This window comes from Shewanella profunda, assembly GCF_023283765.1.
GTDB classification, from domain to species: Bacteria; Pseudomonadota; Gammaproteobacteria; order Enterobacterales; family Shewanellaceae; genus Shewanella; species Shewanella profunda.
The window spans coordinates 1-57,251 of sequence record NZ_JAKILG010000030.1 but is presented as its reverse complement, the minus strand read 5'-3'; the positions used below and the strand labels follow the sequence as shown (position 1 = coordinate 57,251).

The window sequence follows — 57,251 nt, the reverse complement described above, 5'->3', positions numbered from 1 at the left end:
AAGATGTGACTGATTATATCATTGGTTATTACTGTGAAGTCAGGCCACATCATTACAATGCAGGATTGAGCCCAAATGAATCAGAGCGACGATTTTGGTTAGATTCTAAAGTTGTGGCCAAATTTAGTTGACCACTACACTATAGCTCACTAGCTAAAGCAATAATTGCGCCCATAAATTGTCATCAATTGGTTATTGAAAGCTATGTAACATCAACGCCAACAGGTGAGCTCTATTTGTTTTATCCGGTGATCACCGTCTTTGATAAGCAAAAAAAGCCGATTACATTAGTAAGACCCCGCTACGAATTTGAGTTTAATGACAACGTCCTTAGTAATCATTTTATCTTGCCCGCTGATACCGCATACATCCTTATCCATACCACCCCAGAATTCACTGGCATGACCTTTACGGAATCAAATATACAATATAAGTCTCCGTTAATAGATCCTGCGGCAATTGCTATTGGCACTACGGTTGTAACAGGCATAGTTTTTCCCACTACAGGTGAACCTACCAGATTTACCCCTATCTATACAGATTTCACCCTTTCTACCATAGGAAATATAAAAATAGTACCTCTCAAAAATGGATAGTTTCCATACACAGTAATGAAACTCGGTGACAATATTGCCAACAAGTACTACCTCCCCAGTAAGCTGAACTCAATAAACAACGATTGCTGTGGGTAGATCGGTGTAAATCTATAGATGGATTGATGCGTACCTACATTTGATATCGGCTTGGTGACCTACTATCCGGAAGCAGCTATTGAGTTTTGAGAGTCTTTTTCAACACGGCGCAGCTCGGTACGATCTGGAACTGTTAGTGCTAGCACCATAGCACTCGGTTTTTATGTAGTCTGGGTTTATTTGGCAACAATTCACATAGCAAACAAAAAGCCAAGTTCCCTTTCTATCTCAAAATTCAGTGGCCTACGATTAGGAATCGCTATTTAGAATGATCAAGTTATTTATCTGAAAGAAAAAACGCGATACAACAATAAATTGAGGGGGCCACTATTCAAATGTTCAGATAAACGAGAAGAAATCGTCGAATTAGTCATACATTTATATCGAGTTCATCTAAGCTGATAGAGTGTGATCCTGATTGCGGCGGTTAAGTAACTTTTCGACTAGTCTTAAAACGTGCCACGACTTACTGGCTTAGACTCAAAAGAGGACAAACTCAGGCATGAACGTCAATTTTATTAATCCTTTCCTGCAATCTCTGCTCAATGTCATTTCAACTATGGCGAGTATGGATTTGACGCCAGGTAAGCCCCAAGTTAAAACCGATAACTTAGCAAAAGGAGATGTTTCTGGGCTGATAGGGATGGTTGGACCACAGACGAAGGGATCGTTGTCTATTACTTTTGAGCAAAAGCTCGTATTGCAGATCATGCAAAATATGTTAGGAGAAAACCCAGGCACAATTAATGAGGAAGTGACCGATCTCGTCGGAGAGATCACCAATATGGTCACGGGTGGCGCTAAAAATCTCTTAGGGCAAAAAGGTTATGATTTCGAAATGGCAACCCCTATGGTCGTATCAGGAAAAGGCCACACCATTTCCCATAAAGCCAATGGCACCAAAATTATTATGCCTTTTACTAGCCCACATGGTGCTGCATTTATTGAAATCTGTTTTGAAAACTAATTGCTTTAAATCGCTTATTAGATGAAAAGAAAACGGCACTTACGTGCCGTTGAATAAACTCGGAAAAAACCTCAATCTAGGCTAAACATACCGCCACCCTTGGCGTTAGTTTTGTGACTAATTCATACGCGATAGTACCGATCCGCTCTGCCACTTCTTCAACAGGTAAGGCTTGGCCCCAAAGTAAAACATCATCCCCGACGTTATCCTTAGCATCTTGACCTAAATCAACGGTCAGCATATCCATAGATACACGGCCAACAATCGGCACTCGACGGCCATTAACCCATACAGGCGTGCCCTCAGGAGCATTGCGAGGATAACCATCGCCATAACCAATAGCGACTACACCTAAGCGAGTATCTTGTTTAGCCGTCCAATAACAGCCATAGCCTACGGGTTGATTGGCCTTATGATCGCGTACCGCTATCAAGCGGGAGACTAAATTCATTGCAGGCACTAACCCATGATTTGCGCCACAATCTCCAGCGACGGGTGACACACCATAGAGCGCAATACCTGGCCTGATCCAATCCCCTTGGCTTTTTGGCCAGTAAAGCGCTCCAGCAGAATTCGCTAAGGTTCTAAAACCAGGTAAGCCAGCCGTTAATTCATTAAAAGCCGCCATTTGCACTGCAGTGTAATGGTTATCCGGCTCATCGGCACAGGCAAAATGAGTCATTAGATGAATAGGTTTAGCGACATTATGACAAGCCATCAACCTTACGTAAACTGCTGCAAATTGCTCAGGCGTTACCCCTAACCTATGCATGCCTGAATCCACTTTAAGCCATACTGTGACAGGTTTGGTGAGCTTGACCTGCTCTAACATCTCTATTTGCGAGTCATGGTGAACCACAGTGTCAATATCATGGGCAACGAGCAAAGGTAAATCTGTACTGCGAAAGAACCCCTCGAGCAACAACAGTCGAGCCTTTACACCACCCGCTCGTAGTTCTAACGCTTCTTCTAAGCGCGCTAAACCAAAACCATCGGCGTTCACTAGGCAATTCGCCACATTGAGTAATCCATGACCGTAGCCATTGGCTTTAACAACGGCCATAACTTGACTCGCACTCGCCTGCTGGCGCAGCACAGCGAGATTGTTTTGCAGTGCACTACTGCTAATTTCTGCACGGGGAAAAGGTTTCAAAAATTTACCTTGCTTACTCATGAAATAAAAAGTCAGGGAAATAAAAAGAATACATAAGCTTTGCTTATCTTCTATCACCACAAACTTGTTCTTGTAAAACTCTCTATTTTAAGAGCTTAATCTTCTTCAAACTGTGGACCCGCATAATTATCAAAACGAGAATACTGACCTTGGAAGGTTAAGCGCACGCGTCCAATAGGGCCGTTACGCTGCTTACCGATAATGATTTCGGCCGTGCCTTTGTCTGGAGAATCGTTGTTATACACTTCATCGCGGTAAATAAACATGATGAGATCCGCATCCTGCTCGATAGATCCAGATTCACGTAAGTCAGAGTTTACGGGGCGTTTATCGGCCCTTTGTTCGAGTGAGCGGTTAAGCTGGGAAAGTGCAATAACAGGGATCTCAAGCTCTTTAGCTAAGGCTTTAAGGGAGCGAGAAATTTCGGCAATTTCAAGCGTCCGGTTTTCTGTTAAAGCAGGCACTTGCATCAGCTGTAAGTAGTCGACCATGATCATCGACAGGCCACCATATTCACGGGCAATACGGCGCGCACGACTACGAACTTCAGTCGGGGTTAAACCGGAACCGTCGTCGATATACATCTTACCTTGTTCAAGCATAATGCCCATGGTTGATGACACCCGCGCCCAATCTTCATCATCGAGCTGACCTGTACGGATTTTAGTTTGATCGACGCGGCCCAAGGAGGCCAACATACGCATCATAATCTGTTCGGATGGCATCTCGAGACTGAAAATAAGCACGGGCTTATCTTCATTCATCGCCGCCTGTTCGCAGAGGTTCATCGCAAAGGTGGTTTTCCCCATAGATGGACGCGCTGCAACAATAATTAAGTCTCCCGACTGAAAACCTGCGGTCATTTTATCGAGATCACTAAAACCACTCGATACCCCAGTTACACCGTTGTGCGGGTTGTTATAGAGCTTCTCAATCTTATCGACGGTTTTTTCAAGAATGGTTTTGATGCCTTCAGGGCCTTCGTTGGCATTGGTGCGCTGCTCGGCAATCTTAAAGACTTTGCTTTCGGCTAAATCGAGCAAAGCACTGGAGTCTCGGCCTTCTGGGTTATAACCCGCATCGGCAATTTCATGGGCGACTCGGATCATCTCTCTGACTACTGCACGTTCGCGAACAATCTCAGCATAGGAAATAATATTACCCGCACTCGGGGTATTCTTAGCAATTTCACCTAAATAGGCAAAACCACCCGCTTCTTCGAGCTGATTTTCCAACTCAAGTTGCTCAGAAACCGTGATCAAATCGATGGGCTGACTCGTTTCCACTAAACGATGCATTGCCGCAAAAATCATCCGGTGCGAACGCGAGTAAAAGTCTTCTTTTACGACCGTTTCAGCCACTTTATCCCAAGCATCGGCGTCCAACATTAGGCCACCTAATACCGATTGTTCAGCCTCAATAGAATGCGGTGGCAGCTTGAGTCCATCTAGCTGCAAATCTCTTGGCTTACTTTTAGGCTTAAAAGCACCTTGTTGTGACATTAACACTCCCGATTTCCAACAACTTGACAAAATATGATATAAAACCCGCGTTAAGCAAACAGGTGGTTTACTATTCCAACGGATACACTAACAATCAATAAGGAAAAGACATGCGTATTGCACTGGTTGCGACCTTAGTACTGACATCCGGCATAGCGAATGCCGACGAAGGGCAATGGCAACCTTATCAAATGCCTTCAATTGCAGACAAACTCAGTGAACGCGGAATCGACATTCCTGCCGAAAAACTGGCCGATCTTACAAGCTATCCAATGAATGCCGTTGTAGGGCTGGGCTATTGTACAGCCAGTTTTGTCTCCCCCCAAGGGCTAGTTGTGACAAACCATCATTGTGCCTACAAGGCGATACAATATAACACTAAGCAAGAACATAACTATCTAGAACAAGGCTTTTTAGCCACATCAATGGACAAAGAACCTTCGGCCGGCCCTAACGAGCGTTTATATATCACCGAAGCCGTAACCGATGTAACCAAGGATGTCACCAAAGATTTAAGCCAAGATCCCCTAACCCGCTATGAAGAAATCCAAAACCACAGTAAAGCGCTCATAAAAAACTGTGAAGTGGATGATAACTATCGTTGTAATGTTCGCAGCTTCCATAACGGTTTGGAATATTACTTAATCAAGCAATTGATGATCCGTGATGTTCGCTTAGTCTATGCGCCGCCCGAAAGTGTTGGCGGTTATGGTGGTGATATCGATAATTACGAATATCCACGTCATTCGGGGGATTTTGCCTTCCTACGGGCTTATGTTGGTAAAGATGGTAAGCCCGCGGCTTACGCTGAGGATAACATTCCCTACAAACCGAAAAGCTACCTTAAAGTGAATGCCGATGGCGTTAAGGCCGGAGATGGTGTGTTTGTTGCGGGTTATCCTGGAACCACTAGCCGCTATAATCTCACTAGCGAGCTTAAATTTGCCAGTGATTGGCTCTATCCAACCCAAGCAAAACGCTATCAATTACAGATTGATACCATAGAAGCTATGGGGCAAGAAGATGCGGATATTGCCATTAAGTATGCGGGTAATATGGCCTCAATGGCCAACAGAATGAAGAAACTTAATGGTTTGTTAGCGGGCTTTAAAGCCACGGATATCATTGGCATTAAACAAAGCCGCGAGAATGATTTTTTAGCTTGGCTAAAACAAAATCCTAAGTTAAATCAAAATCTCATTAGCGAACTTGAGCTGTTATTGACCGAGCAACAACAGCAAACTCAGGCGAATTACTATTTCACAAATGCACAATCGAGCACACTGTTAACCGCAGCAAACAGCCTTTATCGTCTCGCGAAGGAAAAACAAAAGAGCGATGCTGAGCGTGAAATTGGCTATCAGGAGCGTGATTTGGCGATGTTTAACTCACGCTTAAAACGTATCGATTCCAGTTTTCACGTTAAAGTAGATAAAACCCTATGGTTACAAGATCTCACTGCCTATCTTGCTCAACCTAATCGTGTAGCGGCCCTTGATGATGTACTAAATCTGAGCAATAAAGATGCGGACCTAGCAGCCAAACTTGATGGTTTGTATTCACTCACTACGCTCACGGACCAAGCTAAGCGTCTCGCGTGGATGGAGGCCGATGCGACAGCTTTTGAAACCAGTGCCGATCCCTTTATTCGTTTAGCCGTTGCCCTCTACGACACCAATATGACGCAGGAAAAAGCGGAAAAAATACTCGATGGTAAGTTATCTACCGCGCGTCCTGACTATATGACTGCGGTTATCGAGTATTACAAAGCCAATAACTGGCCTGTCTATCCTGATGCCAACGGTACGCTACGTATTAGCTACGGCATGGTCGATGGTTATCAGTCGCGTGATGCGCTCTACAAACAGCCCTTCACTCGCCTTGATGGCATTGTTGCCAAGCACACGGGAGTCGAACCCTACAATGCGCCGAAAAAATTACTCGATGCCATTAGCGAACAGCGCTTTGGCGATCATCTCGTGAAGTCCGTTTACCAAGACCCCCGCGGATGGATATGCAGACTTTTTTCCTGCTTAGACAAACCTGAGAAGTTTAACTCTGTGCCGGTTAACTTCTTATCCAGTGTCGATACTACGGGCGGTAATTCAGGCTCGCCCGTATTCAATGGTAAAGGTGAGTTAGTCGGCCTTAACTTCGACTCAACCTATGAGGCCATCACTAAAGATTGGTTCTTCAATCCAACTATCACCCGCGCCGTACACGTGGATATCCGCTATATTCTGTGGATGATGGACGAAGTCGATCATGCAAATAACCTGATAAAAGAATTGGATCTAGTCAGAAATTAATACTCTGAGCTAAACACTTAGTCAGCCACTCTAGATAAAAGCCGCTAACTGCCAGTGCAGTTAGCGGCTTTTATTTTAGAAGCAATCTACCCCTTGTGATTGACTGAACACACATATATCACATGCAGTATCAAAGCTTATTTGCAGAGCTCAAAGACTAAATTTCAACCATAAAAAAACACCGCCGAAGCGGTGTTTCTCTTAATACAAGCTAAGATTAAAGCACAGTGTAATTAAGCTTCTGCAACGATAGAAACTTTAACAACCGCTTTAACTTCAGTGTGTAACTGAACTTCAACTTCGAAGTCGCCAGTAGTACGCAGAGCGCCTAATGGTAAACGAACTTCTGATTTAGCCAGCTCAACACCAGCAGCAGTCACTGCATCAGCGATGTCACGGTTGCCAACTGAACCAAACAGTTTGCCTTCATCACCGGCTTTAGAAGCGATTACAACCGCTTCCAATGCAGTGATTTTCTCAGCACGCAGGTTAGCAGCAGCTAATTCAGCAGCTAATTTAGCTTCTAATTCAGCGCGACGAGCTTCAAATACTTTAACGTTGCTTTCATTAGCAACAACAGCTTTACCTTGTGGCAAAAGGAAGTTACGTGCGTAACCAGCCTTAACTGAAACTTGGTCACCCAAGTTGCCTAGGTTAGCGATTTTATCAAGCAGAATAACGTTCATTATCAAATCCTCTATATTCGATTAGGAATACTGCAATTACTGATGTAAATCAGTGTATGGCAGTAGAGAAAGATAACGAGCACGCTTGATAGCGCGAGCTAGTTGGCGCTGATATTTAGCACTAGTACCAGTGATACGGCTAGGAACGATCTTGCCGCTTTCAGTGATGTAGTTCTTTAAAGTAACGATATCTTTATAATCAATTTCTGCAACACCTTCAGCGGTGAAACGGCAGAACTTGCGACGACGGAAATAACGTGCCATGTTGACAGTCTCCTAAGTTTTCAATTCGACATTTTCGGCATGGATGACTAAGCGATTCTGCCCATTACGCCCCTGTTGAAGCGTCATAAAGCCTTGCACTTGGACTTCCACACCAGCTTTCAGATTTTCTGCGACGCTATCAAAGCGCGGGCCACTCAATATCACTTGAATTTGTACGTAGACATTGCGAAGCATATCTGCTTCATAACGCTGCGATTTGTGTTCCAACATCATCACACTATGTGCAATACCTGCTGGGCTTTTAAAGCGTCTGGAACGGGTTATGGTTCCTGACAACACCAAGTTATTGGTGGTCACAGATAAACTTACTCACCGATTTCTTCAGCGTGAGCTTCATCATATGAGCGTTCGCCAGCTGGGCCACGACGTGAATCGCGCTCATCTCTCGCTTTAGCCATTGGAGATGCTTCAGTAACGGCAACTTTAGTACGCATTACCATGTTACGCAGAACTGCGTCGTTGAAACGGAAAGCTGTTTCTAGCTCTTCGATCGTCTCTGCAGGTGCTTCAACGTTCATCAGAACGTAGTGAGCTTTATGCAGATCTTGGATTGGGTAAGCCAGTTGACGACGACCCCAATCTTCTAAACGGTGGACTGTGCCGTTAGCTTCGGTGATAACACCTGTGTAACGCTCAATCATACCTGGTACTTGTTCACTTTGATCTGGGTGAACCATAAATACGATTTCGTAATGACGCATTTATTGCTCCTTACGGTTATGTAGCCTCGGTATTGGCTCAGTCAAACCAAATAGAGGCAAGGAACGAAAAATAGTGACTGATTTGAGCGCGAGATAGTACAGAAAGAAAGCCAGAAACTCAAGCAATAACTTTGCCTCGCCTGCCAATACAGGTATGATGACGCCTCACCTCTGTTCGGACATCTGAAATCAGCCAACCAAGAATAAAATATAATGCTAAAAGTTATCGCCCCTATCTGTTTATTTTGCCTCTCAATGCCAGCATTTGCGCTCGTCCCTCCCGATTATCAGGAACCTCCTAGCGATTTTACGGCTGAGGTCGAAGCGGGATTACAGCTGAATACGGGTAATACTGAATCGAGCAGTTTTAATGGCCGAACCCAACTGATTTACGACGCGAAACAAACTAAACAAGAAGCAACACTGAAAGCCTACTTTGCTTCTGAAAAAAGCCAGACCACTTCAGAAAAATACGAATTACAATTACAGTCAAACTATAAGCTTACTAAGGGTTATGTTTTTGGCCGTGGAGACTTTACGTGGGATCAATTTGGTAGCTATACCCAGATATCAACATTTTCAAGTGGTTACGGTTTTAATGCTATTAGCAACTATACAACAAAACTGAGTCTCGAAATTGGTCCAGGTTACCGTTATAACTTACCGGCAGAGTCTGTTTCTGTACCGGATCCAGCCGCAGAGAAAGATGCAATTTTACGTACAGCAGCTAAGTTTTCTCAAAAGCTACAGGAATACACGAGTATCAATGCCGATCTCACCGCCGAAGTAGGTGAAAATAACAATACCCTCACTTTAGATATGAGTTACAAAAACCTCGTATTTCAGGATTGGGCATTTAAAATCGGAATGAACATTAGATACACAGAAGTGGTTCCCGAAGGAAGTCAGCAAACCGATACGATAACGACATTTAATCTACTCTATACCTTTAGGTAAATTGGTTGCATTAGCGATCCATCGATTAACCTTGATTAAACCCAAACACCTCGCGCAGATACATCCGTTATTTCACTTTAATCTTAAGTGCCTTTTATGTTTCTATGGTCACAATTAGTGACCCATACACAAAAACGAAAAATTAATCGATAATTCCCAACAATTTGCCACACTCCACAAACACCAACCCCTGGTATACTAGCCAAGAATTATCTTGTTTACGTTCTTAGCTGTGTTGACGTTTAAGGGTTATTTTTGCAGTGATTTAGCACGTTGCAAGGCGGACAAAATTCAATCTCGGAACGTTAACATGCCTTAGGAGTAGTATATGGCAAACCCGCTACGCACTTTCGCCTCTTTATATAGCACAACTCTCTTAACTGTGCTGGCTGGTGGCTTACTTACCACTTATTTAGGGCTTAGGCTCTCTGTTGCCAATGTTCCACAACTCTGGATTGGTAGCATGATGTCGGCCTATTACGTCGGCCTTGTCGCGGGCTCCAAGATAGGGCATAAACTTATTGCTCAGGTTGGCCATATTCGAGCCTTTGTGGCAAGTGCAGGTATCGTTGCGGCATCGGCACTGTGCCATGCACTTGTCGATGATCTATTTATATGGATACTACTTAGGCTTATCGTTGGCATGGGCATGATGTGCCAATATATGGTGCTTGAAAGCTGGTTGAATGAACAAGCGGACAATAGCCAACGTGGCACAGTATTCGCGAGCTACATGATAGTCTCTTACTTTGGCTTGATCCTCGGACAAGGCGCCATCAGTATTTACCCCGAACTGGGTTTAGAGCCATTACTGCTTATCGCAATTTGTTTTGCCCTGTGTATTGTACCGATTTCACTCACTCGCCGAATTCATCCCGCGCCTCTGATCCCTGCGCCACTGCAAATTACCCATTATTGGAAAAAAGCCCCACAAGCCCTCACTACAATTGCAATAGGCAGCATGATTGTCGGCTCCTTTTATGGCCTAGCTCCCGCCTATGCCAGTAATTTGGGATTACCACCAGAGAAAGTCGCAACCTACATGACTGCCACTATTCTCGCCGGACTTTTGGCACAATGGCCCATGGGGAAACTATCCGACATTATGTCCCGCAGTCGCCTTATTCGGATCAACTGCGTGCTACTCGGTATTCTAGCCTTAGGTATTGCACTCACGCCCTATCATCCCGTCATTTCACTGGTGATGACTTTCCTTTTTGGGATCCTTGGCTTTACCTTTTACCCGTTGGCAACTGCCTTAGCTAACTCTCGGGTGGAACAAAGTGAACGGGTGGGTTTGTCAGCCACAATCTTACTCACCTTTGGTCTGGGTGCCAGTATCGGTCCACTTATCGCATCAACCCTAATGCAGTGGTTAGGCAACAACATGCTGTATGGTTTTATGTCTGCCTGCACCTTAGTGCTCTTTTTACGCTTACGTTATGTCAATTCACTGCAAAAAACGGAAACGAATGTCACCCAAGACTACATTATGGCAACGGGGGATTTAGTCTCTTCTCCACTGGCTGCAGCACTCGATCCACGGGTTGATGTCGAGTCGATTCAGGAACACATGACTCCGAATCCAGAGGAGAATGATGAGGATCAACAAGATTTAGGTGCCGATGCAGTAAACAGTGATGAGCACGAAGAGGAGGGTGAGCAACAACTTGCTTTTAGTTTCGATATTGAGCCAACCCAAACCTTCGCCTCACAAATGGAGGCGATAGAGCCGCTTGATGAGCAAGTCAGCGAGACAAATGATTTAGCTAAAACCACTTAAATCAGCCAATAAAAAGACGGAAAATATCCGTCTTTTTATTGGCTTATAACGAGCAATTTGAATTAGCTGCGGCGTTGACGCACAGCTTCAAATAAGCAAATCCCCGTCGCAACCGATACGTTCAGGCTCGACACACTGCCCGCCATAGGGATAGAGATCAGTGAATCGCAAGACTCACGGCTTAAACGGCGTAAGCCTTTATCTTCGGCCCCCATGGCAATCGCCAGTGGCCCTTTAAGATCGGCTTGATAAAGCTCGCAATCCGCCTCGCCCGCCGTGCCCACAATCCACACACCTTTATCCTGCAGGTGGCGCATAGTGCGCGCTAGGTTAGTGACTTGGAATAAGGGCACGGTTTCTGCTGCACCACAGGCTACTTTGCTCACTGTCGCCGTTAAGCCGACCGAGTTATCCTTAGGGACGATAATACCTTGCACGCCAGCCGCATCGGCATTACGTAGGCAAGCGCCTAAGTTATGGGGATCCGTCACGCCATCCAAGATCAACAGGAATGGTTGTTCAGTGCTAGCAAGCAGCACATCTAAATCTTGCTCGTTCAACACTTTTGCCGCTTTAACGCGCGCGACTATACCTTGATGTTGGCTGCTTTCTGCTTTGTCATCCAAGGCTTTACGAGAAGACACTTGAATCGTCGTGCCAAAGGCCTTAGCCTGATTGGCCAGCACAGTTAAGCGCTCATCATCCCGACCTTGTAGTAGCCATAATTCGATAATGCGCTCAGGACTGTGTTTTAATAGCGCTTCAACCGCGTGGATCCCAAAAATAATATCTTGTTTTTTCATTTACTTCTTTCTCGTGCTCCGCTTCGCGGCCTTTGGCTTTTTAGCCGGATCTTTTACTGCTGCTTTTTTGGCTTTAGCCTTAGGTTTGGATTTGCCAGCTTCAGCCTTGGTGCTGGATGTCGCAGTTTTACCCGCTTTACCTTGCTTAGCACCTTCACGATTAACGCGCTCACGGGCAGTCATCGGCTTATCACGGCTGGTCGACGCTTTACGTTTACCACCTTTGGCGTCGTCGCCAAGCATGACCAAATCAATCTGTCTGTCATCTAAGTTGACTGCCGCGACCTTAACGGTCACCGGATCGCCCACTTGATACACTTGCCCAGTGTGCTCACCGATAAGACGCTGACGCATTGGATCGAACTGGTAATAATCGCTACCTAGGCTTGAGATATGCACTAAGCCATCGATAAACAGCTCATTTAGGCGGACGAACAAACCAAAACTGGTCACTGAGGCAATCACGGCTTCGAAGGTATCGCCGACGTGATCTTGCATAAACTCGCACTTGAGCCAATCGCTGACATCGCGAGTTGCTTCATCGGCACGACGTTCTGTGGTCGAACACTCTTCGCCTAATTGATCGAGCTCATCAAGCTGATAGTGATAGCCACCATCTTGAGTCCATTTTTCGGTAGCTTCACCGCGCTCTTTCGCCAGTAAATAGCGGATCACACGATGTAAGACCAAATCCGGATAGCGACGAATAGGCGAGGTAAAATGCGCGTATTCTTCTAAGGCCAGACCAAAGTGACCTTCGTTATCCGGCGTGTAAATCGCCTGACGCATAGAGCGCAGCAACATCACTTGGATAAGCTCAGCATCGGGACGGTCGGCAATTTGCAACATTACACCTTGATAATCAGACGGCGTTGGCTCTAGGCCACCGGTCATAGTCAAACCGCGCTCTGCTAAAAACTCTTTAAAATTCGCTAACTTCTGCTCAGAAGGAGCCTCGTGAACACGATACAGCACTTCACCTTTGTGTTTTTTCACAAATTTAGCAGCTGAAACGTTAGCCAAGATCATACATTCTTCAATAATTTTATGGGCTTGATTGCGGCCACGCGGCACGATTTTTTCAATCTTGCGCTGCTCATTGAAAATGAACTGGGTTTCCATGGTCTCAAAGGCTATCGCCCCACGCTCGGCTCTTTGTTCATCCAGCGCTAAGTACAATGACTGTAAACATTGTAGATGCGGGAACAGGGCCTCATGCTCAGGCGCAATCGGGCCGCCTTCTAACATAGCCGCCACTTGGGTATAAGTGAAACGGGCATGGGAATACATCACTGCGGGATAAAACTTATAACCCGACAACTTACCTTTAGCCGATACCATCATCTCGGCGACCATACATAAACGGTCGACCTGAGGATTAAGCGAACATAGGCCATTGGAGATTTTCTCCGGTAGCATAGGGATCACTTGCGACGGGAAATACACTGAGTTACCACGGGCACGCGCTTCGGTATCTAAGGCTGAATCGGTGCGAACATAATAACTGACGTCCGCAATCGCGACCCATAAACGCCAGCCACCACCCGCTTTTTTCTCCGCATACACGGCATCGTCAAAATCGCGGGCGTCTTCACCGTCGATAGTCACTAATGGCAGATGACGTAAATCAACACGACCAACTTTATCGGCGTCGGTCACTTCATCGGGGATACGACGCAGTTTCTTCTCGATCACAGGTGACCAAGTATGGGGCAAGTCATAGTTACGCAGGGCGATTTCGATTTCCATCCCCGGCGCCATTTGCTTACCGAGCACTTCAGTTACTTTACCTGCGGCCTTAACGAAACGACCTGGGCGGCGAGTAAGTTCTACAACCACCACATCACCTTGACGGGCACCGTTGCGATCTTCATTCGCGACTAAAATCTCTTGGGTAATGCGTTTATCATCGGCAATCACAAATGCCATACCGCTATCCACATGGTAACGGCCAACAATAGCAGCACTCCGTGGCTGGATTAGACGCACGATACGTGCTTCGCGGCGACCACGACGATCCAGACCCGCCTTTTGTGCCAGTACTTTATCACCGTGGAAATACATCAGCATATCGCGGTTGGAGATAAATAAATCATCGCCACCTTCATCGGGTTTGAAAAAACCGTAGCCTTCCCTATGCCCAAGAACGATGCCGGAAATTAAGTCCATCTTCTCTGGTAAACCATAGCTTTGTCCGCGGGTGAACACCAGTTCGCCATCGCGTTCCATCGCACGTAAGCGACGGCGCAAGGCTTCTAGCTGCTCTTCCTCGTGAATGTTTAACGCTGCGGCAATGCTGTCACGAGTGATGGGTGATTTTTGAGAACGCAAGTACTCGATAATATACTCACGGCTTGGGATAGGGTTTTCGTACTTATCCTGTTCACGCTCAAAATGAGGGTCTTTTATCATTCAATATCCAAATAGTGTGTCTCTGCTTTCAGAGACCATCTTAACGGTTTCGCAACTGCTCTTGCTGGGCCCGCGCCACTGAACTGGGGGGCATTTTAGCTGCTAACACCTGCAGTAAAGATAAGGCTGTTTTCTTGGTAGCCTCATCCACAAATACATCGTTATATAACCAGTGATAGGCCATTTCGTAATCCCGAGGACTACCATAACCTTCACCATATAAACGGACTAACATCATACGAGCAGGTAAATCACCGCTTGCGGCCGCAGGTAACAAATAGTTGACTGCTCGGTCCTTATTGCGAATAACAAATTTACCACTCTGATAATACTCGGCAAGTTTTACCATAGCCTCAGGGCTACCTTGTTCAACCGACTCATGTAACAAGCGCATTCCCTTAGTAGGATTTGCCTTAACACAAGTTCCATGGTTAAGCATTTCGCCCCATAGAAATTGATACAGAGGCTGTTTCAAAACCTCAGCACGCGCCTCAATATCTTGAACTAACTGGCAATCATCACGCTTCACTTTAGCTAAGTATTGATTGCTACGGATCAACTCAAGCAATTGATCTTGGCTGTAAATATCCACAGCCTGCGTTTGCGCAAAACACATTGAAGATACTAAGGGTAGTAGCGCAACTAAGGCAACACGTAGCATAAAGACTCTCAATGACAATAGGGTGAATACTTGCATCGGCAGTATAACCTATTTCTTGAGCTTGAGACGAATTTCAACCGCAAACATGGACAGGGAAAAGAGGACTGTGGGAGAAAAAGGCCGTGAAACACGGCCTTTTAAATCTTAATTGAACGGACTGACTAAAATCATCGTCTCGTTACGATCAGGACCCGTAGAGATAATGTCGATAGGTGTTTCTAACAACTCTTCAATACGCTTGATGTAATTGATTGCCGCCTGTGGCAGTTGATCAATTGACGTCGCGCCAAAAGTTGACTCACTCCAACCCGGCATAGTCTCATAAACAGGGGTAACCTGCTCATAGCCTTCTGCGGCAAGCGGTGTCACTTTCGCTATAGTGCCATCAGGGTGTTGATAACCCACACAGATCTTCACTTCTTTCAGACCATCAAGTACATCTAACTTAGTCAAACAGAAGCCACTGACACTGTTGATTTGAACTGCGCGGCGCATTGCCACTGCATCCAACCAACCTGGACGGCGTTTGCGACCCGTCGTTGCACCAAACTCATGGCCTTTAGTGCCTAAATGATCACCCACTTCACATAAAAGCTCAGTTGGGAAAGGACCCGCACCCACTCGAGTGGTGTAAGCCTTCATGATACCTAAGACATAATCTAAGTGGCGTGGACCAAAACCGGAACCTGTTGCAACACCACCAGCAGTGGTATTTGAAGAGGTTACAAATGGATAAGTTCCGTGGTCGATGTCGAGTAATGTACCTTGTGCGCCTTCGAACAAAATGGGCTCACCCGCTTTACGCGCGCTGTCCAACAATTCAGCCACATCAACACACATACTCTTCAGATAATCAGCCATAGCCAATGCATCTGCGAGTGTCTGTTCGTAATCAACCGCTTCAACTTGATAGTACTCAGTCAGCATAAAGTTATGGTATTTCATAACTTCTTTCAGCTTTTCGGCAAATAGCTGCGCATTGAACAGGTCGCCTACTCGCAAGCCGCGACGGGAAACCTTATCTTCATACGCAGGTCCGATACCACGGCCAGTTGTACCAATAGCTTTATTGCCACGCGCTTTTTCACGGGCAATATCTAAGGCACAATGGAATGGAAGGATCAGCGGACACGCTTCAGAGATCAGCAGGCGTTCCTCGACGGGAATACCACGATCTTTGAGCATGGTGATCTCTTTCATCAAGGCGTCGGGTGCAAGCACCACACCGTTACCAATAATGCATTTCACATTAGTGCGTAGGATGCCCGATGGGATCAGATGAAGAACGGTTTTGTCACCATCAATAACTAGAGTATGACCAGCATTGTGGCCACCTTGATAGCGAACTACATATTTTGCCTGTTCTGTTAGAAGGTCGACAATTTTACCTTTTCCTTCGTCACCCCATTGGGTGCCGAGAACAACTACGTTTTTGCCCATTGTTTGCTGCAAGGTTGTGGTTAAAAAGGAATTCTAGCAGATTTTTGGGGCCAAGTTGCAAGCCATTTATGAAAAAACAATCAAGATGACCACGCCAGCAGTAACCAAAGCACCGCCCATTCTGCGTAAAACTTGCTGATTTTGATTAGAAAGCTCGCTCAAATAACGACGCCATTTATTGGGAAATAATAGTGGGCCTGCGCCTTCTAAAATTAACACCAATGCAATCGCAAGCATAAATAATTGAAATGTCATTTTTCCCTCTCAAATTCAACCTAACTCTTTATTTTTATGAGCATAGCCAATTTCAAGCAATAAAAAACCCAGCATAGGCTGGGTTTTTTGATATTCCGAAAACGAATTAACGTTTAGAGAATTGTGGCTTACGACGTGCTTTACGTAGACCCACTTTCTTACGCTCAACTTTACGAGCGTCACGGGTAACGAAACCAGCAGAACGTAACGATGGACGCAGCGCTTCATCTAATTGCATCAGAGCACGAGTAATACCGTGACGGATTGCGCCTGCTTGGCCAGTGATACCACCGCCTTTAACAGTTACATAGATGTCCAGCTTATCAGTCATTTCAACTAACTCTAAAGGTTGACGAACAACCATACGAGCAGTTTCACGACCAAAATACTGATCCAAAGGACGTTGATTTACAACGATGTTGCCACTACCAGCTTTAGCGAATACGCGAGCTGTAGAGGTTTTGCGACGGCCAGTGCCGTAGTACTGAGTTGCAGCCATTTGCTTAATCCCGTTTAGATATCAAGAACTTGAGGTTGTTGTGCAGCGTGGTTATGTTCTGCGCCAGCGTAAACTTTCAGTTTACGGAACATGGCACGGCCCAGAGGACCTTTTGGTAACATACCCTTAACTGCCTTCTCGATGATCATTTCTGGCTTATGCGCTTGCAGCTTTTCAAAGCTGATTTGCTTAATGCCACCAGGGAAGCCTGAATGCGAGTAGTACGTTTTGCCTTTCGCTTTGTTACCAGTAACAGTCACTTTTTCAGCGTTGATAACGATGATGTAATCACCGGTGTCAACATGAGGAGTGTATTCTGGCTTATGCTTTCCACGTAAACGGGTAGCAATTTCAGTAGCGATACGACCTAAAGTTTTGCCGTCGGCATCAACGACGAACCAGTCACGAGTTACAGTTTCTGGTGTAGCAGTAAAAGTCTTCATTATTACAAAAACCCAAAGTTAATTTCTGTCTCACATGCCGCTTGCATTTGCAAACAACACAAAATTGCCTTTCGGTACCCCTTCGAGTACTTAATTCGGCTTACAACTTCCGCCCAATTGGCGGAGTAACGTGGGCAGGTGGCGGAGTATAGACAAAGCTGAGTTAAAAATCACCTGATATTTTGACAAAAATCATAAAATTTCGCTCAACATGGCTCATCATCCTAAGGATTAACAAGCCTCTGTTGATTTAAGGCGAAAATGATCGCAAAACACTTGCCCACAGGGTTACGGCAAGTGTTCTGTTTTTAAATAATCGTGGGATTGCATCTCAATAAGGCGTGATCGGCAGCGTCTAAATTCGAAAGTAAGCAAACCATCGGCGTAGATATCTTCGAGTGGCACTTGAGCGGATACAATGAGCTTCACATTGCGCTCGTAAAACTCATCCACCATAGCTAAAAAACGTCTAGCGATATCATCACCCGTTAAAAATGCACCCATTTGTTCTATGCCACTCACAAGCACAGTATGATAAATCCGTGCCAGTTCCATATAATCGCGTTGACTACGCGGTCCATCACAAAGAGCTCTGAAATCAATAAATAACACGCTTTGTGCTTGTTGGCGAATAGGAATGACACGCCCTTCAATTTCAATTGCTTCAGTGGATACCACAGCCTCAGGGGCTAGTTGGGAAAAGTAATGCAGCAGATTTTTATCTGCCTGTGCATCTAACGGGTAATGATAAATTTCCGCTTGCTCTAACGTGCGTAAACGATAGTCAATCCCAGAATCCACATTAAGCACTTCACAATGTTGATTGATCAAGGCGATTGCCGGCAGGAAACGGGCACGCTGTAAGCCATTTTTATATAGATCATCGGGAATAATATTCGACGTCGCGACTAATACAACTCCTTCTTTAAATAATGCTTGGAATAAAGTGCCTAGTAGCATAGCGTCGGTAATATCGGAAACGAAAAACTCGTCAAAACAAATCACTCGATATTTAGCGGCCATCTGTTTGGCAATGACGATCAATGGATCACGAACGCCCTTAAGCTCATCCAGATCTAAATGCAACTGGTGCATAAAACGGTGGAAGTGAGCTCGGAGTTTTTTATCGCTAGGCAGTGCATCAAAAAACGTGTCCATCAAATAGGTTTTACCACGGCCAACGCCGCCCCAAAGATAGAGTCCTTTTGTGCCCACAGGAGCGGATTTTAGACCTAAAGCCGTAAACAATTTACCGACGATAGAAGTATCTGCTTCGGCTGTGGTTAAGTCCTCATATACACGTTGCAATGCCTTAACCGCCACTTCTTGGGCCGGATCATGGGAAAAACCATCACGAGTAAGATCTTTTTGGTAATGCTGCCAAGGGCTTAACTGAGGCACTGTTTGATTCTCTTCTATCCTTTAATAAAACTGTGACGATATTAGCACGGCAAATATGACCCAGGATATATTTAAACTGGGTGTGATATAGTCTTCAATGCGTAAAACAGCAAGGGAGCAGACAAACGGTTGAAATAGAGTTAAGCGGTAACCATTAAGTCTATAGATTTGATTCACCTTTCCCCTTGAAAAGTACATCTTTCGACCATAGCTTTCACCTAAGTAACAAACAGAAAAAGCTCATAAAACCAGCTTAACGAAATTAACCTTTGTTAATATTAATGAACTTTTTCAAATAGGTGCGTGTCCGAATGGTTACCTAGGCAAATAGCCAGTACCGATACAGATTCGATCTGGAGCGCATATTACAGCGCATTAAAGCCAGATCTTTGAACCCTTATTTGGAGTTATGAATAGATGAAAACAAAACTATCTGTACTTTCAGCCGCAATGTTAGCCGCGACCCTGACTATGATGCCCGCTATCTCACAGGCCGCTATTCCACAAACTGTTGATGGACAATCGATTCCAAGTCTTGCGCCTATGCTTGAGCGCACGACTCCCGCGGTGGTTTCTGTGGCTGTGACGGGGACCCATGTTTCTAAACAAAGGGTACCTGACGTCTTCCGTTACTTCTTCGGCCCTAATGCGCCGCAAGAACAAGTTCAAGAACGTCCTTTTAGAGGTTTAGGCTCCGGCGTCATTATTGATGCAGACAAAGGCTATATCGTCACCAATAACCATGTGATTGATGGTGCGGATGACATCCAAGTTGGCCTACACGATGGCCGTGAAGTAAAAGCCAAGTTAATTGGTACTGACTCTGAGTCTGATATTGCCCTGTTGCAAATTGAGGCAAAAAATCTCGTCGCCATTAAGTCGTCAAACTCTGATGACTTACGCGTAGGTGACTTTGCCGTTGCCATTGGTAACCCCTTCGGTTTAGGGCAGACTGTCACATCAGGCATTGTCAGTGCGTTAGGTCGTAGTGGCCTAGGGATTGAAATGCTTGAAAACTTTATTCAAACCGATGCGGCGATTAATAGCGGTAACTCTGGTGGTGCTCTCGTTAATCTTAACGGCGAATTGATTGGTATTAACACGGCTATCGTGGCGCCGGGCGGCGGTAACGTCGGTATTGGTTTTGCTATCCCTGCCAACATGGTGAAAAACTTAGTTGCACAAATTGCCGAGCATGGTGAAGTGCGCCGTGGTGTGCTTGGAATTTCAGGCCGCGATCTCGATAGCCAACTCGCCCAAGGTTTTGGTTTAGATACGCAGCACGGTGGTTTTATTAATGAAGTCACAGCAGGTAGCGCTGCAGAAAAAGCAGGGCTAAAAGCGGGCGACATTATTGTAAGTGTCGATGGGCGAGGCATAAAGTCCTTCCAAGAGCTGCGTGCTAAGGTCGCCACTATGGGGGCTGGTGCAAAAGTAGAGTTAGGGATCATTCGCGATGGTGATAAGGAAACAGTTAAAGTCACTTTAGGTGAAGCAAGCCAAACAAGCGATTCTGCGGCAGGAGCTGTGCATCCAATGCTACAAGGAGCCTCCTTAGAAAACTCAAGTAAGGGCGGCGTTACTATTGCTGATGTTGCTCAAGGTTCACCCGCAGCAATGAGTGGCTTACAAAAAGGCGATATCATTGTGGGAATTAACCGCACGGCAATCAAAGATCTAAAAACACTAAAAGCACAACTTAAAGATCAAGAAGGCGCCGTTGCCCTGAAGATCCTACGCGATAAGAGCATGTTATATTTAGTTCTACGTTAACGGGTAAATAGTGACTGAAAAATCAGCTATTTTTCAGACCCAGATCAGCATAGGGAGCCTTCGCTCCCTATGCTTTACCTAGCTAAACATGTTAATCTAACTCACCTTTTTCAATATTTATCCTGCCATGACTATAAAAGACACTCTGTTGTATCTTGGTAAAGCAATCCTTTTCGGTCTTATCATGGCGGCAATGTTTTTGTTGGTAACCCGTTATTTCGATAGTAACAATCTCGGGAATACACTACTTCAAACCCGCGCCAATAGTACGGTGGAACTTTCCTTTTCCAAAGCGGTTCGCCGCGCAGCCCCCGCCGTTGTGAATATCTATAGTCTCAGTATCGATAAGGGTCGCCCACTCAATTCAGGCTCGCTCCAAGGTCTAGGTTCTGGGGTGATAATGAGTAAAGAAGGTTACATTCTTACTAATTATCATGTCATTAAAAAAGCTGATGAGATTGTAGTCGCTCTACAAGATGGACGTAAATTTACCTCTGAAGTGGTGGGCTTTGATCCTGAAACCGATTTATCGGTTCTTAAAATTGAAGGGGATAACTTGCCGATTGTGCCCGTCAATCTCGATAGTCCACCTCAGGTAGGTGATGTCGTACTCGCCATAGGTAATCCATACAATTTAGGTCAAACTATTACTCAGGGCATTATCAGTGCCACAGGGCGTAACGGCTTAAGCTCTGGTTATTTAGATTTTTTACAGACAGATGCTGCCATTAATGCCGGTAACTCCGGTGGCGCGCTCATTGATACTAACGGTAGCCTCATTGGCATTAACACAGCCGCATTCCAAGTGGGTGAAGAAGGCGGTGGTCACGGGATTAACTTCGCGATCCCGATTAAATTAGCCCACAGTATTATGGGCAAACTCATTAAAAATGGCCGAGTCATCCGTGGTGCACTGGGGATTTCGGGTGAGCCGATTAACCCAGTTGTAGCGCAAATCCTTAATCTTCCCGACCTACGTGGCGTATTAGTGACGGGGATCGATCCTAATGGTCCCGCAGCACGCGCACAGCTGATGCCAAGGGACGTGATCATTAAATACGATGGCGAAGATGTACCCGGAGTAGAAATGTTGATGGACCGTATTGCCGAGACCACACCTGGCAAAAAAGTGATGATGACGGTGTTACGCCAAGGCAAGCCGCAGGAGCTGCCCGTGGTGATTGATGAAAAGGTTGTGGTTGAGAACTAAATCGACAAACCTATCAATACGGTAGAAAACAAAAAACCAGCTAATTTAGCTGGTTTTTTAATAGGTTCAAATGGCACTCATCGCTGAATTCCAATTACTGAATACGCTCAACATGCGCACCTAACCCTTGGAATTTTTGCTCAATATGCTCATAACCACGGTCTAAATGATAGATACGGTCAACAATGGTTTGACCTTCGGCAACTAAACCTGCAATCACTAGACTCGCTGACGCACGTAAATCCGTCGCCATTACTTGAGCACCACTTAAAGATTCAATCCCTTGGATGATGCAGGTATTACCTTCAAGTTCCATGGTTGCGCCCATACGAATAAGTTCAGGCACGTGCATAAAGCGGTTTTCAAAAATAGTCTCGGTAATAGTTGCAGTACCTTGAGCTAAGGCATTGAGTACACAAAACTGCGCCTGCATATCCGTTGGGAAACCGGGGTATGGAGCAGTCTTAATATTCACCGCCTTTGGGCGCTTACCTTGCATATCTAGCTCAATCCAATCACTACCTGTGGTGATCTTAGCGCCAGCATCTTCAAGCTTAGCGATAACCGACTCAAGTGATGCCGGATCGGCTTTTAAACAACGAATACGCCCACGGGTCACTGCTGCTGCAACCAAGAATGAACCGGTTTCAATACGGTCAGGCATGACGCGGTAATGGCAGCCTTGTAAACGCTCAACACCTTGGATACGCAATGTCGCACTGCCTACACCAGTGATTTTTGCACCCATTGCAATTAAGCAATTGGCAAGATCGATAACTTCTGGCTCGCGAGCCGCGTTTTCAATCACGGTTTCACCATCGGCTAATGCTGCAGCCATCAGTAAGTTTTCTGTTGCGCCTACACTCACCATGTCCATAAAGATATGTGCGCCTTTAAGACGTCCATCGACACGAGCTTTAATATAACCTTCTTTCACTTCAATCTTGGCGCCCATCATTTCGAGGCCATGTAAGTGTAGATTCACGGGTCTTGCACCAATGGCGCAACCACCGGGTAAAGAAACATCCGCAGTGCCGTAGCGAGCCAATAACGGCCCTAAGATCAAGATAGAAGCGCGCATGGTTTTCACTAGATCGTAAGGAGCACAAAACTCATTCAGATTAGTGGTAGAAATGCGGATCTGTCCGTCGCCAAGCTCTGTCACTTCGGCGCCCAGACAACGTAATAATTTGCAACTTGTGCTCACATCGCGAAGATTGGGCACGTTAGAAATCACAAAGTCAGTTTCAGCTAATACGCCAGCCATCAGAATAGGCAGCGCCGCATTTTTTGCGCCAGAAATGATCACATCACCGGCAAGCGGGGGGCTTGCCTGAATTGTTAGTTTATCCACTTTTCCTCACTAGCTAGGCATGTTGAAAACTTTTTCGCGTTTCCATTGAGTCGGCGTGAAAGTTTTAATCGTTAATGCATGTAATTCACCGCTGGCAATGTGTGCCGTCAGTGGTGCATAAATGGCTTGTTGCTGTTTAACACGGCTCATACCATCGAAGCACTCCCCCACAGCGATCACTTTATAATGGCTACCATCGGAGCTTGCGTGAACTTCTTCAAGTTTTAACGCATCACGTAAAATTTGTTCTATTAAGCTGCATTCCATGGAATCTAGTACCTTGTGTTCAAATCACCTCTTCAGAGAAGAAGGACTGTAAATCATATAAATCAATCAATTTTTTCAGTTGCTGCGAAGCGGAGCTCAGCGAAAGAGGGGTTCCATGCTCTCTGACCAAGGCCAATAAAAAAGCCACGCCTGCGCTATCACTGTATTCGAGCCCAGACAAAGATAACACCTGTGTTTGCTGACTAAGCAAACTGTGTCTTTGTGGCCATAACTCTATCACTTGAGTTTGTGATAGGCGTCCTTTGAGATGACAAACAGTGCCCTGTTGCACAAATTCAATCACGACTGCGATTTCCCTGATTTAGTCTGCTTGGTCACTTTGTCTTTAGTGCGTTCTTCGAGCATCTTAATGACAGGATCGATACCCTGTTGACGAATAAGGTTAGAAATTTCAGATTGTTTAGATGACAGTAAACTCACGCCTTCGGCCACTAAATCGAACGCCTTCCATGAATCGTCCTTTAAACGACGCACTTTAAACAAGAGTTTGATCGGCGGACGTCCTGCCTCGATGATCTGTACATTCACATCAACAATTTTCTCATTGCTGAAATCAATACTGGGGGAGAATTCAACTTTCTGATTTGTATATTCAGTAAATGCCTGTGCATAGGTCGTCACTAAATAGCCCTCAAAAGCATCAACAAAGCGGTTACGCTGCTCTTCGGTCGAATCCTTAAGATACTGACCCAACACTTTGTAAGAGGCATATTTATAATCAACGTAAGGCATTAATTCATCATGGACGATCACTTTCAGATAATCCGTATCGGCATCGATCAAAGCTTTATCTTTATGGAAACGATCGAAGGTTTTATTGGCAACGGATTTCACCATGGCATATGGATCCATAGTATTAACCGTGGCATCTGCAGCAAGTGCGCTGGCTGCAGTGAAGGCCATAACTAACGGCAGTAAAAAGCGAGATAAGCTTTTAAACATAGTGGTAACCCCTATTTATCCTTTGAACCCATACTATATAAGAACTGACCAATCAGCTCCTCTAACACTAAGGCAGAGCGTGTATCATCAATTTTATCGCCATCCTTGAGCATAACGATGTCGTCATCCATAAATCCTGGCGTTAGGCCAAGGAACTGCTCCCCCAACAAACCAGAAGTGAGAATAGATAAGCTACTGGTTTCTGGAAATTTATCATAACGTTTATCCATCACAATCGTTACTACCGCGACCAATTTAACTGGGTCAAGGTCAATATTACTGACTCGCCCAACGACCACGCCACCCACTTTCACTGGCGAGCGCACTTTAAGGCCACCAATGTTAGTGAAATTTGCCGTTAGGGTATAACTGCTATCACTGGTTTTGACTTCGATATTGGCAACATTAAATACTAATACCAAAAAGGCGGCTAAACCGGTTAAAAGAAATACACCCACTAACAATTCAATTTTTCGTGTCAACATACTCAGTTACCACTCTCTTAATCCATCTAAACTGTGTCTAACGGCACAATAATCCATTAGCTGCCAAACATCAGGGCTGTTAGTAAAAAATCTAGTGCCAGTACGGCGAGGCTCGACTGCACTACAGTCGACGTCGTTGCTTGGCTGATCCCTTCAGGATTTGGGATCACTTGGTAACCACGATATAACGCAATCCAAGTCACCACTACGGCAAACACACTACTTTTGATCAAGCAGTTAACTATATCCTGCCGCCATTCAACCGACGCTTGTAGAATCGACCAAAACGCACCACTGTCAATCCCTTTCCATTCCACCCCGACGATATGACCGCCGTAAATCCCAATGGCGGTAAACATCAAGGCCAACAATGGCATGCTGATTACACCCGCCCAAAAACGTGGTGCAATGATCTGTCTAAGCGGATCGATAGCCATCATTTCTAGACTTGAGAGCTGCTCAGTGCTCTTCATTAAACCAATTTCAGCCGTCAGTGCAGAGCCAGCACGCCCTGCAAATAACAAAGCGGTGACGACTGGGCCAAGTTCTCGCAGCAAACTCAAAGCGACCATAGGGCCTAAGCTTTCTTCGGTCCCAAAATCCACAAGGATGTTATAGCCCTGCAGCGCTAAAACCATGCCAATAAAAAGACCAGAAACCAAGATGATGACCATAGATTGTACGCCGACCACATAAATCTGACGCACCAACAACGGAAACCCTTTACGCACCCGCGGCCAGCGGAAAATAGCACCCCATAACATCACCCCTGCACGGCCATAGCCCTGCACAATGTCAATAGCACCACGTCCCAAATTGGCAATACTGTCAGTCACACTCACTTGCGAACTCCTTTTGCCATTGTCTTGCCCTGCAATAACTCTTGTTTATAGTCAGATGCCGGATAATGGAACGGCACAGGGCCATCAGGCGCCCCCTGAATAAATTGCTTAAGCTGTGGATTATCTGCGTATTTAAGCTGCTCAGGCGTACCATGTGCGATCACTTTTTTATCGGCAACGACATACACATAATCAGCAATACCTAGCACCTCTCCCACATCATGGGATACGACGATTGAAGTTAAGTTCAACGCATCCGATAACTCACGGATAAGCTTTACTAACACCCCCATAGAAATGGGGTCTTGCCCAGCAAAAGGTTCATCATACATAACCATTTCAGGCTCAAGGGCAATAGCACGAGCTAATGCCGCACGGCGTTGCATACCACCAGATAACTCGCTCGGCATCATTTGAGCGGCGCCCCTAAGGCCTACCGCTTCAAGCTTCATCAATACGATAGTACGAATAATTTCTTCAGGTAATCCCGAATGCTCACGTAAAGCAAAGGCAACGTTATCGAACACATTGATATCAGTAAATAAGGCGCCACTTTGAAACAACATGCTCATGCGTTTACGCAACGCAAATAGCTCATTACGGCTCACAGTGTGCACATCGTGTCCATCAAACAGCACTTGCCCGTGATTGGGTATTAATTGGCCACCGATCAGCTTTAATAGTGTGGTTTTACCAATCCCACTCGGGCCCATGATGGCAGTCACCTTGCCCCGAGGAATAGACAGGCTAATATCTTCATATATGACACGCTGTCCGCGGCTAAACCCCAAATTACGGACCTCAACCAGCGGCGTTTGTTCTTGAGTCATGCTTGATTCCGATATTTGAAAAAGAGGTGATCTGAGTTTTTTCGACAGACCAATCGAAGAGCCGCAAATTGTACGTAATTGCGCTTTAACCTACAACAGAATCGACACTATCGCCCTACGATACTTTCAATTTGCCTTATTTCCAGCGAAAATGCGCGCTAAGTTTTTATTTCAACCTAAAACTGTTACATAGGCTTTTTGAACAAGTTAATAAAATGATGGGATTATTTTAAGCAATTGCTAAATGATAATCAGGTCAATTAAGAATGAGGGTTAAACAACCCTACCTTACTTGCCACATTTTAGAGGGAAAGGGACCAAGTGTCCTCCTCTACAAAATAAAACCATTAAAATAAACTGTAAAGACGATGACATTGCTCAAGACATTCAAGCACTAAACACGCTATTCTGGCCTATTAGCCCAGCACCAACTTGACGAGTTCAGCCGTTAACACTAGCTAATGGCGGTGATATTGGTAAAAGTAGTGACGTTGGCAAAAGTGACCCAAAACTGAACCTAAAAAACAAAGGCCATCAGTAAAGTAGCCTAAAGAACGACATAACCTTGGCAGGATGCCCTTTTATTTATCATCTTTATCGCGTACCAAATTGTGCTATTCCAATCCCATCCATGGGGCGACAAAGACAATGCTAGAAGAGAGATAGACATGGTAGACCAATCACAATTGCGCCAATGGGGCTGCAAAGTTATTGACATTGAAAAGTTAGCCCTCGACAATCTTTATCAATATGTTGATTCAATTGAATTTGTACAGGCCTGCGAACTGATCCTCAACTGCTCTGGTAAGGTTATTGTTATGGGCATGGGCAAATCAGGTCATATAGGCAATAAGATTTCAGCTACACTAGCAAGCACAGGCACTCCGGCATTTTTTGTGCATCCTGGAGAAGCGAGCCATGGTGACCTTGGTGTATTGTCCGACAATGATATTATTTTAGCGATATCGAACTCGGGCGAATCCAGTGAAATCCTCGCCTTAATGCCCGTCATTCAGCGAAAAGCTATCCCCGTCATTGCCATGACGGGTAAACCTGATTCCACGATGGCGCGTCTAGCTAAGGTCCATTTATGCATAGAAGTGCCAGAAGAAGCCTGCCCACTTGGACTTGCACCGACCTCCAGCACAACGGCAACACTCGTGATGGGCGATGCAATAGCTATCGCCCTACTACAAGCTAAAGGTTTTACCCGCGAAGATTTTGCAATGTCGCATCCTGGTGGCGCGCTTGGTCGAAAATTGCTATTGAGAGTTAGTGATGTTATGCACTGCGGTAACGACTTACCACGAGTGAGTCACGATATTTGTATCACCGAAGCCCTCTATGAAATCTCCAAAAAAGGCTTAGGTATGACGGCGGTTATCGATGAGCAACATAAGTTGGTTGGCATTTTCACCGATGGTGATTTACGTCGTGTTATTGATGCAGAAGTCAATCTGCGTACAACACCGATTGCCGATGTTATGACCCGAAACTGCGTCACAATTACCGATAGCGCACTTGCCGCTCAAGCACTGCAAGTGATGGATTCTAGAAATATTAATGGCCTGATCGTGATAAACAAAGAGCACCATCCTATCGGTGCGCTTAATATGCTCGATCTGGTTAAAGCGGGAGTTATTTAATGCCACAGCAAGGATTTTACGGCCCCATCAGCGATGATGTTTGGCAAAGAGCACAGAAAATAAAACTGCTTATCTGTGATGTTGATGGCGTATTTTCTGACGGACGCATTTATTTAAGTAATGCAGGTGAAGAACTCAAAGCGTTTCATACCCGTGATGGTTACGGTGTTCGCTCGCTACTCACCAGCGGTTTTAATATGGCAGTCATCACTGGTCGCCAATCAAAAATCGTTGAACATCGCATGACAGCACTCGGTATTACCCATATTTATCAAGGTGTCGATAATAAATTCGAGCCTTATCAAACCCTGCTCTCCCTCTATAATGTCACGCCAGAAGAAGTGGCATATATCGGGGATGATATTGTTGATCTCCCCGTGATGAGCGCGGTAGGTTTAGCCGTATGTGTAGCTGATGGTCATCCCTATGTCCGTCAACAGGCGCACTTTGTGACCAACCTCAACGGGGGGCATGGCGCACTACGGGAATTAACCGATCTGCTGCTACTCAGCCAAAACAAGTTCACTTCGGCCCATGGGATGAGCATATGAGTCGTGTGACCCTCGCTATCATCGCCTTTTTTGGCACTGCACTTATCCTCTACTGGCAAGTGCAGCAAAAGCGTGGTGGCGAAACAGATAGTAGTTTGAATAACCAAGACAGTCCCGATTACGTTATCGAAGATCTGCGCAGCATCGAATTCAATGAACGAGGTCAAGTGAATAGCAGTGTCACAGCAAAACACATGGAACACTATGAACTAAAGAGTCAAACCTACTTCACCCAACCGGTATACCTTGTCTATCCTGACCAAGGTAAAGCACAATGGCAGATCAGCGCAGATCTGGGACAACTGAATAAAAAAACCGGTAAGGTTGTATTAGAAAATAATGTTATTATCGATGCCATTAGCTCGGAAGAACCGATACAAAGCCTATCCACTAGTTTCTTAGAAGTCGATCTTAACACTATGATAATGACCTCTGACCGTACCATTTACGTCACAGGGAAAGATTTCAATATCCAAGGGCAAGGCCTTTATGCCGACCTTAACGCGCAGGAAGTGCAATTGACCAGCCAGGTAGTAGGAACCTATGAAGCAAAATAAGATATTACTTGCCAGCTTAATGCTGATAATGAGCATGGGCGCCTTTGCAAAAGTCGCTGACCTACAGCAGCAGGTTAAAATTAAAGCCGTTAGCCAAACCGCAGACATAAAGAACAACCAGATCATCTTCTTCGGTCCGGTGGAAGTCACACAAGGCTCAATCAAAATCCAAGCAGCTCAGCTGCGCGCCTTTTCTGCCGATGGTGAAACCAGTAAAACGCTAGTAGCAACGGGTAACCCTGCGACTTATACGCAAATATTAGATGATGGGCGCCCCGCTTCAGCCAGCGCTAAAGAAATCCGTTACGACATGGCGACAAGAACCTTAACACTCACGGGTTCAGCCTCCTTGGACCAAGCAGGAAGCCAAGTGACAGGTAACCTAATTCGTTACAACATCATTCAACAAAAACTGATAGCAGAAAGTACGGGAAGCGGCGATGACCGCGTGATCACTATCATCCAACCCGAAAGCTATCAGGATGATCCCAAAACCCAGCCACCAGCGGATAAACCTGTGAAAGAGCAGGATTCTCAATGACCCAAATCACCCTAAGAGCACAAAATCTCGCTAAGAGCTACAAGAACCGTCAGGTCGTTAAAGACGTCAGTTTGACAGTAAAGACAGGCCAAGTCGTCGGCTTGCTCGGCCCAAATGGTGCCGGTAAAACGACGACCTTTTACATGGTCGTCGGTCTAGTAAAAAGTGATAAAGGTCATATCTTTATCGACGATGATGATTTGACCGCAGACCCTATGCACCTTCGTGCACGCAAAGGGATAGGTTACTTACCGCAGGAAGCCAGTATCTTCCGTAAACTCACAGTCCATGACAATATCATGGCCGTATTACAAACCCGTAAAGAGCTTAAAAACGAAGAGCGGGAAGAAGAACTGGAACATCTGCTTGAAGAATTCCATATCACCCACATTCGCGATAGCCATGGTATGTCACTTTCGGGTGGTGAACGTCGCCGAGTCGAAATTGCCCGTGCCCTCGCGGCCAATCCTAAGTTTATTTTACTCGACGAACCCTTCGCAGGTGTTGATCCGATTTCCGTCATCGATATCAAAAAAATTATCGAACAACTTAAGAGTCGTGGCCTAGGCGTACTCATCACAGACCACAATGTACGTGAAACATTAGACGTCTGTGAACATGCCTACATAGTAAGCCATGGAAACCTAATCGCAGAAGGCACGCCGGCAGAGATCTTAGACAATCAGCAAGTTAGGGCTGTGTACTTAGGTGAACAATTCAGGCTATAGTTACTCCAGCGGAGCCCATGGTATGAAAATTATTGCCACTAGGCTCCACTCAAACTGATAACAAGCGGCCTCATTCAAAAATAATAACGTAGGGATCAGCGGTAACATGAAAGCGTCACTCCAGCTCAAACTGGGCCAACAGTTAACCATGACGCCACAATTACAACAGGCGATTCGTCTGTTGCAACTCTCGTCATTGGAATTACAGCAAGAGATCCAGCAAGCCTTAGACTCTAATCCTCTTCTTGAGCTGGAAGATGAGCAATTTGACGCACCCACTGAACGCAACCAAAACTTATCAGATACAGATTTCAGCGAATCAAGCCCCCTGCCACCGGAGAAAGATAGCTCTACCGTTGATACGGCAGAATCCTTGACCAAAGAGTCCATGCCAGACGAACTGCCCATGGATACGACTTGGGATGAAGTATTCACCGCTTCACCCAATTCAGGGCCGGGCGGCAGTAGAGAAGACGATATGCCCTTTCAAGGTGAAACCAGCGAAGGCTTATACGAACATTTAGAATGGCAAAAAAACCTCACCCCCTTTTCTGAAACCGATCTTGCTATTGCCACCGCCATTATTGATGCCATTGATGACCAAGGTTATCTCACCCAAAGCACTGAAGATATTCTCGAAGCGATGGGAAATCCTGAGATAGAGTTGGACGAAGTGGAAGCCGTGCTTAAACGCATTCAACACTTTGATCCTGTTGGTGTTGCCGCAAGAGACTTAAGCGAATGCCTGCTGATCCAATTATCCCATTTTTCACCGGACACACCACACCTAGAAAATGCCCGCATGTTGATCAAAGATCACCTGGATCTGATAGCCGCACGCGACTTTAGGCTGTTAATGCGTAAAACCAAACTAAAAGAAGATGAACTTAGGGATGGTATAGCACTAATACAAGCACTGAATCCTCGCCCGGGTTTATTAATCACCCCCATGGATGAAGAATATGTCATCCCAGATGTGTCAGTATCGAAGAAAAATGGCCGTTGGGTCGTAGAACTCAACCCCGATTGCATGCCAAAAATCAATGTAAACCAGCAATATGCCGCCATGGCACGCAGCACAAAAAGCCAAGCAGATAGTCAATTTATTCGCGGCCATCTACAGGAAGCCAAGTGGTTTATCAAGAGCTTAGAGAGCCGTAACGACACCTTACTCAAAGTGGCCAATTGTATCGTTCAATACCAACAAGGATTCTTCGAATACGGTGAAGAAGCCATGAAACCTATGGTACTTAACGATATAGCCGAAGCCGTTGAAATGCATGAGTCCACCATATCACGGGTCACAACTCAGAAATACATGCATACCCCTAAGGGGCTTTTTGAACTAAAATACTTCTTCTCAAGCCATGTTGGGACTGACGATGGCGGTGAGTGCTCATCCACAGCAATCAGAGCCTTTATTAAAAAATTGGTTGCCGCGGAAAACCAGAAAAAACCATTAAGCGACAGCAAGATGGCACAACTTCTGGCAGAACAGGGAATAAATGTTGCGCGCAGAACCATTGCGAAGTATCGAGAAGCGATGCTTATTCCCCCTTCCAATCAGCGTAAAAGTTTATAGCCTACTATGGATATCGGAGGACGTTTCTATGCAAATAAAGCTCATTGGACACCATATCGAAATTACTGAATCGTTACGGGCATATGTAGAGGAAAAATTTTCAAAACTTGAACGCCATTTCGAACAGATCCATAATGTGCACGTTGTACTCAATGTTGAGAAAACGCAACAAATTGCCGAAGCGCGAATCAACCTCACTGGTGGTGAAGTTTTTGCAACTTCAGAGCATACTGATATGTATGCTGCCATAGACGTCCTGATCGACAAGCTTGATCGTCAGGTTATTAAACACAAAGAGAAGTTAACAAAACACTAATAATGGAACTTTGTACCATACTGCGGCCGGAGTGCACTACCTGCGCCACTCCGGGCAGTAAAAAAAAGGTACTGGAACTCATCAGTGACTTAGCCGCTGCCCAGTACCCAACCCTTTCATCTCAAGAGATATTCGAAAGCCTTGTGGCGCGCGAAAAGATGGGGAGCACAGGTATAGGTAACGGTATCGCCATTCCACATGGTCGATTACCCGATATAACACAACCCATTGCGATACTCGTAAAATGTGAGGAACCGATAGCTTTCGATGCTATAGATAAGCAACCTGTTGATATTTTATTTGCACTGCTAGTGCCGGCGGATCAATGCCAACAGCACCTAAGCACCTTGTCCTGCATGGCTGAAAAGCTAAGTGACAAGCAAATATTAAAACAATTGCGCAAGACGCATGATGAAACGGAACTCTATCAGGTAATCACTGGATGAAACTTGTCATAGTGTCAGGCCGCTCCGGCTCAGGCAAATCTGTCGCCCTTAGGGTACTTGAGGATCTCGGCTATTATTGTGTCGATAACCTTCCCTTGCCACTAATAGGCAGTTTGCTTGAACAACTTAAAGGGAGCAACGATCTTGTCGCCATTAGTGTCGACGTGCGTAACATGCCTGAGCAAGATAAAGTGCTTGTTCAGCAACTTTCTAACCTGCCCGTAGGTACTGAGATTACTAGCTTTTTCCTCAACTCCAGCGATAAAGTTTTACTTAAACGCTACAGCGAAACACGTCGCCTTCACCCGTTATCTAAAAGCCGAGTATCACTACAAGAGGCCATTAAGCTTGAAGGTAAGCTGCTCGAACCTATGTCTAAATTGGTGGATCACTACATAGATACCTCGAATTTAAATATCTATGATTTGAGCGATCAAGTAAGACATATTCTCCTTGGCAGTGTCGATAAAGAGTTAGTCATCAACTTTGAATCTTTTGGTTTCAAACACGGTATGCCTACTGAAGCCGACTTTATGTTTGATGTGCGCTTTCTACCTAATCCCCATTGGGAGTTGGAACTGCGCCCACTGACTGGTCTAGATGAACCTGTGGCTGAATTTTTGAATCGCCAACCCCTTGTGAACAAGTTTATATGGCAGATTGAAAATCTACTGGAAACCTGGCTACCCCACCTTGAGCGTAATAATCGCAGTTATTTAACCATTGCTATTGGTTGTACCGGTGGACAACACAGATCGGTTTATGTGGCTGAACAACTAGCTAAACGGTTCAGTAATGGTAAACATAAGGTCAATGCGCGTCATCGAGAGCTAGATCATGCCAAAGCTTGAACGTCAGATTACCATCTGTAATAAGCTCGGTTTACACGCCCGCGCCGCCACTAAGCTGGTGGTACTGGCTTCCGAGTTTGATGCGACAATAACCTTGATACAAGGCGATAAACAAGCTTCTGCGGCAAGCGTTCTTGGCCTGCTAATGCTTGAAACTGGCATGGGAAAAACCATCAAGCTGATTGCGCAAGGCCCAGATGCGAAACCTGCGCTCGATGCTATTTGTGCATTAATCGATGCTAAATTTGACGAAGCTTGCTAGCTTTAAGTTAAGCTCCACTTAGCCTATTCCTTTTGTACTGTTCACTGTTTATTTCAGTTAGTTGATATCAAATCACTCGGCACTCATTTGTTGCTCGACGTCCCCTGTGACGCTCACTTACAATATGGCTCCGACGTCCTCTGATCAAGCTCATTACCTTTACTAGACTACATTCACAATAAGTGAAAGTAGTACCTAAATTATCCGTTTCTCTCACCGTACTATGGAGGACAAATGCCCGTAGAAGCTTCAGATAGTCATCAAGTCGGACATCGCCTCGACCAACTGAGCAAAGCCCTTAGCAGCGGTATGTTTGTCCATGTGCGGCAAATGCTACAGAATATGGCGGCGTCGGATATCGCTTTAATCCTCGAATCTTCCCCGCCAAAGGCAAGGCAAGTCCTATGGCAATTAATAGACCACGAACAGTTAGGGGATATTCTCGACGAACTGAGTGAAGAGTTAAAAGACCCACTGATCAGCACCATGAGTCCAGAGCGAGTCGCTAGGGCGACCGCTAGCATGGATACGGACGATCTCGCCTATATTCTGCGAAGCCTGCCAGATACTGTTTATAAGCAAGTCTTACAGTCGATGAGCCTACAGAATCGCCAGCGGGTGGAACAGGCTCTATCCTACCCAGATGAGACGGCTGGCAGCTTGATGAATACAGATACAGTCACCCTAAGGCCAGACGTTAATATCGATGTCGTGCTACGCTATCTGCGTCAAAGGGGCAACCTCCCTGATACCACCGATACCCTATATGTAGTCGATAAACAGGACAAAGTGCTCGGCGGTGTCAGACTTGCGGATCTGCTCACCTGCGATCCCAACACGCCTATCCGCAACATTATGGATCCGGACATTGAGAGCATTCCCGTGGGTATGTCCGACAGTGAGGTAGCCCAATTATTCGAGCGTCACGATTGGGTATCCGCTCCCGTTGTTGACAGTGACAACAAGCTTCTTGGCCGGATCACCATTGATGATGTCGTCGATGTTATCCGTGAAGATGCTGAACATTCCATGATGGGAATGGCAGGGATGGATGGTGATGAAGATACCTTCGCCCCAGTATTAAAGAGTACCTTTCGCCGCTCACTTTGGCTGACCATCAATTTGTTTGCAGCGCTACTTGCCGCCTCGGTGAGTAATATGTTTGAAGGTACAATCGAGAAATTTGCCACTATTGCGATCTTAATGACGATTGTCCCAAGTATGGGCGGTGTCGCTGGCAACCAAACCCTTGCTTTAGTTATTCGCGGTATTGCGCTTGGACATATTGGACAAAGTAATGCCCGCTGGCTTATCGGTAAAGAACTGGCAATTGGATTTATCAATGGCTTGTTATGGTCAATACTGGTCTTTGTTGCCGTATCCCTTTGGAAAGGTGATACCGGGCTCGCCAGCTTGATTGCGGGGGCAATGCTGATCAATATGACGGTCGCAGGATTTGCGGGGGCAAGTATTCCGCTAGTATTAAAGCGACTCAAAATCGATCCCGCGCTAGCCGGTGGTATGGTATTAACGACTGTCACAGATGTGATAGGACTCTTCGCCTTTCTTGGCCTCGCCACCCTATATTTGATGAATTAAATGGCGCAGAAATAAAAGAGGCGAGCCACAGAGTCATTACCCCAAAGGGTGCAATAAAAAGAATTATCATAAAACGGCACAGGTAACTGCGCCGTTTTTATTGCAGCAATATTTGCTTGCTGCGAGCCTTACTCCAATCGCATTAAAGCTTAATTTACGGGTGGTTGAAAACCATAACTGCTTAAAATAGCTTGCCCTTTAGCCGATAAAATAAACTCCGCTAAAGGAGCGGCAGAGACACTACTGTCTTTCAAGATCAGTAAACCATAGTCGGCTCCAACAGCAAGATTTGGCGGTAAATCAATAATCTGTAAACTGGGCACTTCATTTTTAGCCAGCACTGCATTGGTGCAATAGGTCAAAAATATATCCGCTTGCTTGTTTTCCATTACCCAACCATAGGGGTTACGATCCTTGGGTGGTTTCGCACTATCAGGCCCTCCCGTCAGCTGTAATGCTTTGGCTTCTAAGATGGCTTTCGCATCAGGCTTTACGGCTTCCGCCTTTGCAAACACTGCCCAAGCATAATCTCCTGCCGGATCGGCTTTTGGCGTAGAAGTGCCAACTTTAATATTGGGGTCGAGCAGTGTATCCAATAGCGTTGTACTTGTTAGGGAAACACCATTCTGAGCAATAGCACAGAGCTGATTACGGGCAAACATTTGCACCTTTTCTCCAAGCCTTGCATCAACAAGTACCTGTGGATGATCCATATTTGCCGAAGCAAAGATATCGACGTGCTCGCCCTCTTGAATGCGCTTTAACAACAAACCAGACGGCGCATATTGCGCTGCAACAGTGCCTTTGGTTTGGGCTTGGTAGGCAGTAATAATATCGTTCATAGCCGCTTTTAAGCTACCTGCAGCGCGCAGTTCAATGGGGGGGACCTCTGTGGTCACAGGGGCTCCTTGCACTAGCGAAACCATCATTGCGGGGCAAAAACTTAAGGCAACGAGTATATTTTTCTTAGTCATTGTGATCTTCTCCTCTAGGTGTTGATAGCCATCCTGCTCAACATATGGCATACAACACGTGAAATAGCCTTGAAGATCAACTAGAACTCACAACCTGGTCGAGGGAAGCGATACAATTACAGTACAGATCACTCAAGCTTCCACTTACTAAGGACAAATTGTCTCAACGATGAATACTAAATACAAAAAGTCGCCCGCAGGCGACTTTTCATTTTGACCAGATATTAACCCGTAGGTGTTAATACAATCTCAACACGACGGTTTTGCGCTCGCCCCTCAGCACTTGCATTGGATGCTATTGGACTCGCCTCTCCCATCCCCTTAGATTTAACACGTGAAGCAGCTACGCCTTTGCTCATTAGATAATTAGCCACTTCACTCGCGCGCACCTGTGATAGACGCAAATTGTAAGCATCTGAACCACTGCTGTCGGTATAGCCTAATACGTTAAGTTGAGTTTTACTGTATTCCTTTGCCACAAGAGCAACGGAATTAAGCACCCGTGAGGCGCCATCACTTAATTCGGTTTGATCTACACCGAAAGTCACTTCGTTGGGCATATTCAAAATAATGTTATCACCACTACGGGTCACGCTCACACCCGTGGATGCCAATTGCTGCCGTAATTTGGTTTCTTGTACATCCATATAATAACCAATACCACCACCCACAGCTGCGCCCGATGCAGCACCAATCAATGCCCCTTTACCACGGTCACTCTTACTTGAGGAAACGACACCCACTGCTGCACCCGCAACAGCACCAATAATGGCACCACTGGTCGCTTTAGCCGTTTGCTGTTCGTTACTATAGGGATTAACTGTTGTACAACCAGATACAACAAACGTGCTGATAATCACCGCAAAGGCGAGCTTAGATGATGTAAATCGATTTGCCTGAAAACGCTTCATCGTTAATAACCTCATAACAGGATTGATGACGTGAATGCCCACTAAGAAGGCTTGGATCTCACTGCCAATGATATAGGTAGATCCGCATTGGACACTATAAAACTCGCAGTATACAAGCATTCCTCCCAGAGATAATCTTTAATCGCCGCGCAAATTTATAAATCGGTAATTTAGTCAGTAAAGATACAGGGATAAATCTACACAACCGCCTCAAATAAAGCTGGGACAAAAGCACTGAAATAGTGCGCTTTGCACCGTTTTTGCCATGCACTAAAAAATCCTGCGTTTTAATCGATACAATAACATCATGATTTTAAACAAAAATAAAAAAATTAGAATATTGGCACGAATTTTACATACTACTTAGTGAGTAAGGCGAGAAATGGACAAAAAAACAAGTTACTCGAGCGCCACTTAAATCGTTTTAACCTAGATAAAATACCTAAAAGCACAACGGGTATTGAGGACGAAAGATGAAAAGCATTATGAACTTTATCAAACTGTGCCGCCATGAATGGATATATCTACGCCATGTTGGACTCAGCCAGTGGGATTTAGAGCAGCGTCGCTAATCTATTCAAGGAACATACATAACCGTTAAATCGATTTTTAGTTAGAAGGTAGTAAAGAGGGATCGCTTATGGGAATCGCAGACAATAATCTCAAATTAGATGTCATTACCGAAGTTAAAGTCAAAGGTCGCTTGCTCTCGGATGTGGCTCGCCAATACGGTATTTCGGCTAAAGCAGTATACCAGTGGGTAAGGGAAAGCGATCTGCAACCACAGCAAAGAGAATATGCGCTCATAAGTGAAATAGCCCAGCTGCAGAAAAGAATTAAGCAACTTAACAATGAATTACGCACTATCGGTTAACCTTAAGGTTTTCAGAGTGCCCAGTTCGACAAGGCCGGACAAGATTGCAAATCGCCCTGCTGATGACGCTAACGATATGAAAGATGTGCAAATAAAAATAATAACAGCGCCTTTTTAGTGTCCGGCCTTGTCATTCAAATGATTAAATTTACAAGTGGAAGGAAAGCAGAAAAGTTAACCAGTTTAGGCAGAGTCGGATGGGTATCTATTATCGCTCCCCAACGACCTAAGATATATGCCCAAACAACCTCTAAATGCAGGAGGATTTGCATTTTGAGGTGGCTTGGGTGTAGATGCACAAATAACAATAATAAATGTGCTGTTTACTATCCGACTCTGTCGCTTTATTGATTGAGCCAACACAGATTGGAAGATTTGTTAAACACGGGACAATGCAAAGGTTTCGGCAAGGCTTTAGAGGGAATTATCTCCCCCAAAGATTAAATATGTGAATTGTGCTCCCCCAAGTCATGAACATATTAACCTCTTGGGTCTTGTCCTTTTATTCACAAGATCAATGAAGATCTAGCGCTATAGTGAGTGTGGCGTGCCAAGGAGGGCTGTGATTTACACAATTAGCTTTAAGGTTTCGGCAAGACTCTAGGGAGTTGTCTCCCCCAAGATTAAATATGTGGATTGTGCTCTCCAACTCAAAAGCATATTTCTCTCTCTGGTCTTGTCCTTTTATTCACAAGGTCAAGGAAGGCCCATCTCTTAACAGAGCGTATGCCAAGGATGGCTGTGATACATCAAATGTCACCATCAAACCTCAACATTGCCCATAAAAAAGACGCTACTCTGAGCGCCTTTGTGTGGGATCGTATACCCACCTAATAATCTTCATTCGCTTCTTGGATCCGCAGTTTTCGCTCCTGCGCTTCCTCATAGGCGGCTTGGATCTCCTCAAGCACAGAACCTACATCAGCTTCAGCCAATACTTCCGTAAATTCACCCGTGAGTTGAGTATCAGGCTTGAGCTCACCCGCCTCAAACAAGGCCCACATTTCTTTGGCATATTGGGTCTTGAGTAATTCAGGGGCATATTGACCATAATATTGGGTCATATTATTAATGTCCCTCGCTAACATCCATTTAGCATGGTTATTCGCGGCAGCATCGACGGCTTGGGGTAAGTCGATAATCACAGGCCCTTCACTATCGACGAGAACATTAAACTCAGATAAATCGCCATGGACTAAACCTGCACATAGCATACGCTTGACGTAGGTCATTACTAAGTTATGGTCGCGGATTGCTTTTTCGACAGACATAGAGACCTCACTCAAGCGAGGCGCGACATTGCCTTCGGCATCGGTCACCAACTCCATTAATAGCACACCGTCAAAACAACCATAGGGTATCGGTACGCGAACACCTGCATCGGCTAAACGGTAAAGCGCATCAACCTCTGCACTTTGCCAAGCTTCTTCCATTTGGTCACGACCAAACTTAGAACCTTTTTCCATTGCACGGGCACGACGGCTATTACGAACTTTACGGCCTTCTTGGTAAAGCACGGCTTGCTTAAAACTGCGTTTGTCCGCTTCTTTATAGACTTTGGCGCAGCGAATATCATCACCACTGCGTACCACGTACACAGTCGCCTCTTTACCGCTCATTAACTGGCTAATGACCTCATCAACCAGTCCTTCATCAACCAGAGGTTGGATTCGTTTCGGAGTTTTCATAGCGCCCTTATACCTTACTTAGGCTTGAGATGGAATACTGCGGACAAATCTTCATATAAAAGCGGTCTCCTGCCGGATAAGGGCTATGTTGATTCTCGATAAAAACAATATTATTAAGTAAAAACTAAAACATGCAAAATGGGAACGCAATAGCAGAATTATCATAGATTGGAGTATGTGAACATTCTGAAAACTAACCCTAAATTCCTGTATCACACCTTAATATAAAACATAAAAATGAATCACCAATCCTCTCGATAAAAATCATTTTATAAACTCAATGGCGATTCCGAATAGTCGACACCTAAGCCGATATCAAACGCAAACACACATAACTCCTCCATAGGCGAAGGGACTGCTTATTGAGCTCGGCTTACTCGGTTACTACAGTATCATTAGCAACGCTTATTTAAGAGCCCAAACGCCTAACTTGGTTCCATTTGCACGCTACCTGCATTTCAAAATAACCGTATCAGAGCTAAATATATCACTAGATCTCGTCTTTCAGAGTCCTTATTCTAATCCAACTCTACAACCTGTGTCCCTTGAGATCTTCTGAATGCGTTACTTAAACCTTGCCTCAGCACTTGGCGCTCTGTGTCTCACCCAATGCACGAGTCTCTCCCTTGAAGAATGTAGCAGCAGCGATTGGTATACCCTTGGGCTTGCAGACGGTAACAGAGGAGCGACGGCAGCGAGGCTCAATCAGTATCAAAAGGATTGCCACGAATTTAATCTCAAAGTGGATTCATCTCAGTGGCAGCAAGGATATCAGCAAGGGCTCATCAATTATTGTTTGCCTGAAAATGGTTATCGCGTGGGATTGGAAGGTGAAAGTTACTACGGTGTCTGCAGCGATAACCAATTTGTCGAACGCTACAACCAAGGACATCAACAGTATCTGGTGAATAAGCGTTTGGCAGAAATCGCCGACCGCTTAAATGCTATCGATAGTGAAATAAGCAGTATCAATAACACACTAAATAGTCTCACCGACAAAGCCGAGTTATTGAAGCAAAAAAATACCCTGCTGAATGAGAAAAGCCATCTTTTAGATGAGAGATCACGTCTACACCAAGGGAATATGCGGTTCAAGTTTAAATTTTAACCACAAAAGAGATTGTAGTTCAGCTGGCAAGTTCATACTCGCGAAACGCGCGAGTATGAAACATCAACAGCCACAAGTTATATCAACTGTTTTATGTATTTTTATGTTGTAATTCCAGAGAAAGAACCCGTAGTAAAGCAAGCTTGCTGACGTCCATGCTATTGCCAGACTCCATAAATCATGGCTCAAGAAATGTGCGCCGCGTAACTCCTGCGCAACCCCAAAAACGATGCCTAGGAGAATACCAAACAATAAGCCGGTTTTGGCGTAACGGGGATAGTATTCCCGCAGCACGTAATAAGTTGCCACCCAAGCAAAACCACCACTAGAATGTCCACCGGGGAAACACTGACCAAATGTAGCCCCTGCAGGTAAGCGAGCAAATAAGGATGAATGCATCATACTGCCGCCAAACTCAATCACATCCCAAGGACACGTCATGTGCGTCACATTTTTACCTACTCGGACCAACAATACGCTAGTCAATACACTGCAAAATAAATAGATTAGCCCCTTACGATATGGACGTATGGTGTCAAAGCGAAAACTGAAGCCAACCGCCAACAATAGGGTTAAAGCAAGTAAAATCACTAAATTACGCCCAGCCACATGGAGAAGATTTTCAGTTAACCAGTAACCCCTTAGCGGCCAAGAATCGATACCACCCTGCCAGTTGAATACTATACGCGCGACATTAATATCGGCATCAGTCAATTCAAGCACCAAAATGAGCACAGCAAAACCTAAAAGTGGCATCAATAAATGCCCTTTTATAAAGCTGATAAATGTCATCCCAACATTGTTTTTTATATGGTTAAGCATTCATCAATCCCATTGCCTGATTCTTAGCATCAGACTATTGATAAATTCTTATCGAAAACTTAAGTGACTCTCCATAAAAAAGAGCATTAAACTAAATCGCTTAATGCTCTTCTTAAAACTGACACACGAACTACTCTGCTTTCAGTACTGGTTCGCGTAGCAATACTTGGTCATTCTTAAACACAACTAGCTCACCTACAGGGCTGCCAAGTTCACCCAAGGCGATAACCTCACAAAGATAGTGGTATGGGCCACTTGTAAATTGAAATGCGTGATTACCACCGCTACCATCAAACACGAGTTTGCCCTGATTAAGCACTAAATCAGGCTTTTCACTCAATAACTTACCCTTTGCCCAAGAAGCATAGCGGTATTGATCATCACCCATATTATCGACTCGAATCACAAACTTCGCGGTCTGCCACACGAGCTCAGGATTGACGAACTCGCGCACGCTATGGTGCAGAGCTGTTTTTTGCTTAGCAATAAGCTCAGCTTTAAGTTTGGCCTCAGCAGGTGTTTGATAGTTGATACGAATAATCTTGCCATCATAATCCATCCACACAGTCCCTTGGCCCAACATAATGCCGCGCCACCCCATAGTCTGCCAATCGGCCTCAACCTCAGATTGAGCTATTATCTCAAGGATTTTTGGATCAAATACTTGGTCAAAACGTGCGAGCATTTCCCCGTGGGTTTGAATCGCAGGAATAGGATATTTACGCTTTACCGGATAGGCCATATAGTCCGCAATAGCTTGACGGTCATGTGCTTTTGCCGCATCAATAAATCCCTGAACGAACGGAATGTACTCCTGTGGCAAAAGCGTATCGGCAACGGCCGCATTAACTACACTGACATTAATCGCCGCCCCTAATGAGCCCAGTAATATCATACGAAATATTTGAGTATTGAGCCGCTGAATTTGCACAACTCCCCTAGAGATGATTTGGAGAATCCATAACACTTGCGCCATATTTTTCCCTTTAAATCCAAAAACATCCCGAATAAAACCAGTACCAAGAATAACACAAGTGATTTAAACTCCATCAAGCCGAAAACACCAAACTTGAGACAATCGCTAGCGCCACTGCTATAAAAATAACGCCTATTACCGCATCAATAATCGGCGTTAATCGTTGTAATTTGAGTTGCACCCACGCCTTAGACAGCATTACCGCAAGAAAACCAAACCACATCAGCGACAGGAACAAGAGCAGCATGGCGGCGGCAACTTTAGTGCTTACCGTCACGCTGGGAGTGATCAACGCAGAAAACAAGGTTAAGAAAAACACTAACGCTTTTGGATTCAATAAATTGGTGTAAAATCCCGTTAAAAAGCCTTGCTTAGGTGACATATATGTACCTAAAGACGCTAGCGTCGCCGTAGCTTTTGCGCTGCCGCTATCATTAGCGCCTTCAGCAGCCCATTCATTCACACCAGCTGTTTGTTTCGATTTTGCAAATATCGCTAGAGCAGCACGCAAAGCCCCCAATCCCATCCAAGCTAAATAGGATGCACCGAGTATTTGAACCAGTAGATATAAAGTGTGCGAACTCTTAATAACAAGACTGACTCCCGTTAGACTCAAAATCGTGTGGGCTAAAATTGCCACAGAAATCCCCACCGCAGCGGCAACGGCGGTATTTCTCGGCTGCTGGGTGGCAATCTTTACCATAATAGCAAAATCGGGCCCTGGACTAATTAAAGCGATGGAGTGGATCAGGGCTAAGGTCAGTAAAAGGGATAAATCCATAGAAATGCGGCTCCGCGAATGAAAACAACGAGGGCCAGTATCGCAGCTCAGGCAAAGACTGCATTGTAATAAATTGCACCGCAAGACAGTTTTTGAAAAGACGGAGCAATACTAGAGCATGCGCCGTTGGAACTGTACTGGCGAGAGTAAGAATGCTTGCTTAAAGGCTTTATTTAAATGACTTTGATCGAAAAACCCGAGCTGCTGCGCAACATCAGCGACTAAGGTGCCATGGCATAAGGATTTTTTTGCTAGCTCTAAGCGCACTCGCTTAAGATAGGCGTGGGGCGTCATCCCTGCTGCCTGTTTAAACTGGCGTAAAAACTGAAACTTACTCAAGTTAACTTCACTGGCTAAGGCTTCAAGTTGAGTATTGTGCCAAGGCTCATCGTGCATGCGCTGCTTAACTAAGCCTAGCTGTAATTTCGATAAACCCTGCGGCGAATTGAGCCTTATCATCCCGCTAGGATGGCGTTCAAGCAGCAAGTGAATAAAACTCAGCAGACGGGACTCGCTAGCAAGCGCAGTGCATTGGCCTTGAATTAACAGCTCATGTAGCTGAATAAAATATTGATAAAGTATCGAGTCATCCACCATAGGTGCAGTAAAAAAGTGCTCATTCAAGCCAAGTTCTTGGCTCACTTCTTTCATATATTCTACGGGAATAGACATCACCTTAACTCGATAACCTTCGGCATCTCGGCTATGGCCGTCGTGGGTTTCGTCTGGGTTTAAGGTCGATAAACTATGCTGCCCGAGCTGATAACGGCTGCCCTTATTCACAAACTGCTGGACGCCTTGGGTAACCACGCCTAAGTGATAATCCAAGTGGACATGTTTATCAAAACTGAAATGAGTAAACTTAGCCTGACTCAACTCAATACCTGATAAGCTCGGATGACGCCAATAGTTGATGTTTTCAATCGGTGCTGTAGTACTCATAACTTGAGGCTTTGGCCGCTAAAATTCCGTAATGCATATCCAGTTAGATATGCATTCTAGTCGTCATTGCCACCGTGGGAATAGTAAATAATTGCAGAAACGAGTCTGCTAAGCAGCATTACCCACAGCCCACACCAAAACGTCCACTATATATGGTGCAGGCTAAGGCGGGAGTTTCAGTCAAGCATATTAGTGCGAATGGTTTCCATGGCCGCCCTGAGCTTCAATCGCTTGACCTTCGCTGTTGTAAAAACCTGAACTGCCATGTTCGATAAAGCCTTGATTGATCATCTTAGCGATAAAAGGATCGGACTCGCTATCGCCCACATCGGCAAAGTCGATATCCTGAAAATCTTGGGTTAATGCGCTATAGGCATCACCGCTAAAGGGCTCAACGATCACCAGCTTATAATCCAAATTCGGCTGAGTTGCACCTAAGGTAAATTGGTATGGTAGGCCGATAGTATCAATCCAAAGCAGCTGGCTTTCTAAGCCATTGACCTTGCCCGCAAAACCTTGAGTCTCAAAACACCCCAGTTGTTGCACTTGTGTTTTTACCATGTGTGTCTGCAGTTTTGGTGATACCACATGGTACAACTGATCGCGATCGTGCTGAACATTCAGCGCCCGTAGATCGCCCTTACGATAAGTGACCGAGCGTTTCTCAACGGGAAAGTAACGCACATACTCACCATGACTCGTCCATTGTTCAAAAGTGGCAGCATCGCGCTGAATAATAAAATCTTGTCCATTGCGGATCAGCGTCATCTCCCACTGTTGGCCCTTGCCATTAGTCACTTGATATTGAACCTTTAAATGTTCGGCAATAAGCGTTGGACAATCGACACTTGTCCCTTTATTTGACTCAAGCATGCGGCTCTGTGCTGTAGCTGATAGGGAAAGTGTTGGCAGAAGCACACTGGATAAGATTAGCGCCAATAGACGGTTTTTCATTCGATTTCTCTCTTGCTGAACTTTGCAAAACTAAGCTCTGGTAAACGCTTAGGCTAAAAGCCGAGGGCTAGCATTAGGGCTAACCATCGGCGTCAAGTTTACTTAGCCGCGATAGCCGCTTCGGCCTTAGCCACCAAATTTGCCGCGCGGTTCATCACGTGGAAAATATGGTTCTGCTCGACCGTGCCTTGAATGAGATCGGCACTTGGGCCGCGGGCAAAAATCGCCACATCTTCACCAGCATGGGTCTCATCGCTTAATGGCACTAGGGCTTCTTGGTGGAATCCTGCGCTTTGTGTATCCACGAAGTTCAAATCCTTACGGCCGGCATCAACTGGGAAGTTGTAACGTTCGTCACCGCCCGTTGCCAGCGACGCATAACCCGCACCGTTAGCATAACCGACTGTGGTATAAGGCAAACCGTTAGCATCGGTGGAGTTGGTGACTTCGGCAACGCCATTGGCATCGTTCGACTTCACTAGCCCCAAAATCGGGTTACCGCGAGTGGGATAGCCTGCGATGGTGAACACATGGCTATGATCCGCCGTCACCATTAACAAGGTATCGCTTGCCGAGGTTTTTTCCATAGCGACCCGTACTGCTTCAGACAAGGCGATAGTGTCATGCAGGGCACGCGCCGCGTTACCCGCATGGTGAGCGTGGTCGATACGACCCGCTTCGACGATCAGCACGAAGCCTTTTGAGTTTTTCTTCAAAATATCAATCGACTTAGCCGTCATTTCCGCCAGTGATGGCTCACCAGTCACCCCCGCATCAATGCGATCATAGTCGTATTCCATATGGGATGAGTTGAACAGACCGAGTAAATGATCTGTGCTCGCCACATCCACATTGAGGAAACTATCCCTGTCCTGTACATAGGCGGCATTAGTGTATTTCGCCAACCACTCGGCCGTTAGGTCACGGCCGTCGTTGCGTTTACCCGCTTTACCTTCTGGATCGATAGTCGTCTTAGGAATAAAAGTGCGGCGTCCACCGCCCATCATCACGTTCAGACCAGTGCCGTAGTTAAAGTCCAGCATTTGCGCGGCAATATCTTTGCAGCCATTGGTCACTGCTTCGGCGGGCAGGTTTGAATCCGCCTCCCAATCACGGTCCGGCACATGGGCATAGGCTGCCGCAGGCGTCGCGTGGGTTAAGCGCGCAGTCGTCACCACGCCTGTAGCCATACCCGCCATGGCGGCAAGCTCTAAGGAGGTCACTAGATTTTGATCTTTGGTCGAGGCACAGTTAGCACGTACTACGCCTTCGGCCTGCGAAATCACGCCCACATCCGTTTTAACGCCCGTCACCATAGCCGACATAGTGCCAGCAGAATCCGGCGTTTGGCCGTCGACGTTATAGGTTTTTGCTAAACCAACATAGGGCAAGGTCTCAAAGGATAAGGCGTTTTCTTCGCCCGTTTTACCCTTTAACTGCCCCTCTAAAATACGCGCGGCGGTAATTGTCGATATGCCCATACCGTCACCCACAAACAGGATCAGGTTTTTCGCGGCGCCAACATCATTGTTCACGGTTAAGCCTTCGGCTTTCGTCACGCGAGCTTGTGCATCGACATACCACTGATTGACTGCGGTCCAGTCTTTACCATTGCTACCATTTGACCCATTGTTGCCATTTGAACCATCGGTTCCTGCAGTGCCGTTATCACCATCGCTACCGCATGCGGCTAAACCCAGCATGGCTGAAATCGCGACTACCAGTAATTTCTTATTCATTTTTTGCTCCAAAAGTGAGGGCTCAGTGACTAATACTTGATTAGTACTTAGTGCCGCCAAGCTGCTGCGCTTGGTTGATAATGTGGAAGATCACGTTCTGCTCAATCACGCCCTGAACCAGATTTGAACCTGGACCTCTGGCATGTAGGCTGATGTCTTCACCGGCGTGAGTCTCACTTTCCATTGGGATAAGCGCTTGTTGCATGAAGTCTTTATTTTGCGTATCGACAGAGGTTAAGTCGTCACGAACACCCACCACAGCACCAGGACCATTGGTATATGCCAGCGTGGTGTAAGGCTTGTTGTCATTCGCTGTCGCTAACGAACCATCGACGTTATGCACTAAACCTAAGATAGGGTTACCGCGTTTTGGATAACCGGCAATAGTGAACACATGGCTATGATCGGCGGTGACCATGATCAGAGTATCGTCGCTGCTCGTCGCATCCATCGCAGCCTTAACGGCATTGGATAACTCGACGGCATCGCTCAATGCTCGGCTGGCATTGCCAGCATGGTGAGCATGATCGATACGGCCAGATTCGACGATCAACAAGTAGCCCTTATCGTTCTTCTTTAACATTTCGAGGGATTTAGTGGTCATTTCTGTGAGTGAGGGCTCACCCGCCACATCGTCGGCGCGGTCCGCTTCATACTCCATATGTGATGGGTTAAATAAACCGAGCAAGTGATCCGTATTCGCGACATCGACGGCATCGAAGCCTTTCTTGTCCCATACGTAGGCCGCTTTACTAAAGCTATCGACCCAAGTTTTCGTTAAATCTTTACCATCTTTGCGTTTACCGGCCTTGTTCTCGCCGTCGGTGATTTCCTTAGGTAGGAAGTAACTACGACCACCGCCTAATGCCACAGTTAGCGCATTGGCCTCATCGCGCATCACAAGCTGGCTCGCGATATCGGTACAACCATTGGCCACAGCTTCGGCGGGTAAATTTGCGTCCCCTTCCCAATCGCGTTCTGGAGATTTAGCATAGGCCGCTGCTGGCGTTGCATGCGTCAAGCGCGCCGTGCTGATGATCCCAGTCGATAAGCCTTTCGCATTGGCAAGGTCGACCAGAGTCACTAATTCATTCCCCTTAGAAGACAGACAGTTACCACGTAAACTGGTATCCGAAATCGAAATAATACCCGCCTTAGTCTTAACCCCAGTCGTCATGGCGGTCATAGTGCCGGCCGAATCAGGTGTCTGTTGGTTAGTGTTATAGGTTTTCACCAATGCGGTATGTGGAAATTGCTCGAAGCTTAAAAAGCCTTCCTCACCACCTTGATTGCCTGGCTGTTGTTGCCCCTGAAAAATTCGTGCAGCGGTTAACGTCGACACACCCATGCCATCACCGACAAAGAGAATCACATTTTTAGCGGTTTTTTGGGTTTCAACTTGGGCTTTAGCTGCCACGTTTGCTGCACTATCTTTAAACCATTGGCTATCTGTTTGCGTTGCGGGTAAGACTGCAGCATGGGCCACAACCGTCATTAAACTGCAGGAAATAGCTGCAGCGATCCGTTTAATATTCATCACGTTCATCACCGATTTATTATTGAGTGTATGAGGGAATTCCCTGTAGAGGCGCCACGATTCTCAAGTATTAATATGACGATCGAGCGTAATTTGAATGGCGATTTAATTGCAGTTACATGTCAGATTTGCGTCAACGACGATTATATCTTGCTGAATTTAACCGCCAATGAGGGGTTAAATTCAGCAAGTGAAGCATATAGGCTAGAAGTGATAACTCACACTCACCCTAATCATACGGGGTTCAACGGGATGATAATGCTGATCTTCGATGCCTTCGACCGCTTCACCGGGTAAGCGCGAAGCATAGAAATAATCGATATCATGGTCCTGACTATCAAACAGGTTTAACAATTCAAGTTTAGTGTCAAAGTGGTCAAACTTATAACCCAAAGCAAGGTTCACTAACGTCGTGTCATCGGCCTTATGCTCATTAAAATTATCCAGCACCCGCTCACCCAGATATCGAATGCGAATACTGGAATACAGGCCACCATCGGGTCGATAGGTTATCCCTGCACTACCGACAAAAGGCACAGCACCATCGATGTATTTACCTTCATCAAACTCATTTTCAGTAAATCGGGCATGGGTCCACGCTAATTCCATATCGAGACTGATATCATCATTAACCCAATAATATGCTGTTATTTCAGCGCCGTAACGCTCAGATGCTCGGCTAGGTTCAGTGTTCCCTGCGTCGCCAACAAAGACTAACTCAGAATCCAATTGCAAATACCAAACTGCCGCAGAAAAGTTAATAAAATCGCGATCGTAGTATTTGACACCGAACTCACCGCCATTAGAGCGCACTAAAAGATCGACTTTATCGACTTCATCTCCACTAACAGGATCGACTTGAATGGTTGTTCCTCGAGCATCGTTTGAGTGCAATCCTTGGCCCGCATTCACATATAGCTCAAGATTGTCACTCCATAAATAGGAAGCACCCGCTTTGAGACTCAGCATGCCATCGGAGGCATCACCACTGTTGAGGGGATTATCGCTATCAACCTGAACATCAAAATAGTCATAACGCAGCCCAAGATTAAAACGCCATTGCTCTACGGGTAGCCACTCGAGCTTGCCAAATAGACCGCTTGATAACTCCTGTACTTCATCGAGCCTGACCGTACTTAGCCTTTGCCGCGCCTGGGTATTGTATAAACCCACCGCACCGATATCGTCGTAACGTATATCACCACCGAGGCTGTAATTAATTTGAGTTCCGCCTAAGGATGTATGCCAATCACGCTTAATATCACCGCCCCAAAGGGTGCGTTCATCCACTTGCTCAAATTCATCACCGTGAACGGGATCGTTTAAAAAATACGTAAAGTTAGAAAATAAATCCATGGTCGAGCGGATAGCATAAACATTTCCCTGCCAATCCCCCGCATCGTAATTGGCTGAAACACTGTAACGGCTTGCATCGCCACCCACATCCTTATCTAACGAGCCGTAAAAATCGATGAGTCCAGACTCCACTGCTCGTTCCGGGATCTGATCCGCCGAATTCCAGCTATTGTCATAGGCCATCACAGTGACGCTTAAATCGCCACCACCGAGTCGAGTCAAATAACGGGCAACCACATTGACTTTACTGACATCTTCATCGATATCCTTCCATGGGCCATCGTAGGCTTGTAACTCAGCGCCAAGAATAAAACGACCCACTCCCGTGGTTATTTCTTGGGTTGCCATTAGGCGTTGGTAACCATACTCACCCAAGGTGAGGCCAACTTGGCTATAAGCAAGTTGATCCGCGAGCATCAACTGCGCGGCACCCGCACCAGAAAAGTCGGCAACCTCAGGATAATAAGCCCCTTTGGCATAACGAATTTCCCCTAAAAGTTCGGGGATCACAAAGTTAAGATCCGTATAGCCTTGCCCATGACCATGGGTGCGCATATTGACAGGCATACCCTCGACCCGGGTATTAAAGTCAGTACCATGGTCTAAGTTAAAACCACGTAAAAAGTACTGATTTGCTTTGCCTGAACCACTATGTTGGGTAACTATCATCCCTGGGACAAATTCTAAAATCTCGCCCGTTCGTAGCAATGGCCGACTCGCAATCTCCGCCGCGCCGACAATCCCCTCCGAGGCAGAAGTACTATGCCCTAAGGTATTTATTTGCCTGCCCCGAACTTCAAGCCGCTCGACATTATCAACCAAATCATCCGCGACAACCGTACCGGACAACCCCAAAAACGGTAAAAAATACACTGCCAATTTCATCTTTCATATCCCAATGCTGATGATAGTTGGCACCGATCTAACGCTTTGCTTACAAAGTAAACACTGCGCTAAATCAAACTTTTACACTCGGACAACGAAATAGTGACAATAATTTGCCATTTTTATGTGCCATGTCGCACATTATTTTTTATCAAATGGACAATTTGTCCACAAACAACCCCTATTTTATGGGACACAAAATAGGGGTTGAGATTGAATGCCTATAAGCAACCCCTTCGCGCCATAAATGGCAATACTGCGATCCATTAAGCGGCGATACATGTCTGCGCTTGAGGTCAGCTTAAGTGTTCAGAACCGCTATTTAGCTAATTTTCTGCATCGCAAGATATCGCGCACACTTTCATAGCTAGGAAACAGTGCCGCAATAATCAGGCAATAACTCAACCCTTTATCTAGCATGGCTAATGTGGCTATGCTCTGCACCCCCTCATTTGTGCTTTGCAATATTGGAGAGCTAAAAGCAAGCACCAATAAAAACAGTGCATAAGCAACATTAATTCCAATATTTGCCACTAATAACTCAACAGCCCATACTCGACGCCGTAATTGCCATAAGCTATTAAATACTGAAAGCACAATAATTGGAGTAAACCACTGGAGTAATTGCTGAGCATTGGCACTGAACATCACCGTTGGTGTGCTCAATTGTTCATTACTCATCCACACCGAGGACCAAATCACTAATAGCAAAAATAAATAAGTCGCAAGGTCGGTGAATACATCACTTAAACTTATATGCTCCCAAGCAGGGCCAACCTTAGGCAAATTTTGTGGCTGCCATTTTTGACAATGGCGACCAGACACAGTCTTTCCTTGCATCGAAACCAACCAAAAAGACAGCACGATAGCCGTAAAAGCGAAGCTGGCATCTTCAATAAATCCCGCGGCAATATAGTGTAAAAAACCGACGAGACTAGACTCTGCAGTCCCCAGCCACTGCATGGTTCCACCGACAACTTGCAGCACAAACAACACGCCTAGCACCATAAAAAGCGTATGCTTTAACAGTGGGATATCCTCAATGGCAACAATAGGTGCTGAGGGTGAAAACTGCTGAGCAACCTTGCGTGGGTGACCCATTGTCTTTAGCACCTCAGCAGTCTGCGCTTCGGTCAATTTGCCCTGCTCAGACAGTGCGTCCAGTTGATCACAAATATTGGCTTTCAACTCACGACCAATTTCTTGGCGCTTATTTTCGGGCAATTCTCGCTGCACCGCGGCGATATAACGGTCGACTAATTCCATATCAAACCTCCTCTGCACTTATATCCGAGCTCTTATCAGAACTGTTGATATCAGCACTATTGGTGTCAGCGCTTTGCTCCAACAAAAAAGCCAAGGCGCCATTAAGTTGCTGCCATTCATCGGTCAGTTGACTGAGCAACTCAGCCCCCAATAATGACAATTGGTAATAACGACGCTCACGCCCTTCGGCCTGTCGCCACTCACTCTCCAACAATCCTTGATCGGCTAGGCGGCGCACTAAGGGATATAAGGTCCCTTCGTCAATATCGATACCGCCTTGCTGCAACTGTTTACGCAGGGAATAGCCGTAGTGGGGTTGTTTTAATAATCCCAGTACCGCCAACACTAATACCCCACGGCGCAACTCGAGTCGCATTTTGACTAGCTGTGAACTTGTCATGGTCCATTCCTATCCTTAACACTGTGTCACACACACTGTGCGCTACACAGCAAATACTATGCATCGCACAGTAATAATGCAAGATTTAATGCACACTTTTTACTCGATTTGTTTGAAATAGATACAATCCATTGTTTGTATTGAATTTATAAAAATGCAATCTCTGCCGCACACAACACAAGTCGCCCCGCGGTCATACACCCAAAGCGAATGACTTATAGATAGGCAAATCTAAGATAAAAAATTGCAAAACCTACTATGCTTGAGTAACTTAGCAGCCACTATCGAATCGCTGACTTATTAGCCTAAGATTGGCTATATCTGCAAAACGGCATACATTAAGGACATAGAAAATGCTTATGGATAGAGGCGTGCTGGTACGCTGGAACGATGAAAAGGGATTTGGCTTTATTCAGCCCGATAAAAACACTGACCAAAATGTGTTTATCCATATTTCAGTGTTAAAAAAGATGGCGAGAAAACCGAAAGTGGGCGACAGCATTTTGTACCAAATGGAAGTACAAAATGACGGTAAGAGAAAAGCCGTTATTGCCTCGATTGAAGGGGTAGCCGTTCTTGCCGCAAGCCCAATCTCACATCAAGAGCCACGCCAAAAGTCACGCCCTCATTCCCGCGATAGCTTTAATAAAGATAAACCCCATCAACATAGCTCACGAACATCCGCGGTTAATACAATAGTCCCGCTGCTGATTATCATAGCGATAGGTGTTTTTGGCTTTAAAAAATACCAAGCATTTAATGAAGCTCCTATCGTAAATGAAGCTCCAGTACTCACCAATGATGAGATTGAACAGCGCCCCGTTTATCAGGAAAAGATACAAGCAACACCCCAATTCCAATGTGAAACGGGCAAAACCCATTGCAGCCATATGCGCTCCTGCGCCGAAGCGACTTTTTACATTAATCACTGCCCGAATACACAAATGGATGGCGACAACGATGGCATCCCCTGCGAGCGACAGTGGTGTAGTTAATCCCATGATTATCTTTATTTTTAACAGGTATTAGCGAAGACAAACCATGCCCACAGCCGCAATCCATCACATTAAAGCGCCAGAGCAACTCGACGTACTGCTTAAGCAACATGCCGCCGTGTTGTTATTATTTGGTGCGCCAAGTTGTGGCATATGTCAGGCTTTAAAACCGCAAATCGTCGCCATGTTAGCGCAAGAATTCCCGTTGATGCGTATGGCCTATATTGATTGCGAGGCTCAAGCAGAGATAGCCGCGAGCCACAATGTATTTTCCCTACCTGTAGTGGAGTGTGTGTTTTATGGTAAAACCTTTGGGCGGTTTTCTAAGGTGTTTTCATTGGCAGATATTAGAGGGGCGATTGCCCGCCCCTATGCTTTAATCGCCAAAGAATAACCTACATAAAAAGCTGCGTTCATTTATTTCCCACTGGTCTAAACCCAGCATAATGCACTGACTTATCAAGTTTCACCTGTGCTGCAGGTGTTCCAATAAGGTGCGTGGAGCTAGGTGTGGCCTTTGCTTTACCGCTACAACCACAACCGTCATTAGCATGACAGCATCCACCCTTAGCAGCATGCTTGAGCGATGCTCGCCCTTGGGATGCATCCGTCAGTCTTAGATTAAGATCGGTACTTTTTGCCAATAAAGTTGCGACCGTTTGATTCGCTTCACCTTTACTCACACTGATCCCAGAATCTAATAATTTACCCAACATACGCTCACCAATATGCTGCACAATAACAATATTGGTTTTTTGTTGAATAATGAGATTAAGTAGCGCTTTTTTAGCACTGCAGTCGCCATCTAGTGCGGGATTATCAACTAAGGAAATCAGTTGATGGTGCTCATCAAAAAAGCCTATCTGTTGAGCTTTAGTAAAATGGGCAGCGAGTCGCTCACGGCTCATAGGCATAGCAATAATCATGATAAATCCTTGTCTGCTTGGCTTGGTAATCTCAAAACTTGGCCCTGTGTAATCGCTGTTGCCACCTTTTTGCGGGCACTGGCGAGTAAATACCCAAAGGTTTGCCGAGAAATCCCCATTAAAGCTGCAGCATCGAGCTGGCTTAATCTTTGTACATCCCCTAGTTCCAATGCCTCAAATTCATCGGCTTCTAACTGAATGTGGGTTAACTCTACCGCAGGAATGCCATTGGGCTTAAACAAGCTACAGGGCACACAACTCGATAGTTGGCGGCATTTTTTGGGTCTTGCCATAAAGAGAATCACCTAAACAGCATCAGTTAATAACTCGTTTTTGATAATACTTTACAGAAACTGCAAAGTGTTTTTGGCATACGCCATAAACTATTATTCCCTACCTTGGGATCAAAAACCTTGTTGTAGCTCACACCACTCTAGATCAAATCTATAAAGGTCTATCTCCCGCTAAGGCTAAAATGATCAGTTGCTTGAAGGTTAGCCGAAAACGGAGTGAGTTATTTGCACCGAATAACCATCACCTTGCTTAATAAAATCAACAAAGTGTTTGATTGATGGCAGGGCATCTTCCCTATGATGGGACACATACAAAAGCTGACTCAGATGATGGTGAGCAATCATCTCTAGCGCCCGCATGACCAGGGTTCGATTGATAAAATCTAAGCCTTGATACGGCTCATCAAGAATTAGCAATAAGGGCTTTTTAATTAACGCTCGACCAATCAACAATAATCGCTGCTGGCCATAATCGAGCTGCTTAAAGCTGGTGTTAGCTAACTCACTCATATGCAGAATGGCTAACCATTCTTTAGCAAGATCAAGTTGAGGCTTAGTGGGTTTATGGTATAGGCCAATGGAGTCAAAAAAACCTGAAATTAGCACATCGAGGGCTGAGCAACTCACTCGATACTGTAAATGCAGCGCGGAAGAAACAACACCAATTCTTTGTTTAATCTCCCAAATACTTTCACCACTCCCTCGGGGACGACCAAATAGCGTAATGTCGTTGCTATAGCACTGGGGATGGTCTCCTAAAATTAACCCCAGTAAAGTACTTTTACCGCAACCATTAGGACCACGAACTTGCCAATGTTGTCCTGCCTCGATACGCCAGTTAACAGCAGAAAAAATCAGTCCACTCACATATTCCACTTTGCCATTTTTAATTTCGACTAAAGGATCAAATGCCTCTGCGCTATGGCGTTGGCGCACCATTAATGTCAATAGCTCATCACTTCGGTGCGCCGATAATGCATTAAGCTGTGCCATAACGGGATGGTTGTGCCACTCGTCGATGGACATAGGTGAACTCAACTTATGTACGCTCAGTCCAGATTTAAGCATTTCAGTATTAAACAGCGCCACATGGCTAATGCACGGTGGCAGTTCCTCTTGGCGAGAGGTAATAATAAGTAACTGGCTGCACTTTTCCACTTCACTAAGCAGTTGTGACAGACTCGTCTGATGCTCGCTATCTAAACCTGCATAGGGATCATCTAGGATCAGCAATTGCGGCTGCATTGCCAGAGCACGCGCTAACATCACCCGCCGAGTTTCGCCGGTTGATAACTGCCGAAAACCTCGCAGACGTAAATGTTCTAGCCCCACCTGTTGTAATAATGGCTCTAATTGTTGGGCACTCTGGCAACATTCCAGCACTAAAGACTCGACACTAGAACCATAATCAAGCTCATCTTTTTCTAATTCTCGCTCTAACAATGCTTGCTGTAACCCAAGGGAAACCCAACCAATACGCTGCGGTAAACCAGTAATAATCCCCTCGTCCGGTTTAATATCCCCCGATAATATCCGCCCAAGAAGTGAGCCAGAGTAGCTATCGGTCGCAAAAATAGCCCAGTGTTCCATCGAGCGTAATTGCCATGCATCAACCACCAGCACATCATTACCGCGCCCGTAACGCAACTGCTCAATACCAATACCTTTGCCTTCGTTCAGCGCGACATCACCCATCAATCTTCCTCTGTTTATGACGTTATAAAACTGACTATGCCATTGAATTAAGAGTTTTATAACTAGGGCACTAGCTTTGTATTACATAAAAGAGCGCCCAATCACTGCAAGAACATATATGGACACCTCGAACAGATCAACCACTGTATGAGTAACAGAAAGTAATACTGCGTACGTATATCCGACCTGTTTGTGAGAATCTTTGCTCTCTGGCCTTAATGAGAACCGCGCCTTTGCTGCTTATTGTCCCTTCGGAGTTATAACTCCTTATACTCTCTCAGCATTTGCAAAGGCCGGTATTACCTGTTACATCATTAATTGTGTTCGGTTTTTTAGGGTATGTTATTGCTTCATTT

At 45.5% G+C, this 57,251-nt stretch carries 58 protein-coding genes and 1 pseudogene; 22 read left to right on the top strand and 37 right to left on the bottom strand.

The window, feature by feature from the left end; genetic code table 11:
- Positions 1 to 131, top strand: a pseudogene (locus L2744_RS14300) (IS3 family transposase); the annotation flags it as partial.
- 1,063 nt (positions 132 to 1,194) lie between these two features.
- On the top strand, positions 1,195 to 1,659 hold the full coding sequence (locus L2744_RS14295; RefSeq protein WP_248992547.1) for a chemotaxis protein CheX: 465 nt from the start codon (positions 1,195 to 1,197) through the stop codon (positions 1,657 to 1,659).
- Between the two features lie 76 nt (positions 1,660 to 1,735).
- On the opposite strand, the gene alr is transcribed toward L2744_RS14295, so the two are convergent.
- Complete coding sequence (gene alr / locus L2744_RS14290; protein WP_248992546.1) at positions 1,736 to 2,812, bottom strand: alanine racemase; 1,077 nt, start codon at positions 2,810 to 2,812, stop codon at positions 1,736 to 1,738.
- A gap of 116 nt (positions 2,813 to 2,928) precedes the next feature.
- A complete protein-coding gene (gene dnaB, locus L2744_RS14285) occupies positions 2,929 to 4,335 on the bottom strand; it encodes a replicative DNA helicase (protein ID WP_248992545.1) in 1,407 nt (468 codons plus the stop codon).
- A 110-nt stretch (positions 4,336 to 4,445) separates the two neighbouring features.
- Between dnaB and L2744_RS14280 the strand changes: the two genes are divergently transcribed.
- The gene (locus L2744_RS14280; RefSeq protein ID WP_248992544.1) at positions 4,446 to 6,644 is read left to right on the top strand and encodes a S46 family peptidase; all 2,199 of its coding nucleotides are present in this window, start codon (positions 4,446 to 4,448) and stop codon (positions 6,642 to 6,644) included.
- 233 nt (positions 6,645 to 6,877) lie between these two features.
- On the opposite strand, the gene rplI is transcribed toward L2744_RS14280, so the two are convergent.
- The 4 genes from rplI to rpsF are packed head-to-tail and all read right to left on the bottom strand — an operon-like array spanning position 6,878 to position 8,316.
- Positions 6,878 to 7,330 carry a 50S ribosomal protein L9 gene (gene rplI, locus L2744_RS14275; protein WP_248992543.1) on the bottom strand — a complete coding sequence of 151 codons (453 nt, stop codon included), beginning with the start codon at positions 7,328 to 7,330 and terminating at the stop codon, positions 6,878 to 6,880.
- A 36-nt stretch (positions 7,331 to 7,366) separates the two neighbouring features.
- The gene (gene rpsR / locus L2744_RS14270) at positions 7,367 to 7,594 is read right to left on the bottom strand and encodes a 30S ribosomal protein S18 (RefSeq protein WP_006083042.1); all 228 of its coding nucleotides are present in this window, start codon (positions 7,592 to 7,594) and stop codon (positions 7,367 to 7,369) included.
- 12 nt (positions 7,595 to 7,606) lie between these two features.
- Complete coding sequence (gene priB / locus L2744_RS14265; RefSeq protein ID WP_248992542.1) at positions 7,607 to 7,912, bottom strand: primosomal replication protein N; 306 nt, start codon at positions 7,910 to 7,912, stop codon at positions 7,607 to 7,609.
- A gap of 8 nt (positions 7,913 to 7,920) precedes the next feature.
- Complete coding sequence (rpsF, locus tag L2744_RS14260; RefSeq protein WP_248992541.1) at positions 7,921 to 8,316, bottom strand: 30S ribosomal protein S6; 396 nt, start codon at positions 8,314 to 8,316, stop codon at positions 7,921 to 7,923.
- Between the two features lie 213 nt (positions 8,317 to 8,529).
- On the opposite strand from rpsF, the gene L2744_RS14255 reads away from it, so the two are divergent.
- Together L2744_RS14255 and L2744_RS14250 are read left to right on the top strand one after the other, a co-directional pair.
- Positions 8,530 to 9,273, top strand: a complete 744-nt coding sequence (locus tag L2744_RS14255) for a DUF481 domain-containing protein (RefSeq protein WP_248992540.1) — start codon at positions 8,530 to 8,532, stop codon at positions 9,271 to 9,273.
- Positions 9,274 to 9,601: 328 nt separating this feature from the next.
- Positions 9,602 to 11,056, top strand: coding sequence for an MFS transporter (locus tag L2744_RS14250; RefSeq protein WP_248992539.1), 1,455 nt, complete (start codon positions 9,602 to 9,604; stop codon positions 11,054 to 11,056).
- A 62-nt stretch (positions 11,057 to 11,118) separates the two neighbouring features.
- On the opposite strand, the gene rlmB is transcribed toward L2744_RS14250, so the two are convergent.
- From rlmB to zapE, 8 genes are all read right to left on the bottom strand, one after another.
- Positions 11,119 to 11,859, bottom strand: coding sequence for a 23S rRNA (guanosine(2251)-2'-O)-methyltransferase RlmB (gene rlmB / locus L2744_RS14245; RefSeq protein WP_248992538.1), 741 nt, complete (start codon positions 11,857 to 11,859; stop codon positions 11,119 to 11,121).
- Positions 11,860 to 14,271 carry a ribonuclease R gene (gene rnr / locus L2744_RS14240; RefSeq protein ID WP_248992537.1) on the bottom strand — a complete coding sequence of 804 codons (2,412 nt, stop codon included), beginning with the start codon at positions 14,269 to 14,271 and terminating at the stop codon, positions 11,860 to 11,862. It lies immediately after the preceding gene.
- Between the two features lie 40 nt (positions 14,272 to 14,311).
- Complete coding sequence (gene motX, locus L2744_RS14235; RefSeq protein WP_248992536.1) at positions 14,312 to 14,968, bottom strand: flagellar protein MotX; 657 nt, start codon at positions 14,966 to 14,968, stop codon at positions 14,312 to 14,314.
- A 108-nt stretch (positions 14,969 to 15,076) separates the two neighbouring features.
- Positions 15,077 to 16,372, bottom strand: a complete 1,296-nt coding sequence (locus L2744_RS14230; RefSeq protein ID WP_248992535.1) for an adenylosuccinate synthase — start codon at positions 16,370 to 16,372, stop codon at positions 15,077 to 15,079.
- Between the two features lie 66 nt (positions 16,373 to 16,438).
- Entirely contained in the window at positions 16,439 to 16,627 is a 189-nt protein-coding gene (locus tag L2744_RS14225; protein ID WP_248992534.1) for a DUF2065 domain-containing protein, read from the bottom strand.
- 106 nt (positions 16,628 to 16,733) lie between these two features.
- Complete coding sequence (gene rpsI, locus L2744_RS14220) at positions 16,734 to 17,126, bottom strand: 30S ribosomal protein S9 (RefSeq protein WP_006083052.1); 393 nt, start codon at positions 17,124 to 17,126, stop codon at positions 16,734 to 16,736.
- 14 nt (positions 17,127 to 17,140) lie between these two features.
- Positions 17,141 to 17,569, bottom strand: coding sequence for a 50S ribosomal protein L13 (rplM, locus tag L2744_RS14215; protein WP_007650458.1), 429 nt, complete (start codon positions 17,567 to 17,569; stop codon positions 17,141 to 17,143).
- A 288-nt stretch (positions 17,570 to 17,857) separates the two neighbouring features.
- The gene (gene zapE / locus L2744_RS14210; protein WP_248992533.1) at positions 17,858 to 18,970 is read right to left on the bottom strand and encodes a cell division protein ZapE; all 1,113 of its coding nucleotides are present in this window, start codon (positions 18,968 to 18,970) and stop codon (positions 17,858 to 17,860) included.
- A 417-nt stretch (positions 18,971 to 19,387) separates the two neighbouring features.
- On the opposite strand from zapE, the gene degQ reads away from it, so the two are divergent.
- The gene (gene degQ, locus L2744_RS14205) at positions 19,388 to 20,743 is read left to right on the top strand and encodes a Do family serine endopeptidase DegQ (protein WP_248992532.1); all 1,356 of its coding nucleotides are present in this window, start codon (positions 19,388 to 19,390) and stop codon (positions 20,741 to 20,743) included.
- Positions 20,744 to 20,870: 127 nt separating this feature from the next.
- Positions 20,871 to 21,953 (top strand): outer membrane-stress sensor serine endopeptidase DegS, encoded by a 1,083-nt coding sequence (gene degS, locus L2744_RS14200; protein ID WP_248992531.1) that lies wholly within the window; start codon positions 20,871 to 20,873, stop codon positions 21,951 to 21,953.
- A 94-nt stretch (positions 21,954 to 22,047) separates the two neighbouring features.
- Here the strand turns inward: degS and murA are convergent, their stop codons facing one another.
- The 7 genes from murA to mlaF are packed head-to-tail and all read right to left on the bottom strand — an operon-like array spanning position 22,048 to position 26,694.
- Positions 22,048 to 23,307 (bottom strand): UDP-N-acetylglucosamine 1-carboxyvinyltransferase, encoded by a 1,260-nt coding sequence (gene murA, locus L2744_RS14195; protein ID WP_248992530.1) that lies wholly within the window; start codon positions 23,305 to 23,307, stop codon positions 22,048 to 22,050.
- Between the two features lie 9 nt (positions 23,308 to 23,316).
- Positions 23,317 to 23,574: a BolA family protein gene (locus L2744_RS14190; RefSeq protein WP_248992529.1), complete on the bottom strand. Its 258-nt coding sequence runs from the start codon at positions 23,572 to 23,574 to the stop codon at positions 23,317 to 23,319.
- A 19-nt stretch (positions 23,575 to 23,593) separates the two neighbouring features.
- Positions 23,594 to 23,878 carry an STAS domain-containing protein gene (locus L2744_RS14185; RefSeq protein WP_248992528.1) on the bottom strand — a complete coding sequence of 95 codons (285 nt, stop codon included), beginning with the start codon at positions 23,876 to 23,878 and terminating at the stop codon, positions 23,594 to 23,596.
- Positions 23,875 to 24,537, bottom strand: coding sequence for an MlaC/ttg2D family ABC transporter substrate-binding protein (locus L2744_RS14180; protein ID WP_248992527.1), 663 nt, complete (start codon positions 24,535 to 24,537; stop codon positions 23,875 to 23,877). Before L2744_RS14180 ends, L2744_RS14185 begins: the two co-directional genes overlap by 4 nt.
- Before the next feature lie 11 nt (positions 24,538 to 24,548).
- Positions 24,549 to 25,022, bottom strand: a complete 474-nt coding sequence (gene mlaD, locus L2744_RS14175; protein WP_248992526.1) for an outer membrane lipid asymmetry maintenance protein MlaD — start codon at positions 25,020 to 25,022, stop codon at positions 24,549 to 24,551.
- Positions 25,023 to 25,078: 56 nt separating this feature from the next.
- Positions 25,079 to 25,864 carry a lipid asymmetry maintenance ABC transporter permease subunit MlaE gene (gene mlaE / locus L2744_RS14170; RefSeq protein WP_248992525.1) on the bottom strand — a complete coding sequence of 262 codons (786 nt, stop codon included), beginning with the start codon at positions 25,862 to 25,864 and terminating at the stop codon, positions 25,079 to 25,081.
- Positions 25,861 to 26,694, bottom strand: a complete 834-nt coding sequence (gene mlaF, locus L2744_RS14165) for a phospholipid ABC transporter ATP-binding protein MlaF (RefSeq protein ID WP_248992524.1) — start codon at positions 26,692 to 26,694, stop codon at positions 25,861 to 25,863. The genes mlaE and mlaF overlap by 4 nt, the downstream gene beginning before the upstream one ends.
- Before the next feature lie 668 nt (positions 26,695 to 27,362).
- Here mlaF and L2744_RS14160 point away from each other — a divergent pair.
- From L2744_RS14160 to mgtE, 11 genes are all read left to right on the top strand, one after another.
- A complete protein-coding gene (locus L2744_RS14160; protein WP_248992523.1) occupies positions 27,363 to 28,340 on the top strand; it encodes a KpsF/GutQ family sugar-phosphate isomerase in 978 nt (325 codons plus the stop codon).
- On the top strand, positions 28,340 to 28,891 hold the full coding sequence (kdsC, locus tag L2744_RS14155) for a 3-deoxy-manno-octulosonate-8-phosphatase KdsC (RefSeq protein ID WP_248992522.1): 552 nt from the start codon (positions 28,340 to 28,342) through the stop codon (positions 28,889 to 28,891). The genes L2744_RS14160 and kdsC overlap by 1 nt, the downstream gene beginning before the upstream one ends.
- The gene (gene lptC, locus L2744_RS14150; RefSeq protein ID WP_248992521.1) at positions 28,888 to 29,448 is read left to right on the top strand and encodes an LPS export ABC transporter periplasmic protein LptC; all 561 of its coding nucleotides are present in this window, start codon (positions 28,888 to 28,890) and stop codon (positions 29,446 to 29,448) included. Before kdsC ends, lptC begins: the two co-directional genes overlap by 4 nt.
- Entirely contained in the window at positions 29,435 to 29,989 is a 555-nt protein-coding gene (gene lptA, locus L2744_RS14145) for a lipopolysaccharide transport periplasmic protein LptA (protein WP_248992520.1), read from the top strand. Before lptC ends, lptA begins: the two co-directional genes overlap by 14 nt.
- Positions 29,986 to 30,717, top strand: a complete 732-nt coding sequence (gene lptB / locus L2744_RS14140; RefSeq protein WP_248992519.1) for an LPS export ABC transporter ATP-binding protein — start codon at positions 29,986 to 29,988, stop codon at positions 30,715 to 30,717. Before lptA ends, lptB begins: the two co-directional genes overlap by 4 nt.
- A gap of 106 nt (positions 30,718 to 30,823) precedes the next feature.
- Positions 30,824 to 32,299 (top strand): RNA polymerase factor sigma-54, encoded by a 1,476-nt coding sequence (locus L2744_RS14135; RefSeq protein WP_248992518.1) that lies wholly within the window; start codon positions 30,824 to 30,826, stop codon positions 32,297 to 32,299.
- A 28-nt stretch (positions 32,300 to 32,327) separates the two neighbouring features.
- Positions 32,328 to 32,615 carry a ribosome hibernation-promoting factor, HPF/YfiA family gene (hpf, locus tag L2744_RS14130; RefSeq protein WP_248992517.1) on the top strand — a complete coding sequence of 96 codons (288 nt, stop codon included), beginning with the start codon at positions 32,328 to 32,330 and terminating at the stop codon, positions 32,613 to 32,615.
- Positions 32,616 to 32,617: 2 nt separating this feature from the next.
- Positions 32,618 to 33,061 carry a PTS IIA-like nitrogen regulatory protein PtsN gene (gene ptsN / locus L2744_RS14125; RefSeq protein WP_248992516.1) on the top strand — a complete coding sequence of 148 codons (444 nt, stop codon included), beginning with the start codon at positions 32,618 to 32,620 and terminating at the stop codon, positions 33,059 to 33,061.
- Complete coding sequence (gene rapZ, locus L2744_RS14120) at positions 33,058 to 33,912, top strand: RNase adapter RapZ (RefSeq protein ID WP_248992515.1); 855 nt, start codon at positions 33,058 to 33,060, stop codon at positions 33,910 to 33,912. Before ptsN ends, rapZ begins: the two co-directional genes overlap by 4 nt.
- Positions 33,899 to 34,174 (top strand): HPr family phosphocarrier protein, encoded by a 276-nt coding sequence (locus L2744_RS14115; protein WP_248992514.1) that lies wholly within the window; start codon positions 33,899 to 33,901, stop codon positions 34,172 to 34,174. Before rapZ ends, L2744_RS14115 begins: the two co-directional genes overlap by 14 nt.
- Positions 34,175 to 34,408: 234 nt before the next feature.
- On the top strand, positions 34,409 to 35,773 hold the full coding sequence (gene mgtE, locus L2744_RS14110; RefSeq protein WP_248992513.1) for a magnesium transporter: 1,365 nt from the start codon (positions 34,409 to 34,411) through the stop codon (positions 35,771 to 35,773).
- 149 nt (positions 35,774 to 35,922) lie between these two features.
- On the opposite strand, the gene L2744_RS14105 is transcribed toward mgtE, so the two are convergent.
- Together L2744_RS14105 and L2744_RS14100 are read right to left on the bottom strand one after the other, a co-directional pair.
- Positions 35,923 to 36,747, bottom strand: a complete 825-nt coding sequence (locus L2744_RS14105; protein WP_248992512.1) for a molybdate ABC transporter substrate-binding protein — start codon at positions 36,745 to 36,747, stop codon at positions 35,923 to 35,925.
- A 224-nt stretch (positions 36,748 to 36,971) separates the two neighbouring features.
- Complete coding sequence (locus tag L2744_RS14100; protein ID WP_248992511.1) at positions 36,972 to 37,658, bottom strand: YiaD family glycine zipper/OmpA-like lipoprotein; 687 nt, start codon at positions 37,656 to 37,658, stop codon at positions 36,972 to 36,974.
- Between the two features lie 640 nt (positions 37,659 to 38,298).
- Here L2744_RS14100 and L2744_RS14095 point away from each other — a divergent pair.
- Positions 38,299 to 38,532, top strand: coding sequence for a transposase (locus L2744_RS14095; RefSeq protein ID WP_248992510.1), 234 nt, complete (start codon positions 38,299 to 38,301; stop codon positions 38,530 to 38,532).
- A gap of 830 nt (positions 38,533 to 39,362) precedes the next feature.
- Here L2744_RS14095 and L2744_RS14090 read toward each other — a convergent pair.
- Complete coding sequence (locus tag L2744_RS14090) at positions 39,363 to 40,220, bottom strand: PA4780 family RIO1-like protein kinase (RefSeq protein ID WP_248992509.1); 858 nt, start codon at positions 40,218 to 40,220, stop codon at positions 39,363 to 39,365.
- 559 nt (positions 40,221 to 40,779) lie between these two features.
- Here L2744_RS14090 and L2744_RS14085 point away from each other — a divergent pair.
- Entirely contained in the window at positions 40,780 to 41,328 is a 549-nt protein-coding gene (locus L2744_RS14085) for a DUF2799 domain-containing protein (protein WP_248992508.1), read from the top strand.
- Between the two features lie 63 nt (positions 41,329 to 41,391).
- Here L2744_RS14085 and L2744_RS14080 read toward each other — a convergent pair whose 3' ends face one another.
- The 10 genes from L2744_RS14080 to L2744_RS14035 form a co-directional block, all read right to left on the bottom strand.
- Positions 41,392 to 42,120 carry a phosphatase PAP2 family protein gene (locus L2744_RS14080; protein WP_248992549.1) on the bottom strand — a complete coding sequence of 243 codons (729 nt, stop codon included), beginning with the start codon at positions 42,118 to 42,120 and terminating at the stop codon, positions 41,392 to 41,394.
- A 160-nt stretch (positions 42,121 to 42,280) separates the two neighbouring features.
- Positions 42,281 to 43,126 (bottom strand): hypothetical protein, encoded by an 846-nt coding sequence (locus tag L2744_RS14075; protein WP_248992507.1) that lies wholly within the window; start codon positions 43,124 to 43,126, stop codon positions 42,281 to 42,283.
- 73 nt (positions 43,127 to 43,199) lie between these two features.
- Positions 43,200 to 43,907 carry a LysE family translocator gene (locus tag L2744_RS14070; protein ID WP_248992506.1) on the bottom strand — a complete coding sequence of 236 codons (708 nt, stop codon included), beginning with the start codon at positions 43,905 to 43,907 and terminating at the stop codon, positions 43,200 to 43,202.
- A gap of 111 nt (positions 43,908 to 44,018) precedes the next feature.
- The gene (locus L2744_RS14065) at positions 44,019 to 44,849 is read right to left on the bottom strand and encodes a helix-turn-helix transcriptional regulator (protein ID WP_248992505.1); all 831 of its coding nucleotides are present in this window, start codon (positions 44,847 to 44,849) and stop codon (positions 44,019 to 44,021) included.
- A gap of 189 nt (positions 44,850 to 45,038) precedes the next feature.
- Positions 45,039 to 45,722, bottom strand: coding sequence for a hypothetical protein (locus L2744_RS14060; protein WP_376711951.1), 684 nt, complete (start codon positions 45,720 to 45,722; stop codon positions 45,039 to 45,041).
- Positions 45,723 to 45,901: 179 nt separating this feature from the next.
- The gene (locus L2744_RS14055; protein WP_248992503.1) at positions 45,902 to 47,542 is read right to left on the bottom strand and encodes an alkaline phosphatase family protein; all 1,641 of its coding nucleotides are present in this window, start codon (positions 47,540 to 47,542) and stop codon (positions 45,902 to 45,904) included.
- A gap of 40 nt (positions 47,543 to 47,582) precedes the next feature.
- A complete protein-coding gene (locus L2744_RS14050) occupies positions 47,583 to 49,079 on the bottom strand; it encodes an alkaline phosphatase family protein (protein ID WP_248992548.1) in 1,497 nt (498 codons plus the stop codon).
- 204 nt (positions 49,080 to 49,283) lie between these two features.
- On the bottom strand, positions 49,284 to 51,320 hold the full coding sequence (locus L2744_RS14045) for a TonB-dependent receptor (protein ID WP_248992502.1): 2,037 nt from the start codon (positions 51,318 to 51,320) through the stop codon (positions 49,284 to 49,286).
- A gap of 318 nt (positions 51,321 to 51,638) precedes the next feature.
- Complete coding sequence (locus L2744_RS14040; RefSeq protein ID WP_248992501.1) at positions 51,639 to 52,586, bottom strand: HAAS signaling domain-containing protein; 948 nt, start codon at positions 52,584 to 52,586, stop codon at positions 51,639 to 51,641.
- 1 nt (position 52,587) lies between these two features.
- Positions 52,588 to 52,986, bottom strand: coding sequence for a PadR family transcriptional regulator (locus L2744_RS14035; RefSeq protein WP_248992500.1), 399 nt, complete (start codon positions 52,984 to 52,986; stop codon positions 52,588 to 52,590).
- 353 nt (positions 52,987 to 53,339) lie between these two features.
- Here L2744_RS14035 and L2744_RS14030 point away from each other — a divergent pair, with 353 nt between their 5' ends.
- Both L2744_RS14030 and L2744_RS14025 read left to right on the top strand, forming a co-directional pair.
- Complete coding sequence (locus tag L2744_RS14030) at positions 53,340 to 53,981, top strand: excalibur calcium-binding domain-containing protein (RefSeq protein ID WP_248992499.1); 642 nt, start codon at positions 53,340 to 53,342, stop codon at positions 53,979 to 53,981.
- A gap of 46 nt (positions 53,982 to 54,027) precedes the next feature.
- Complete coding sequence (locus L2744_RS14025) at positions 54,028 to 54,375, top strand: thioredoxin family protein (RefSeq protein ID WP_248992498.1); 348 nt, start codon at positions 54,028 to 54,030, stop codon at positions 54,373 to 54,375.
- A gap of 19 nt (positions 54,376 to 54,394) precedes the next feature.
- On the opposite strand, the gene L2744_RS14020 is transcribed toward L2744_RS14025, so the two are convergent.
- The 3 genes from L2744_RS14020 to L2744_RS14010 form a co-directional block, all read right to left on the bottom strand.
- Positions 54,395 to 54,907 carry a NifB/NifX family molybdenum-iron cluster-binding protein gene (locus L2744_RS14020; protein ID WP_248992497.1) on the bottom strand — a complete coding sequence of 171 codons (513 nt, stop codon included), beginning with the start codon at positions 54,905 to 54,907 and terminating at the stop codon, positions 54,395 to 54,397.
- Positions 54,904 to 55,200, bottom strand: coding sequence for a DUF134 domain-containing protein (locus L2744_RS14015; protein ID WP_248992496.1), 297 nt, complete (start codon positions 55,198 to 55,200; stop codon positions 54,904 to 54,906). Before L2744_RS14015 ends, L2744_RS14020 begins: the two co-directional genes overlap by 4 nt.
- Positions 55,201 to 55,401: 201 nt before the next feature.
- Positions 55,402 to 56,895 (bottom strand): ATP-binding cassette domain-containing protein, encoded by a 1,494-nt coding sequence (locus tag L2744_RS14010; protein ID WP_248992495.1) that lies wholly within the window; start codon positions 56,893 to 56,895, stop codon positions 55,402 to 55,404.
- Positions 56,896 to 57,251: the final 356 nt, after the last annotated feature.

What these genes read in the sequence shown, in the direction of transcription:
- L2744_RS14295 (WP_248992547.1), top strand. Translation starts at nt 1,195, where the DNA reads ATGAACGTCAATTTTATTAATCCTTTCCTGCAATCTCTGCTCAATGTC.
- dnaB (WP_248992545.1), bottom strand. Translation starts at nt 4,335, where the DNA reads ATGTCACAACAAGGTGCTTTTAAGCCTAAAAGTAAGCCAAGAGATTTG.
- L2744_RS14280 (WP_248992544.1), top strand. Translation starts at nt 4,446, where the DNA reads ATGCGTATTGCACTGGTTGCGACCTTAGTACTGACATCCGGCATAGCG.
- rplI (WP_248992543.1), bottom strand. Translation starts at nt 7,330, where the DNA reads ATGAACGTTATTCTGCTTGATAAAATCGCTAACCTAGGCAACTTGGGT.
- rpsR (WP_006083042.1), bottom strand. Translation starts at nt 7,594, where the DNA reads ATGGCACGTTATTTCCGTCGTCGCAAGTTCTGCCGTTTCACCGCTGAA.
- rpsF (WP_248992541.1), bottom strand. Translation starts at nt 8,316, where the DNA reads ATGCGTCATTACGAAATCGTATTTATGGTTCACCCAGATCAAAGTGAA.
- L2744_RS14255 (WP_248992540.1), top strand. Translation starts at nt 8,530, where the DNA reads ATGCTAAAAGTTATCGCCCCTATCTGTTTATTTTGCCTCTCAATGCCA.
- L2744_RS14250 (WP_248992539.1), top strand. Translation starts at nt 9,602, where the DNA reads ATGGCAAACCCGCTACGCACTTTCGCCTCTTTATATAGCACAACTCTC.
- rlmB (WP_248992538.1), bottom strand. Translation starts at nt 11,859, where the DNA reads ATGAAAAAACAAGATATTATTTTTGGGATCCACGCGGTTGAAGCGCTA.
- rnr (WP_248992537.1), bottom strand. Translation starts at nt 14,271, where the DNA reads ATGATAAAAGACCCTCATTTTGAGCGTGAACAGGATAAGTACGAAAAC.
- motX (WP_248992536.1), bottom strand. Translation starts at nt 14,968, where the DNA reads ATGCAAGTATTCACCCTATTGTCATTGAGAGTCTTTATGCTACGTGTT.
- L2744_RS14230 (WP_248992535.1), bottom strand. Translation starts at nt 16,372, where the DNA reads ATGGGCAAAAACGTAGTTGTTCTCGGCACCCAATGGGGTGACGAAGGA.
- L2744_RS14225 (WP_248992534.1), bottom strand. Translation starts at nt 16,627, where the DNA reads ATGACATTTCAATTATTTATGCTTGCGATTGCATTGGTGTTAATTTTA.
- rpsI (WP_006083052.1), bottom strand. Translation starts at nt 17,126, where the DNA reads ATGGCTGCAACTCAGTACTACGGCACTGGCCGTCGCAAAACCTCTACA.
- rplM (WP_007650458.1), bottom strand. Translation starts at nt 17,569, where the DNA reads ATGAAGACTTTTACTGCTACACCAGAAACTGTAACTCGTGACTGGTTC.
- degQ (WP_248992532.1), top strand. Translation starts at nt 19,388, where the DNA reads ATGAAAACAAAACTATCTGTACTTTCAGCCGCAATGTTAGCCGCGACC.
- degS (WP_248992531.1), top strand. Translation starts at nt 20,871, where the DNA reads ATGACTATAAAAGACACTCTGTTGTATCTTGGTAAAGCAATCCTTTTC.
- L2744_RS14190 (WP_248992529.1), bottom strand. Translation starts at nt 23,574, where the DNA reads ATGGAATGCAGCTTAATAGAACAAATTTTACGTGATGCGTTAAAACTT.
- L2744_RS14180 (WP_248992527.1), bottom strand. Translation starts at nt 24,537, where the DNA reads ATGTTTAAAAGCTTATCTCGCTTTTTACTGCCGTTAGTTATGGCCTTC.
- mlaD (WP_248992526.1), bottom strand. Translation starts at nt 25,022, where the DNA reads ATGTTGACACGAAAAATTGAATTGTTAGTGGGTGTATTTCTTTTAACC.
- mlaF (WP_248992524.1), bottom strand. Translation starts at nt 26,694, where the DNA reads ATGACTCAAGAACAAACGCCGCTGGTTGAGGTCCGTAATTTGGGGTTT.
- L2744_RS14160 (WP_248992523.1), top strand. Translation starts at nt 27,363, where the DNA reads ATGGTAGACCAATCACAATTGCGCCAATGGGGCTGCAAAGTTATTGAC.
- kdsC (WP_248992522.1), top strand. Translation starts at nt 28,340, where the DNA reads ATGCCACAGCAAGGATTTTACGGCCCCATCAGCGATGATGTTTGGCAA.
- lptC (WP_248992521.1), top strand. Translation starts at nt 28,888, where the DNA reads ATGAGTCGTGTGACCCTCGCTATCATCGCCTTTTTTGGCACTGCACTT.
- lptA (WP_248992520.1), top strand. Translation starts at nt 29,435, where the DNA reads ATGAAGCAAAATAAGATATTACTTGCCAGCTTAATGCTGATAATGAGC.
- lptB (WP_248992519.1), top strand. Translation starts at nt 29,986, where the DNA reads ATGACCCAAATCACCCTAAGAGCACAAAATCTCGCTAAGAGCTACAAG.
- L2744_RS14135 (WP_248992518.1), top strand. Translation starts at nt 30,824, where the DNA reads ATGAAAGCGTCACTCCAGCTCAAACTGGGCCAACAGTTAACCATGACG.
- hpf (WP_248992517.1), top strand. Translation starts at nt 32,328, where the DNA reads ATGCAAATAAAGCTCATTGGACACCATATCGAAATTACTGAATCGTTA.
- ptsN (WP_248992516.1), top strand. Translation starts at nt 32,618, where the DNA reads ATGGAACTTTGTACCATACTGCGGCCGGAGTGCACTACCTGCGCCACT.
- rapZ (WP_248992515.1), top strand. Translation starts at nt 33,058, where the DNA reads ATGAAACTTGTCATAGTGTCAGGCCGCTCCGGCTCAGGCAAATCTGTC.
- L2744_RS14115 (WP_248992514.1), top strand. Translation starts at nt 33,899, where the DNA reads ATGCCAAAGCTTGAACGTCAGATTACCATCTGTAATAAGCTCGGTTTA.
- mgtE (WP_248992513.1), top strand. Translation starts at nt 34,409, where the DNA reads ATGCCCGTAGAAGCTTCAGATAGTCATCAAGTCGGACATCGCCTCGAC.
- L2744_RS14105 (WP_248992512.1), bottom strand. Translation starts at nt 36,747, where the DNA reads ATGACTAAGAAAAATATACTCGTTGCCTTAAGTTTTTGCCCCGCAATG.
- L2744_RS14100 (WP_248992511.1), bottom strand. Translation starts at nt 37,658, where the DNA reads ATGAAGCGTTTTCAGGCAAATCGATTTACATCATCTAAGCTCGCCTTT.
- L2744_RS14095 (WP_248992510.1), top strand. Translation starts at nt 38,299, where the DNA reads ATGGGAATCGCAGACAATAATCTCAAATTAGATGTCATTACCGAAGTT.
- L2744_RS14090 (WP_248992509.1), bottom strand. Translation starts at nt 40,220, where the DNA reads ATGAAAACTCCGAAACGAATCCAACCTCTGGTTGATGAAGGACTGGTT.
- L2744_RS14085 (WP_248992508.1), top strand. Translation starts at nt 40,780, where the DNA reads ATGCGTTACTTAAACCTTGCCTCAGCACTTGGCGCTCTGTGTCTCACC.
- L2744_RS14080 (WP_248992549.1), bottom strand. Translation starts at nt 42,120, where the DNA reads ATGACATTTATCAGCTTTATAAAAGGGCATTTATTGATGCCACTTTTA.
- L2744_RS14075 (WP_248992507.1), bottom strand. Translation starts at nt 43,126, where the DNA reads ATGGCGCAAGTGTTATGGATTCTCCAAATCATCTCTAGGGGAGTTGTG.
- L2744_RS14070 (WP_248992506.1), bottom strand. Translation starts at nt 43,907, where the DNA reads ATGGATTTATCCCTTTTACTGACCTTAGCCCTGATCCACTCCATCGCT.
- L2744_RS14065 (WP_248992505.1), bottom strand. Translation starts at nt 44,849, where the DNA reads ATGAGTACTACAGCACCGATTGAAAACATCAACTATTGGCGTCATCCG.
- L2744_RS14060 (WP_376711951.1), bottom strand. Translation starts at nt 45,722, where the DNA reads ATGCTTGAGTCAAATAAAGGGACAAGTGTCGATTGTCCAACGCTTATT.
- L2744_RS14055 (WP_248992503.1), bottom strand. Translation starts at nt 47,542, where the DNA reads ATGAATAAGAAATTACTGGTAGTCGCGATTTCAGCCATGCTGGGTTTA.
- L2744_RS14050 (WP_248992548.1), bottom strand. Translation starts at nt 49,079, where the DNA reads ATGAATATTAAACGGATCGCTGCAGCTATTTCCTGCAGTTTAATGACG.
- L2744_RS14045 (WP_248992502.1), bottom strand. Translation starts at nt 51,320, where the DNA reads ATGAAATTGGCAGTGTATTTTTTACCGTTTTTGGGGTTGTCCGGTACG.
- L2744_RS14040 (WP_248992501.1), bottom strand. Translation starts at nt 52,586, where the DNA reads ATGGAATTAGTCGACCGTTATATCGCCGCGGTGCAGCGAGAATTGCCC.
- L2744_RS14035 (WP_248992500.1), bottom strand. Translation starts at nt 52,986, where the DNA reads ATGACAAGTTCACAGCTAGTCAAAATGCGACTCGAGTTGCGCCGTGGG.
- L2744_RS14030 (WP_248992499.1), top strand. Translation starts at nt 53,340, where the DNA reads ATGCTTATGGATAGAGGCGTGCTGGTACGCTGGAACGATGAAAAGGGA.
- L2744_RS14025 (WP_248992498.1), top strand. Translation starts at nt 54,028, where the DNA reads ATGCCCACAGCCGCAATCCATCACATTAAAGCGCCAGAGCAACTCGAC.
- L2744_RS14020 (WP_248992497.1), bottom strand. Translation starts at nt 54,907, where the DNA reads ATGATTATTGCTATGCCTATGAGCCGTGAGCGACTCGCTGCCCATTTT.
- L2744_RS14015 (WP_248992496.1), bottom strand. Translation starts at nt 55,200, where the DNA reads ATGGCAAGACCCAAAAAATGCCGCCAACTATCGAGTTGTGTGCCCTGT.
- L2744_RS14010 (WP_248992495.1), bottom strand. Translation starts at nt 56,895, where the DNA reads ATGGGTGATGTCGCGCTGAACGAAGGCAAAGGTATTGGTATTGAGCAG.